This is a genomic window from Leisingera sp. CC-HEC096 (assembly GCF_059429235.1).
Genome location: NZ_JCAIJS010000006.1, coordinates 1 through 55904, shown reverse-complemented (window position 1 = coordinate 55904; position 55904 = coordinate 1). Strand labels below are relative to the sequence as shown.

The following is a 55904-nucleotide window of genomic DNA, read 5'->3' as shown; positions in this document are numbered from 1 at the left end:
CCTGCGATGCGATGATGGACCGGATCCTGGAAGACCTGACCGGCTGAGGCCGGAGCTTAACGCTCCGGCTCCTTCAGCATGGCCGCAGCCGTTAAAATTTGCTCGGTTTTGTCAGCTGACAATTTCCCGGATTCCGCCAGCACCTCGCGGAGGCTGCGGCCGCTGGCCAGGGCTTCCTTGGCGATCTTTGCGGCGGCGTCATAGCCCAGGTACGGGGCCAGGGCTGTGGCCAGCACCAGGCTGTTGTCGAGCAGCGCGGCGCAGCGGTCCTCGTTGGCGGTGATCCCCTTCACGCATTTCTCTGTCAGGACTTCGATGGCATTCTTCAGAATGCGGATGGATTCCAGCAAGTTATAGGCCACCACCGGCTCCATCGCATTAAGCTGCAACTGCCCGGCCTCGGCGGCCATGGTGATGGTCAGGTCATTGCCGATCACTTGGTAACAGACCTGATTGACCACCTCCGGGATCACGGGGTTGACCTTGCCCGGCATGATCGAGGACCCCGCCTGCACCGCCGGCAGGGTGATCTCTCCAATTCCCGCGCGCGGGCCGGAGGACAACAGCCGCAGGTCGTTGCAGATCTTCGAGAGCTTCACCGCCACACGTTTCAGGATACCGGAATAGGTGACAAAGGCGCCGAGGTCGGAGGACGCTTCGACCAGGTGGCCCGCCTGGGTCAGATCAAACCCCGAAAGCTCCGACAGGCAGCGCAGCGCCAGCGGCGCATAGCCGGGCTCGGCATTGACGCCGGTGCCGATGGCGGTGCCGCCCAGGTTCACTTCGGTCAGCAGCCGGCTGACATCGCGCAGCCGGTCGATATCCTCGCCCACGGTGACGGCAAAGGAGGCAAATTCCATCCCCAGCGACATCGGCACCGCGTCCTGCAGCTGGGTGCGGCCCACCTTGGCGATGCCGTCAAAAGCCCGGCCGCGTTCGTCAAAGGCCTGCTGCACCCTGTGCAGCGCCTCGCACAGCGGCGCGGTGCTGGCCAGAACCGCCAGCCGGATGGCGGTCGGGTAGACGTCATTGGTGGACTGGCCGTGGTTCACGTCGTCGTTGGGGTGCAGATGCGCGTAGTCGCCGGGGCGGTGGCCCATCTGCATCAGGGCCAGATTGGCGATCACCTCATTGGCGTTCATGTTGGTGGATGTGCCGGCCCCGCCCTGGATCATGTCGACGCTGAAATGCTCATGATGCTGCCCGGAGATGATTTCCGCACAGGCCGCGGTGATCGCTGCGGCCTTGTCCTGTGCCAGCCCGCCGGTTTCGGCATTGGCGCTGGCGGCGGCGGATTTCACCATCGCCAGGGCCCGCACCAGCGCCGGGAAATGCGACAGCGGAACACCGGTGATCGGGAAGTTCTGCCGCGCCCGCTCTGTCTGGATGCCGTGCAGGCTGTCTGCGGGCAGGTCCACCTGCCCGATCGTGTCTCGTTCCGTGCGGGTGCCTTGCATCGTCTCACCGTTTCGCTGTTGGGAATGCCGCCCCCAGCTTAGCGGTACCTGAGCGCAGGCCAAAGACACGGTTTCCGCCGCAAGGCTTAGGGGCAGGCAAACCCGGAGCGATATACTGTAAGGCATTGATTTTGAACGCATATCAAAGATTAGGCAAAGACTAACATTTGCTGAGGGAGTCAATTCTTAGTGCAGCCCCCGGGCCTTCCTATGCTGGATCAAACGAAACGCGGCAGACGGGGAGGCGCAAGTGCCCGGCAACAAGACAGATGCGATTGATGTGCGCAATGCGGTCAAACGCTATGGGGATTTCACCGCCCTCAAGCGCATTTCGCTGACCATCAAGGACAATGAGTTCTTCACTCTGCTGGGGCCTTCGGGCTGCGGCAAGACCACGCTGCTCAGGATGATCGCGGGTTTCGAGGATGTGACCGAGGGCGAGATCCTGCTGTTCGGCGACGAGATCGAAAGCCTGCCGCCGCATCAGCGGCCCGTGAACACAGTGTTCCAGAACTATGCGCTGTTCCCGCATATGACGATCCTGGACAACGTGGCCTTTGGCCTGGAGATGCGCGGCAAGTCCAAATCCGCCGCCCGCAAACGCGCGGGCGAGATGCTGGAGCTGGTCCAGCTGTCGCAATTCGCTGCCCGCAAGCCGTCCCAGCTCTCAGGCGGCCAGCAGCAGCGTGTGGCGCTGGCGCGTGCGCTGGCGCCACAACCAAAAGTCCTGCTTCTGGATGAGCCGCTGTCGGCGCTGGACCTGAAGCTGCGTAAAGCCATGCAGCTTGAGCTGAAGCACCTGCAGCGCGAGACCGGGATCACCTTCATCTTCGTGACCCACGACCAGGAGGAAGCGCTGACCATGTCCGACCGCATCGCGGTGATGTCGGCGGGGGAGATGCAGCAGCTGGGCACCCCGACCGAGATCTATGAGCAGCCGCGCAACATGTTCGTGGCGGATTTCATCGGTGAAACCAACCTGTTGGAGGTCTCCGTCGATCAGGTGATGAATGGCCGCGCGGTCTGCCACCTGGGCGGCGGCCATGCGCTGACCTGCAACTCGGTGGACGGCATCGGCGCAGGCGCCAAGGTGCATATGTCGGTGCGGCCTGAACGCCTGTTCATGTCCGACGTGCCGGTGGAGGCCGAGAGCCTCAAGGGCCGGGTCGCCGAGAATATTTTTGTGGGCACCGACATCAGCACACTGGTCGATCTGGCCGAGGGGCCGCAGTTCATCGTGCGCACCTCCAATTCCGACCGCGGCAACAAGCGGATCTTTGAGCCGGGCAGCGAGATTTTCGTCAACATGGAGCTGGGGGCCGGGCGCCTCCTGATGGACTGATGGCAGCAGGCGCAGCAAGCGGCGGCTCGGCCCGCGCAGATACCTACAAGGACGCCCGCGGCTGGCTGCTGCTGCCGTCCTGGGCGGTGCTCGGCATCTTTGTGCTGGGTCCCGTCTGCATGATGCTGATCTATTCCTTCCTGACCAAGGAATTCCGCGGAGGGGTGATCTGGGAACCTTCACTCGCGGCTTATGACCAGTTCTTCTTTGACCGCGGGCTGTTCGGAGATGAGCCGCCGAAGCTCGAGTGGACCTACATCACCATCTTCTGGCGCTCGATCTGGCAGGCCGGCGCGGCGACGCTGCTCAGCCTTCTGATCGGCTTCCCCACCGCCTATTTCATCGCCACGCGGCCCGAGAATGTTCGGCCCGTCTGGGTGTTCCTGATCACCATCCCCTATTGGGTGAACCTGCTGATCCGCACCGTGAGCATGAAATTCCTGCTGCGCGATCAGGGGCCGCTCAATGACTTCCTGATCGGCACCGGGCTGATCGACAGCCCGATCCACATCGTCAACACCAACTTTGCGGTGCAGCTGGGGCTGTTCTACTCCTACCTGCCGTTCATGGTGCTGCCGGTCTATGCGGCGGTGGAGCGCTATAACTTCTCGCTGTCTGAGGCGGCGGCGGATCTTTATGCCAGCAAATGGACCACCCTGCGCCGCATCGTGCTGCCCGCGGTGAAACCGGGCGTGGTGGCGGGCTGCATCCTGGTGTTCGTGCCCTCAATGGGCTCCTTCCTGGCGCCGGATCTTCTGGGCGGGGCCAAGAACTTCATGATCGGCTCGCTGATCGAGGAGCAGTTCAAGGGCAACGCCGGCAACTGGCCGTTCGGCGCCGCGGCTTCGATGATCCTGCTGACCATGGTTCTGATCATCCTGATGTTCTCTGCCCGCCAGCAGGCCAAAGCAGACCAGGCAGGGAGCTAAACCATGGCGCATGTGAATGAAAATATCAAAACCTACAAAGGTTTCCGCGCGATCACCCTGTCGTGCCTGGTGGTGCTCTATGCCCCCTTGGTGATCGTCACCGTCTACAGCTTCAACGCCTCCCAATCGATCACCAACTGGGAGGGGCTGTCGTTCCGATGGTACGCGGACGTGTTCACCGGACCGGAAAGCGCCAAGTTCAAGAGTGCGGCCTTCAACAGCTTCACCATCGCCATAATGGCGGCCACCGCCAGCACGATGATTGCCACATTGGCAGCCACCGCCATGGTGCGCGGCGGCCAGTTCAAGATGCGCACCGTGTCCTTTGGCCTGATCTCACTGCCGCTGATGGTGCCGGAGATCGTGACCGCGGTGGCGACCCTGATCTTCTTCAACGCCATCGGCTTCACCCGCGGCTACCTGACCATCCTGGTGGCTCATATCGCCTTCTGCATCCCCTTTGCCTATCTGCCGATCTCGGCCCGGATGCAGGGGATCGAGGACAGTTTCGAGCAGGCGGCGATGGACCTTTATGCGACCCGCAGGCAGGCCTTCACCAAGATCCTGATGCCGCTGATGGCACCGGGCATCATCTCGGGCTTCCTCTTGGCCTTCATCGTCTCGCTGGACGACTTCATCATCACCAATTTCGTCAAGGGCGCGGGCGTCGAGACCCTGCCCACCGCGATCTTCGGTTCGGTCAAGCAGGGCATCAAACCCAACATCATGGCGATCTCGACCATGCTGCTGAGCGTCTCGGTGGTGATGGTCACCATCAGCTACTTCGTCAGCAAATCCGACAGCACAAACTGATCCAACACGGGAGGAACCTCATGAAAAATTTGCTTAAATCCAGCGCCGCCGCGCTAGCGCTGAGCCTTGCAGCCAACGCCGCCGCCGCCGAGGGCAAGCTGGTCTTGTACCACTGGTTCGAATACATGCCGCAGGAGCTGTTGGAGAAGTTCACCGCAGAGACCGGAATCGAGGTGACGATGGATACCTACGATTCCAATGAATCCATGCTGGCCACATTGAAGGCGGGCGGCATGGGCACTTATGACCTGGCAGTGCCGGGCGATTACATGGTCAAGATCATGGCCGGAGAGGGCCTGCTGGACACCATCGGCGAGGGCGAGCTGGCCAATAAGGACAACATCGCGCCGGAGTGGGCCGATCCCGGCTTTGATCCGGGAAGGGCGCATTCCATTCCCTACCAGTGGGGCTCGACCGCCTTTGCGGTGAACCGTGATGCCTATGGCGGCGATATCCTGACCACCGGCATCCTGTTCGAGCCGCCGGCGGAGCTGTCGGGTAAGATCAACGTGCTGGACAGCCAAGGCGAGATGATGGCGCTGGGATCGTTGCATCTGGGCATCCCGCAGTGCGCCACCGACCGGGAGCAGCTGAAGGCGCTGAATGCGATGCTGCAGGGGGCCAAGCAGCATTGGGCCTCGTTCAACTCCGACACCGCCAAGGAGGTGCTGGTTTCCGGCGATGCCGCCGCGGGGATGATCTATGACGGCTTTGCCGCCAAGGCGCGCGCCGAAGGGGCCAATGTGGAATATGCCTTCCCCAAGGAAGGCTATGTGGTCTGGATGGACAATGTGGTGCTGCTGAAGGACGCGCCGAACCGGGAGAACGCGCTGAAATTCATGGATTTTCTGCTGGAGCCCGAAAACATCGCCGCAGTCACCAACTATGCCCAGTATAACGCTGGTGTGGCCGGCACCGAGGCCTATCTGAACGCGGACCTGGCTGCGCTGCCGGAGCGGAACCCGCCCGCGGCAGCGGGAGAGGGCGTGTTCATCGAGGTCTGCGACCAGCAGACCCAGGCGGTTTACGACCAGATCTGGACCAACCTCAAAAAATGACCGCCGAAGCGAGGGGGCTGTCTGCCCCCTCGCGCTCCCCCGAGAATATTTCCGGCAAGAGGAAGGGAGGAGTGTCTTTAGACCGCGTCTGAGGCCAGCCGGGTTGCAATTCACGCCGGCGGTGGCCTAGGCGGCCCGCCGCGCTATGTGATGGCGCAGCTATGGGTTGTTCCGCCCGGGCGTATGTGCCGCCCGGGCTGGCCTGTGGCGGGACGGGGCCGGCAGCGGTCCGCGTCAGTTGCACGGGCTAACGCGGGGCAATTCGCCATGAAGACCAGCGTCCGGAATGTTATTGTGCTTGGCGGCACCGGGTTTCTCGGCCAGCGGGTGGTGCGCCGGCTGCAGGACCGCGGCTGCCCGGTCAGCGCCGGAACCCGGTCGCCGGATGCAGCCGCTTCTTATCACAGCAGCTGGGACACCGGGGTCCGGCTGGTGGGCATGGATCTCGCGGACCCGGACTCGCTGGCACGGGCGCTGGAGGGGGCCTCGGCTGTGGTCAATTGCATCGGGTTTTATGACGAAACCCGCCAGCAGAGCTTTCAGGATGTGCACACCGATGCCGCCCGGCAGATCGCCCGGCTGGCGCGTGACAGCGGTGTTCAGCGGCTGGTCCACATTTCCGGGATCGGCGCCAGCCTGCAATCGCCCTCCGCCTATGTGCGGGCCCGGGCTGAGGGTGAGGCCGCCGTGCGCAGCGTCTTTCCGGGCGCCATCATCCTGCGGCCCAGCGTGATGTTCAGCCGCAGCGGCGCCTTTTTCGGCGATCTGCAGAAGATCGTCGATCACCTGCCGGTCATCCCGCTGTTCGGCAGCGGGCGCACGCGGCTGCAGCCAGTATGGGCGGGCGACGTGGCCGAAGCCATCTGCCGGATCCTGGATGGCGCGCGGGCGCCCCGCAAGGTGTTTGAGCTGGGCGGGCCGGATGTCTTCACCTACCGGGAAATCCTGCGGCGGCTGGCCGCCCGCTCCGGCCGCAGGCGGCTGCTGCTTCCGGTGCCCTTTGCGCTGTGGCGCGCGGGCGCGGCGCCGCTGTCGCTGCTGCCGCGGCCGCCGGTGACCCAGGCGCAGATCGCCCTTATGGAGCAGGACAATACCGTGGGGGAGACGATGGCGGGATTCACCGATCTCGGGATCACCCCGCACTCCGCCATTGCCATGGGGCTGGTCTGAGCGGCGGGCAGTCAAATCCCTTTGCTTCAACCGGAATTCCCCGCACCAGGCCACTTGCCCGGTGCGGGGAGCGGCTCAGGCGAAGCTGACGCCGTTCAGGTTCATCGGCAGCTCTGTCACCCGCGGGCCGTCCGCCGCGATGGCATTGGCCAGCGCCGGGGCAGCGGGCGGGGTGCCGGGCTCGCCCACACCGGTTGGCATCTCGGCAGAGGGCACGATATGCACCTCGATGGCGCCGATATCGCCGATGCGCAACGGCTCGTAATCGGGGAAGTTGAACTGATCGACAACGCCCTCGGTCAGGGTGATCTCGTTGCGCATGGCATGGCCCAGGCCGTAGCCGATGCCGCCTTCCATCTGCGCCTTGATCACATCCGGGTTGACGGCGATGCCGCAATCCACCGCGCAGGTGACCTTTTCGATCTTCACCCCGTCATCGGCATTGCCGGAAATCTCCACCAGCTCGGCCACGTAGCTGCCAAAGCTCTTGTGGACGGCGATGCCCTGGCTGCGGCCCTCCGGCGCGCTGCCCCAGCCGCCCTTGTCGGCGGCCAGTTTCAGGACGCCCGCCAGCCGCTGCTGATCGGCGCCGCCGCCCTCCAGCAGGGCGAGGCGGAACTCCACCGGGTCGCGGCCGGCAGCGCGGGCGGCTTCGTCCATCATCACCTCCATCACATAGGCCGTGTGGGTGTGCCCGACTGAGCGCCACCACAGGACGGAGGTCGCCTTGGCCACGTCGGTGAGCCCGGTGAACTGCCCCGGGATCCTGTAGGGGGTGTCCGCCACGCCCTCGACCGAGCTGTGATCGACGCCGCCGTGCACCATCATGCTCTCAAACGCTGTGCCTTTCAGGATCGACTGCGCGGCGATGCGGTGGTCCCAGCCGGTGATATTGCCTTCCGCGTCCAGGCCCACCCGCACCCGGTGCGCCACGGCGGGGCGGTAATAGCCGCCGGTGATGTCATCCTCGCGCGACCAGACCAGTTTCACCGGGCGGGTGCGGTCGGTCAGGGCAAAGGCCAGCGCCGCCTCCACCTGGTAATCCGCCGTGGGTGTGGCGCGGCGGCCGAAGGAGCCGCCGGCAAACATCGTGTTGATGCGGACCTTCTCCATCGGCAGCTGGAAGATCTGCGCCATCGCCATATGCGGGCCGGAGGGGAACTGGCAGCCGTCGTGCAGGGTGACGCCGCCGTCCGCGTCCGCCTCGATGGTGCAGGTGAGCGGTTCCATCGGCGCATGCGCCAGCAGCGGGAAGTAGAAAGTCTGCTCCACCACCTGCGCTGCCCCTTCGATCTGCTCTGTGGTGGCGGCCTGGTCCGCGCCGGTCACGTTATACTCCGGCTCCGTGTTAACTGCGGCGAGCAGCTCTTCGCGGATCTGGTCCGAACTGCGGCTTTCGGCGTTTGAGAAATCCCAGTCCACCGTGATCGCATCGCGGGCCTGGAACGCGGCCCAAGTGTCCTCGGCATAGACCGCGACGCCCGCCTGGTTGGGCAGCACGGCGGCGCGGATGTAGCCTTTGACTTCCTTGGCGCCGGCATCGTCGAACCCGCTGGCCAGCCCGCCCATCCGCGGGCTGCGGATGATGACGGCAACCATCTGGTCCGGAAGATGCAGGTCCATCGCATACATCGCGGTGCCGTTGGTCTTGGGCAGGGAGTCCTTGCGCTTGACCTGCGGGTTGCCGATCAGGCGGAATTCGCTGGGGTCCTTCAGCCGCGGCTCTGCCGGGGCCTCCATCTGCGCGGCGTCGGCGACAAACTCTGCCAGCGGCGCCTCTTGGCCTGCGCCCTTGATGACGCCATCCTCCAGCGTCAGCTCGGCGGCGTCGGCGCCCCAGGCCTCGGCGGCAGCCTTGATCAGCATCTCACGCGCGGCGGCTCCGGCCTGGCGGTATTGCATAAAGGAATTGGCCATCGCGGTGGAGCCGCCGGTGCCCTGCATCTGGCCGAACGCCAGGTTGGCATAGCGCGTGGCATCGGAGGGCGCGAATTCGTACTGGATTTCCTCCATCGAAACACCCAGCTCCTCGGCGATCAGGGTGGTGAGGCCGGTGGCCGGGCCCTGACCCTTCTCGAAGTGCTTGACGATTGCGGTGACGGTGCCGTCTGCGCTGATCTTCACAAAGGGGTTCAGCTGCGCCGGCGCGGCGCCTGCGGCCAAGGCGCCGTTGGGGCGGACGCCGACATACAGGACGGCAGCGGCGGCGGCAGCGGATTTGATGAAGCCGCGGCGGGAGGTGTTGAGGGTCATATCAGGCCTCCATCATTTCGGACGCGCGCTGGATCGCGGCGCGGATGCGCTGGTAGGTGGCGCAGCGGCAGGCGTTGCCGTTCATGTAGCTGTCGATCTCTTCTACCGTTGGCTTGGGGTTTTCGCTCAGCAAGCCGACGGCGGACATGATCTGGCCCGACTGGCAGTAGCCGCATTGCACCACGTCCAGCTCCACCCAGGCGTCCTGCACGGCCTTGGACACCTCGGAGTCCAGCCCTTCGATAGTGGTGATCTCGGCGCCCTCGGCGTCCTCGACATAGGTTTGGCAGGAGCGCACGGGTTCGCCGTCCAGATGCACGGTGCAGGCACCGCAGGCGGCCACGCCGCAGCCGAACTTGGTGCCGGTCAGCTTCAGTTCATCCCGGATCACCCACAGCAGCGGGGTTCCGGGCTCGGCCTCGACCTGATGCGTCTGGCCGTTGAGTTTCAATGAAATTGCCATGGCTATGGGGCCTCCCCTTGGCTGGAATGTCAGGTTCAGGATTTTTCGAAGTCGGCAAAGGCGTCGGCGTAATCGGGATGCCAGCGCGACAGGGCCGGGCGGTTCTCCAGGATGTCGCCCAGGGCCCAGGCGACCCGGCGGCGGTCGCGGCCCGGTGTCACGTCGTTGTCGGGGCAGAGGATATAGAAATCGCCCGCCGCCATGCGGGTCAGCAGGTGATCGACGGTCTGCTCGGACGTCCAGGCGGCGGCGGGTTTTTCCGGCATGAAGCTGGCGATCATGCCGGTATAGGTAAAACCGGGCACGAACAGATGCGCGGTGATGGGCGCATCGGCCTGACGCAGGTCATGGGCCAGCATCTCCGTCAGCACCTTCACGCCAGCCTTGGAGACATTGTAGCCCGGGTTGCCCGGCGGTGTGGTGATGCCCTGTTTAGAGCCGGTGTTGACCACTACCGCAGGGCGCGCGGCGCCGATCATCCGGGGCAGGAAGGCGTGCACACCGTTCAGCACGCCAAAGAGGTTTACCTCGATCATGGCGCGCCAGGCGTCCGGGTGTTCCCAGCTGCCGGAGGGGCGGGCGATGCCTGCGTTGTTCATCAGCACCGCGACTTCGCCCGCGTCAAAGGCGGTGTCGGCCAGGGCCGTGAGGTCCTCGGGTTTGCTGACGTCGGTTGGAACCGCCAGCACCGGTGCGCCGGCCTTCACCTGGCTGCGCAGCTTATCCGCCGCCTGGTCCAGCGCCTCGCCCGGCAGGTCGGCCAGCACCACCCCCAGCCCAGCCTGGGCAAACCGTTCGGCTGCCGCAAAGCCAACGCCGCTGGCGCCGCCGGTCACCACCGCCAGGCCGCCTGCTGCAATCGCGTCTTTGTACATGAGATGTCCTCCCGGAAGCGTTGTGCCGCCAGGGCTTGCCGCCGCCCCGGCTGTGTTTGTTGCAGCAAAAGGTAGGGCGCGCGGGACGGATTGCCTTGCCTGATCCTCCGGATGATCTGCCTGATCCTCCGGCGCGCCGGGAATTGCGGTTCTTTCGCCGCCGCCGCCCGCCTATATTCAGGGCGAAGAGGAGGACCGCCCATGGTGCCGCAGGATCTGATCGACGACGTTGCCGCATTTGTCCGCAGCAAGGGCGCGCCGGAAGACGGGTGCGAGACCGGGGTCGATGGGCTGTTTGCCTTTTGCCGCGAGACCCCGACCGCGTTTCAGGCGATGGTCTATGAGCCGGTCATGTGCCTGGTGCTGCAGGGCGCCAAGGAAGCGCACTTGGAGGACCGGGTGATCCGATACGGCGCGGGCATGTCGCTGATCGTCAGCCACGCGCTACCGGTCACGGCCGGGGTGATCGACGCTGCGCCGGACAAGCCCTATGTCTCGCTGGCGCTGCGGCTGGACTTGGCCACCGCGCGCAGCCTGTATGATGAAATCGGCGCGGCGGAGGGGCAGCAGCGGGGCACACATTCGATGAGCGTCGCGGACAGCGACGCGGCGCTGACCGATGCGATGGCGCGGCTGTTCCGGCTGTCGCGGGACCCGGTCGAGGTGCAGGCGCTGGCGCCCCTGGTGCTGAAGGAGATCCATTTCCGCCTCCTGCGGGCCCAGCACGGCGGAATGCTGCGGCAGCTGCTGCTGCACGAAAGCCCGGCAAGCCGGATTTCCAAGGCCATTGCGCTGATCCGCACCGGCTACAAGGCGCCGATTGCGGTGGCAGAGCTGGCCGCCGCGGCGGGGATGAGCCAGTCGACCTTCCACGAGCATTTCAAGTCGCTCACCTCCACCACGCCGCTGCAATACCAGAAGGAGCTGCGCCTGCTGGAGGCGCGCCGCCTGCTCATGAGCGGCGGCAAGTCGGTGGCTTCGGCGGCGTATGACGTGGGTTATGAAAGCCCGACCCAGTTCAGCCGGGAATATGCCCGCAAGTTCGGTGTCCCGCCGCGGGACGAGAAGCCGGTACCGGCGGTAGCGTCCTAGGCAGGCTTTTCGACGGCCTGCCCGGTGCACCACCGCGTCAGAGCTTGATCACCGCCATCTTATCCTGGGTCATGTCATGCATCGTGTAGCCGATGCCGCCGGTGTTGTAGCCGGACTGGCGGCGGCCGGCGAATGGCATCCAGTCAACGCGGAAGGCGGTGTGGTCGTTGACCATGACCGCGGTGGCATCGAGCTGGCGTACTGCCTGCATCGCGGTGTCAAGGCTTTGGGTGAAAACCGCGGCCTGGAAGGCATAGGGCAGGCTGTTGGCGGCCTCAATCGCCTGCGGAATGCTGTCGGTGCTGTAGACGCAGATCACCGGGCCAAAGATTTCCTGCTGCGAGACGCGGGCATCCGCGGGCGGGTCCAGCAGAACGGTGGGGGCATAGGTGGTCTCGCCCAGGCGCTTGCCGCCTGCCAGCAGTCCGGCGCCGCCGTCCAGTGCCTCGTTCACCCAGTCCTCGACCCGGTCGACCTCGCCCGGGCGGATCAGCGGGCCGCAGTCGACGGTTGGGTCGGTCGCGTCGCCCACTTTCAATGCCTGCGCCGCCTCAGCCAGCCTCTGCGCGATTTCTTGGGCCTTGGCGGCGGGGGCGAAGACCCGCTGGACCGAGACGCAGACCTGGCCGGAGTGGTAGAAACCGCCCTTGGCCAGCAGAGGGATCATCGCGTCGATCTCTGCATCCTCTGCCACGATCACCGGCGCGGCGCCGCCGTGTTCCAGGGCGCAGCGGGTGCCGGGGGCGAGCTTGGAGCGCAGCATCCAGCCGACGCGGGCGGAGCCGATGAAGGAGAAGAAGCCGACGCGCGGGTCGGTGATCATCCTCTCTGCCACCGCGTTGGAGCAGACCACATCGCGGCACCAGTCCTGCGGCAGCCCGGCCTCGTGCAGCATGGCGACAAAGGCCTGGCACGACAGCGGCGTGTCCTGCGCGGGCTTCACGATCACCGGGCAGCCGGTGGCGACGGCGGGTGCCACCTGATGCACGATCAGGTTCAGCGGGTGGTTGAAGGCGCTGGCGGCCACCACCACGCCGATCGGCTCGCGCTGGGTGAAGGCGATGCGGCCCGATCCGGCCTCGGTCAGGTCCATCGGGATTTCCCTGCCGGTCATTTGGCCGATCTCATGCACGCAGAGTTCGACCCCGTCGATGGCGCGCTTGACCTCGACCTTGGCGTCGACCAAGGGCTTGCCGCCCTCACTGGCGATCAACAGGGCCAGCTCGTCAAAGCGGTCCTCCATCAGCCGGGCGGTTTTCTTGAGGATGTCTCTGCGCTGATAGGCGGGCAGCCAGGCATCGCGGTTGCGGAACAGCCCGTGCGCGGTGTCCAGCATTGCGTCGATCCGGTCCCAGTCCGAGGTTTCGACCGTGCCGATGCGTTCCAGGCTGAACGGGTTCACGACGTCTAAGGTATCGGTCATATCAGGCACACCTTGTCCGCCAGTTCCTCAATCAGAACCCGTTGGTTTTCGCTGTAGTCAACTGGCACATCAATCAGGTGCACGCCGCCCGCGTCAAAGGCTTTTTCAAAGGTGGGCAACAGGTCTTCGGTGCGTTCGATCCGGTGGCCGGTGGCCCCGTAGCTGTTTGCGTACTGGACAAAATCAGGGTTGTTGAACTCCAGCCCCCAATCCCCGAACCCGGCGTGCGCCTGTTTCCAGCGGATCATGCCATAGGCGTTGTCGTTCAGCACTGTCACCACCAGGTTGAGACCCAGGCGGACAGCGGTTTCCAGCTCCTGGCTGTTCATCATAAAGCCGCCGTCGCCGCAGATCGCCATCACCCGCCGGTCCGGGTTCAGCTTGGCCGCCATCATCGCCGAGGGCAGCCCCGCGCCCATAGTTGCCAGCGCGTTGTCCAAGAGAACGGTGTTGGGCTGATAGGCCTTGTAGTTGCGGGCATACCAGAGCTTGTAGATGCCATTATCCAGCGCGATGATATCGCATTCATTCATCGCCTTTCGGGTGTCGGCGACCAGCCGCTGCGGGATCACCGGGAAGCGCCCGTCATCGGCGCCTTCGGAGATATGCCCGTCGGTCTCCTGCTTGACGCGCTCGAAATAGCTGCGGTCGAAATCCAGCGGGCCGCCCAGGATCTTGCCCAGCCGGGTGATGGATTGGGCCAGGTCGCCGACCACCTCCAGCTGCGGGAAATAGACCTGATCGACCTGCGCCGCCTTGTAGTTCACATGGATCACCTTGGTGCCGCCTTCCTCCATGAAGAAGGGCGGTTTTTCGACCACGTCGTGACCGACGTTGATGATCAGGTCGGCGCGTTCGATCGCGCAGTGCAGATAGTCGCCATCCGACAGCGCCGCGGTGCCCAGGAACAGGTCCGAGCGTTCATCGACCACGCCCTTGCCCATCTGGGTGTTGAAGAAGGGGATCTGGATCAGGTCGGTGAAGTCGCACAGCGCAGAGCGGGCCTTGCGCCGGTTGGCGCCGGCCCCGACCAGCAGCAGCGGCATTTTGGCGTTGCGGATCATCTCCGCCGCCTCGTTCAGCACCTCATCGCCCGCCACCGCGTAATGGCGCGGGTGCGGCTGCAGGACAGAGGTGTCGGTTTCCTCCGCCGCGATATCCTCCGGCAATTCCAGCAGCACCGCGCCGGGGCGTTCCTCCTCGGCGGTGCGGAAGGCCTCGCGGATCAGCGCGGGGATGGTGTTGCCGTGCACGATCTGCTTGGACATCTTGCAGATCGGGTCGAACAGGTTGACCACGTCGATGATCTGGAAGCGGCCCTGTTTCGATTTCTTGATCGGCTTCTGGCCGGTGATCATGATAAGCGGCATGGCGCCCAGATGGGCGTAGGCGGCGGGGGTGGCGAAATTGGTGGCGCCGGGGCCGAGCGTGGCCATGCAGACGCCCGCCTTGCCGGTCAGGCGGCCATAGGTGGCGGCCATGAAGGCGGCGCCCTGTTCGTGGCGGGTCAGCACCAGCTCGATCTTGGAGGTGCGCAGGGATTCCAGCAGGTCGAGGTTTTCCTCGCCCGGGACGGCAAAGACGTATTCGACGCCTTCGGTTTCCAGCGCGGCAACAAGCAGGTCGGAGGCGTTGGACGGAGCGGGGGGCGCGGAGGGAGTGTCAGGCATAGGGGCTCCTGTTGGTTGAATGGCTTTGGGGCGGCTCATTGCGCGGCGTGCTGCTGTTCCGGCGTCGGATACAGCTCATCCATTGAGACGGAACGGCCGTTACCCAGCACGATGCGCGCGTGGTAGCGTTTCAGCAGCCGCGGCTGTGCCACGCCGCAGCTGTGAGCTATAATACCGACTTCCTTTTTCATGTTCTTGGCATAATAGGCGACGCGTTCGGATTTGCTGGCCGGGTCGAGGCCGAACTGCAGCTTGCGGTCGTGTGTGGTGATGCCGGTGGGGCAGGTGTTCTTGTTGCACTGCAGGGCCTGGATGCAGCCGAGCGCAAACATGAAGCCGCGGGCGGAGTTGACGAAATCGGCACCGGCGCAGAACGCCCAGGCGACCTCTGACGGGTTGATCAGCTTGCCGCTGGCGCAGACCTTGATGCGGTCGCGCAGGCCGTAGCGGATCAGGGTGTCGACGGCCAGCGGCAGGCTTTCGCGCAGCGGCATCCCCATGTTGTCGATCAGGCTCATCGGGGCGGCGCCGGTGCCGCCGTCGGCGCTGTCGATGGTGATGAAGTCCGGGGCGCTTTCGATGCCGCGGGAGAGGACTTCCTGGCACAACCCCTCAATAAACCCATAGGCACCGAGCACCGCCTTGAAGCCCACCGGCTTGCCGGTTACCTCGCGGACATAGGCGATCATGTCCAGCAGGTCGCCAACGCTGTCGATTTCAGGATGACGATTGGGGCTGATTGCATCTTCGCCCGGTGTGAGGCCGCGGATCTCGGCAATCTCCTGTGTCACCTTGGCGCCGGGCAGGATGCCGCCCTTGCCGGGCTTGGCGCCCTGGCTTAGCTTCAGCTCGAACATGCGGACGGTTTCATGCGCGGCCACCGCGCGCAGTTTATCCTCGTCAAAGCCGCCCTCGGGCTTGCGCACACCGAACTTGCCGGTGCCGATCTGGAACACCAGGTCGCAGCCGCCCTCCAGGTGGTAAGGCGACAGGCCGCCCTCGCCGGTGTTGAGCCAGATGCCGGCCTTCTTGGCGCCATGCGACAGCGCCCGCACCGCGGGGACGGAGATGGCGCCATAGCTCATGCCGGAGATGTTGAAGATGGAATCGGTGGTGTAGGGGTGGCGCGTATAGGGGCCGATGGTGAGCGTCGAAGGCGGCGAGGCCTCGTGCGACAGCGAGGGAAACGGGCAATTGGCAAAATAGACCGTGGCGGGACGCCGCAGGTCGCGGGTGGAGCCGAAGGCGATGGTCGAGTCGACATTCTTGGCGGCGCGGTAAACCCAGGAGCGTTCGGCGCGGTTGAACGGCATCTCCTCCCGGTCGAGGGCAAAGAAGTATTGCCGGAAAAACTCTCCAAGGTGCTCGAACAGATACCGGAAGCGGGCAATCACCGGATAGTTGCGGCGCAGGGTGCTGTCGGTCTGTGTCTTGTCGCGGACATACAGAACGATCAGCCACAACAGGCCTGCTCCGATGGCAAATACAAAGAGGTAAGACAGCAATTCGAGCAGCGCCAGGACGGTGCTGGATATCTGGGACATGTTCTCCATCGCTCCTTCAGGGGCTCGGCGGCGGTTGGCTCCGCACGCCCGGCTTATGCCGTTACAGAATGCGCATCGGCCGCAGGTAATGCATTCACGGGCCGATCACTTCCTCAGGAGCCGCGCCGGAGGCGGTATGAAAGCCGCAGGCCCGCAGGGCAGGTGCGCCCTGGGTATAACGGGTGCAGGCCGGTTTGGTTCCGCCCTGCGGCGCGGGCGCCGCTCCTGTTCGCGATACTGCGCCAGCGGGGCGAAAGTTGTCCAGACCGAGGGACGGGCCGGCTGCCTGACACAGGCGGCCGGGTCTGGCGTCAGGCTTCCGCCCTGATACGGAATACCGCCTCAATCTCAACAGCCGCGTATGCGGGCAGGCTTGCGCTGCCGACGGCAAAACGCACATGGTTTGCTTTCTCCGGCCCCAACGCCTGCACCATGAAGTCCGACGCACCGTTCACGACCTTGGGATGTTCGGAGAAATCCGGGTGGGCATTCACGAAACCGCCCAGCTTGATGAGCCGTTCGATCCTGCTGAGATCGCCGATGGCGGCTTTGGCGCGGGCCAGGATGCCGATCCCGCAGCAGCGCGCGGCTTCGATCCCTTGTTCAATATCGATGTCCTGGCCGAGCTTACCTTGGATCGTCTGGCCATCTGGCGCTATGGATATCTGCCCCGAGATATACAGAAACTCCCCATCCACCAGATAAGGGGCGAAATTGCCCAGGGGCCGGGGGGCTTGGGGCAGAATTACGCTAAGGCTTGCCAGGTTCTTTTCAATCGAATTCATGAAATAGCTCCGAAGTTTGATCTGTGTTTGGTAAAAAAGCGCCGGATCAGGGTTAACGCGATCGGCAACCCATGCCCAGACCTGAGCCAGCGTATCGCTGCGCAAAACCAATGGCTTTCCAGCCTGCAGGGTTGTCAGGTTTGTACGGCGGTTGCGGGGTGGTGCCGGCAGGCGTCGCGGACATCCTGGACAAACAGCTCCACCGCGCGCCGGTGGACCTGGCTGCGCCGGGTGGCGAGGGAAAACGCGGAGTGCCAGCGCAGCTGCGGGTGGGTGAGCTCGCGGAACCGGCCTGCGCGCACCCAGGCATCGGCATAATGCACCGGCAGCGGGCCGAGGTACTGGCCGGTTTCGATCAGCATCGCCATCGCCTCCATGTTGGCGACCACCGCCTGGGGGTCGGGGCTGCCGAGATCGGGGGAAACCAGCATGTCATAAGAACGCTGGCAAAGCGCGTGCCGGGCGACCTCCTGCGGGGTGACCTGCTGCTGCGGCAGGGTGAACAGCGGGTGGTCCTGGCCGCAGTAAAGGCGATGTTCCTCGCTGCACAGCTCCTCATAGGCCAGGTCGGCGATCTGGTTGCGGAACGGCGCGATGGCCGCGTGCAGGGCGCCGGTGATCAGCTGCTGGGTCAGATCGGCGGGGGAGGCGACAACGATTTCCAGCCGCACCTCGTTGGGGCGGGCGAGGAAATCTTGCAGGGCGCGGGTCAGGTTGAGGCCGGGCAGGGTGCTGACAGCGTCCACCACGCCGATACGCAGGTCGCCGGTGACGGCATCGCGCAGCTCCAGCAGCTCGGCGTCGAAATCGCGGGCGCTGCGCAGGATATCGCGGGCCTTTTCATACGCGATTTCGCCGCGTTCGGTCAGGCGGAAGCCGCCGCGGCCGCGCTCGCACACCCGGTAGCCGAGCGAGGTTTCCAGATCGCGGATGCGGATGCTGATCGCCGACTGGGTAACTCCCAAGGCATATTGCGCGTCAGAAAACCCGCCGCAGTCGGCGACGGTGACAAAGGTCTCCAGCAGCGTATTGCGCAGAAGCTTCATGGTGCGGATCCTCCCTGCGGTGCGGCAGCAATTACATGAGACTTTTTCATGTGAACATAAGCAATATGAAATAGTTTTATGCTGTACACTGTGCTGAACTGCCGCCAGACAGATAAAGGAAAATGCTTATGTCTGGACACGGGTACGACTCTGGCCGCCTGAACCTGCCCTTCGTCGGCATCGCCACTTTTGGCAAGAAGCCTTACGTGGAGGATTGGGACAGCATCGACGCCGACGTTGCGATCCTGGGCGCGCCGTTTGACTTCGGCTGCCAGTTCCGCTCCGGCGCGCGGTTCGGTCCGCGGGCGGTGCGCGAGGCCTCGACGCTGTTCAGCTTCGGCCATGCCGGCGCTTATGATCACGAGGATGACGCCACCTATCTGGGCGCGGACGTGCGGATTGTCGATCTGGGCGATGCCGACATCATCCACACCAAGACCGAAGAGAGCCACGCCAGCATCGAATACGGCGTGAAGAAGATTCTGGAGGCGGGCGCGCTGCCCGTCACCATCGGCGGCGACCATTCGATCAACATCCCCTGCATCAACGCCTATGCCGAGGACTGCGCCAAGAACGGCCCGATCCACGTGATCCAGATCGACGCGCATCTGGACTTCGTCGACGAGCGCAAGGGCGTCACCGACGGCCACGGCAACCCGATGCGCCGGGCGATCGAGAAGGATTACGTTTCCGGCATGACCCAGCTGGGCATCCGCAACGTGTCCTCGACCGCCAGGGAAGGCTACATCGACGCCCGCGAGCGCGGCTCGGATATCCTGTCGGTGCGGCAGGTGCGCAAGCTGGGGACGGACGCCGTGCTGGAGCGCATCCCCGAGGGCGCGCGCTATTACGTGACCATCGACATCGACGCCTTCTGCCCCTCGATTGCGCCCGGCACCGGCACACCCAGCCACGGCGGCTTCCAGTATTATGACGTGCTGGAGATCCTGCAGGGCCTCAGCAAGCGCGGCGATGTGGTGGGGATCGACCTGGTGGAGGTTGCCCCGGCCTATGACCCCTCCGAGAGCACCCAGATCCTGGCCGCCCAGCTGTTGCTGAACTTCATCGGCTTCATCTTCCACAACAGGAGATAAGCGCCTCCTCCCGCCGCGCCCCTAGACAGCAGGTGCAACGGAACTCCTGGTACGCCCTCTCCCATTGGCGTGCCAGGTTCTTATTGGACACGGTGCCTTGTTTCATCTTTCCAAAAATACTCCGGGGAGCGCGAGGGGCCTGCCCCTCGCTCCCGCCGCCGCCGTATCAGCGGTCCATCTTGCCTTTCGCAAACGCCCGTGCCGCCGCCACGGCCTCGGGATCAGGCGCCACCCCGGTGAACCCCAGCAGATAGCCTTCCAGCCGCGCGGTGCGGGCCTGCATCGGCTCGCGAACCTCCAGCGCGTGGTAGCCGCATTGCATGAAATAAAGGATCCGGGCGCGGGCGTCGGCCTCATAAGGGCTGTAGCCGTGTCGCTCGAACATGGCGGTTACCGCCTTGAGCCGCAGCGCATCCGCGGCGTCGATGCGGTTGCGGACCTTGCCGTCGCGCCGCGACCATTCGCGGACCGCAAAATCCAGGGACGCGTCGAACAGGTCCGGGTCGACGAAACAGCGGAAGAAATTGCAGACCGCCCAGGAAATATTGTCAGCTGGCAAGTCGCAATGGGTGAGGATCGGCGCGGTGTTGCGCGCCTCCCAGTCGTTCAGCAGCGCTTCCAGCAGGTGTTTGCGGCTCTTGAAGTACCAATAGAAGCTGGAGCGCGAGACCCCCAGCCGCTCACCGATGGCCAGCACCTTGACCCCGGCCACACCGTCGCTGACCAGCAGATCGCGGGCCACGTTCAGCCAGTCCTCCGGCGTGACTTTCACATGGCCGCTGAGCGGCTCCTTGTCCGGGTTGTCCCGGTGCAGCACCGGGGCGGCGCGTCTGGCCATCTCAGCTCTCCGGCGGTGCGCCGCCCTCGGCGGTGCGTTTGGCGATGAAGCTTTTGAGCGCTTCAGCGCGGGTTTCATCGGTTTGAGGCCGGTTATCACGGGCCAGGATGTCCTTCCAGATCCGGGTGGCGCGCTGGCTGGCGTCAAGGCTGCCGCGTTCGGTCCAGGTGCCGAAGTTGGCGTAGTCATGCACCACCGGCTCATAGAATTCGGTGCTGTAGCGGTCCATGGTCTGGGGGGCGGCAAAGAAATGCCCCTGCGGCTCCACCTGTGTCAGGGCGCTGGCGTAGCCGATTTCCTCCGCCCCCGCCTGGGCGCCCGCGCAGAGCTCGGCAATCATGTTGAGGACCTCGGCGTCGGTGATGAGTTTCTCATAAGACACCGTGAGCCCGCCTTCCAGCCAGCCGGCCGAGTGGATGATCACCGTGGCGCCGGCCATCAGGCAGCCCCACAGGCCCATCTGGTTTTCATTGGCCGCCTGCACGTCGTTGCAGTTCGAGGCCGACCCCGCCGCCGACCGCCAGGGCAGGCCCAGGAAGCGCGCGAGCTGGCCCGCCGCCAGCGACGCCTGGAAATGCGCAGGGGTGCCAAAGGCCGGGGCGCCGGATTTCATGTCGACGTTGGAGGTGAAGGTGCCGTAACACACCGGCGCGCCGGGGTTCGTGAGCTGGGTGAGCGTCAGCGCCGCCAGCACCTCGGCGTGGCTGAGGGTGATGGCGCCCGCGACGGTGATCGGGGCCATTGCCCCCATCAGGGTGAACGGCGTGATGATCGAGACCTGGCCGTGGCGGGCAAAGTCGATCAGCCCTTGAGCCATCGGAATGTCCAGCGTGCGCGGGCTGTTGGTGTTGATGATGGTGTAGCAGCGCGGCTCAGCCTGGAACTCGGCGTCGGAAACCCCGCGGAAATCGAGGATCATCTCGAAACAGTCCATCACCTGCGGCGTCCCGCGCGAGAAGATGAAGGGGAACTTGTCCGTCAGCGTCATCTGCGCCTCGGTGGTGAAGTAATGGCGCAGGTGCACGGGCACGTCCTGCGGCTCCACCTGGGGCGAGATCATGTGGAAGACGTCGAAGTGATGGGTGAGCTTGAGGTATTCCAGATAGTCCCGGGCTGAGCCGGGGCGGCGGCCGCGTTCCAGATCGGTGGCATTGGGGGCACCGGCGCCGGCCTGGAACACCAGGCTGCCGAGTTCCAGCGTGATGTCGCGCTCACGGCTTCCTGCCCGGCAGGTGATCGAGCGGGGGGCGGTGGCCAGCGCTGCCTCCACCATGTCGCGGCCGATATAGACCATTTCGCTGTCTTCATCGACGCGGGCGCCGCCCTTGGCGTAGATCTTGCGCGCCTCCGGCAGCAGCACCTTCATGCCCAGTTCTTCCAGCATTTTCAGCGCGGTTTCATGCATGTCCGCGATCTGATGCGCCGGGAAGATCTCCATCAGCGGAAAGGGGTTCTTGAGCTGGCGGTAGTTTACCTTGCGCTGCGGGGCAGGGGCGGCCTCCGCCCCGCGTCCCCGGCGGCGGCGTCCGCGGGCGGCGCTGTCGTTTTCGATGGTCATCGTGTCAGCCTCTCATCGCTTTGCCGGAGGGGTCGTAGGGGGAGGGTGCAATCACGCGGGCGGCGCGTTCCTGGCCGACGATATGGACGGCCAGTCCGGTGTCCTCTGCGGCGGCGTCGCGGTCCACCATTGCCATGGCGAGCGATTTGCCCACGGTATGGCCATAGCCGCCGGAGGTGACAAAGCCGACGCGGGTTTCGCCCTGCCAGACCGGCTCAAAGCCGCTGGCGTCGGCATCCGTGGCGTCCACTTCCAAGGTCACAACAACCTGCGCCGGGCCGCCTGCGTCACGTTCCTTCAGCGCGGCGGCGCGGCCGATGAAGTCCTTGTCCCAGTCGATCCAGCGGTCCATGCCGGTTTGCGCCGCGGTGTAGCCTTGGGTGAATTCCGCGCTCCAGATGCCGAAGCTTTTCTCCAGCCGCAGGCTGAGCAGCGCGTTGAAGCCGTATTCGCGGATGCCGAGATCTGCGCCTGCCTCCAGCAGGGTTTCGCGCAGGGTGATGTGCTCGGCGGCGGAGCAATGGAGCTCATAGCCCAGCTCACCGGCGACCGAGAGGCGGCCCACCTTGAGGCGCAGCATACCGATGTCGAAGGTGCCGCATCCCATGAAGGGGAGGTCTGTGATGGGGCCGTCTGTCAGCTTTTCCAGTACCTTGCGGCTGTTCGGGCCGGAGAGGCTGAAGCCGGTGATGGCATCGGAGACGTCCCGTACTTCTACGTTTTCGCCCATGTGGTCCTGGAACCAGCGCATGTGCCATTCGCGCAGGTAGTAACTGCCCATGATCCACCAAGTGCCGTCGCCCCAGTTGAAGACGGTGAGGTCGCCCTTGAGGCGACCTTCGGACGACAGCATCGGCGCCAGTTTGGCGCGGCCCGGGGCGGGGAGTTTCGAGGCCATGACGCGGTTGAGCCAGGCTTCGGCGCCATCGCCTGAGACCTCGAACCGGGAGAAGGCGGAGATGTCCAGGAGGCCCACGGACTCGCGCACCGCCTTGCATTCGTCTGCGATGATCTCAAAGGCGTTGGAGCGTTTCAGGGTCGGGGTTTCGGTGAAGTCTTCCGACGGGGCGAAGTAGAGCGGGACTTCCAGCCCGTAACTGGCGCCCCAGCGGCAGCCTGCGCGGGTCATGTCCGAGTAGGCGGGGGCCTTCTTCAGCGGGCGGCCTGCGGGCAGCTGCTCGTTCGGGTAGGTCATCACGAAGCGGCGGGTGTAGAACTGGCCGGTGGTTTCCTTGATGAAGCGCTTGTTCTGGGCGTAGTCGCCGAAACGGGCCACATCCATGCCAAAGACATCCGCCTCCGGCTCGCCGTGGATCATCCATTCGGCCAGTGATTTGCCGACACCGCCGCCCTGCAGGAAGCCCGCCATCACGCCGCAGGCGCACCAGTAGCCGGGCTTGCCGCGCACCGGGCCGACCAGCGGGTTGCCGTCGGGGGCAAAGGTGAAGGCGCCGTTGACCCAGGTCTTGACGCCGGTGTGCTGCAGCGCCGGGTAGCGTTCGAAGCCCAGCGTCAGTTCGCGTTCAATCCGGTCGGGGTCTTCCTGCTGCAGCTCGAACCCGTATTCCCAGGGCGCGCCGTCCATCATCCAGTGCTCATGGTCGATCTCGTAGATGCCCAGCAGGATGCCCTTTTGATCCTGGCGCATATAGGTGAAGCCCTCCAGGTCCACGGTCATCGGCACCTCGAAGTCGAGCTGTTCCAGTTCCGGGATGGTGTCGGAGATCAGGTAATGGTGGTTGAGCGGCGAGACCGGCAGGTCGATGCCCGCCATACGGCCCACCTGCTTGGCCCAGAGGCCTGCGGCGTTGACCACATGTTCGGCGTGGATGGTGCCCTTTTCGGTCACCACCTGCCAGCCGTCCGCGACCTGATGCAGTTCCAGCACGCGGTTGTGCTCGATGACTTCCGCGCCGCGTTTCTTGGCCGCCCCGGCGTATGCGTGCACGGTGCCGGTGGTGTCGACATAGCCCTCGCGGTCGGCCCACATGCCGCCGATGATGCCCTCGGTGGACATGATCGGACACAGCTCGCCGGCCTCCTGCGGGGTGATCAGGCGGCAGTCGTCGATGCCGATGGATTGAAAGGTTCGGTAGGCCGATTGCAGCCATTCCCAGCGGTCCGGGGTGCCCGCCAGGGTCATGCCGCCGGTCATGTGCATGCCGACGGACTGGCCGGATTCCTGTTCGATCTCTGACAGGAGGTCGATGGTATAGGCCTGAAGCGAGGCGATGTTCGGGTCCGCGTTCAGCGCGTGAAAGCCTCCCGCGGCATGCCAGCTGGAGCCGGCGGTCAGCACCGAACGCTCGATCAGGCAGACGTCGGTCCAGCCAAACTTGGCCAGGTGATAGAGGACGGAGGCGCCGACAACGCCGCCCCCGATGACAACGGCACGATAGTGCGATTTCATGGCCTTGCTCCCTGTCTGACACCGCCGGGTCAGCGGGGAGGCCCCCGAATCCGCCCTTTGGACATTTATGTCCAATTCATCGGCGATCCTGGACAGTCTTGTCCAGAGAAATCTTGCGCGGCGGTTTCAGGCGCGGGGCAGGGTCAGAGATCCAGCTCGATCGTGTCCGTTGCCGGGACCGCGCAGCAGATCAGGGCGTCGCCGTCCTCCGGCGCGGCAGCGGGCGGGATGCGGTAGGCGAGCTTGCCTGCCAGAAGCCGGGTGGCGCAGCTGCCGCAATTGCCACTGCGGCAGCTGAACTCCGGCGTCAGCCCGTGGCTTTCGGCCAGCTCCAGCAGGGTGCCGTCCGCCGGGGTCCAGGGCTGTTCAAACCCGGATTTTCTGAAACGGACGACGGCGGAGTCTGCTTCGGGAACAGCGTCCTGGAGGTTGGCTGCGTCTGCGGCGCGTTGCAGCATGGAAGGTCCGAAAGCCTCGGCATGGATGTCTGCATCCTGGACCCCAAGATCCAGTAGGCCGTCGTAGGCTGCCTGCATGAAACCGCCCGGGCCGCAGAGATAGATATCGGCGCCGGTCTGCGGCAGCGCTTGCTGCAGGACCCCGGCGCTGAGCCGTCCGGCATTATCGAAGTCCCGGCCTGCTGTTTCCCTTGCAGCTGGCGCGCTGATCAGCGAGACATAGCGGATCTGTCCGCCGGAGGCCTGCTCCAAGTTACGGAACTCGCGGGCAAAGGCGCGTTCCTGAGTGGTGCGGGCCGCGTGCAGGATGGTCAGCGGGCGCAGATGCCGGGTGCGGACCCCCTCGCGCAGCGCGTGGCGCGCCATGGCGATCATCGGGGTGACGCCGACACCGCCGGCGATCAGAACCGCCGGGCGGTCCGCTGTGGTGTCCAGGAAGAACCCGCCGCGCGGCGCCTTGGCCTCGATCACCGCGCCGGTTTGCAGGTGGGCGTGCAAGTGGCGGGACACGGTGCCGGCCTCCTCGCGCTTGACCGAGATGCGGTAGTTGCCCTCGCCGGGGGCGGAGGACACGGTGTAGGTCCGCACCAGCGGCTGTTGTGCGCCGGGCGGCGTGACACGGATGGTCAGGAACTGCCCGGCCTCAAAGGGCAGCAGCGGGCCGCCGTCCTCCGGCTCCAGGTAGAAGGAGCGGATAACGGTGCTCTCCATCTCTGTCCGTGCAACCCGGTAGCGGCGCCAGGCGCTGCGCTGCTGTTCCAGCTTGGCGCGGGCCTCTGCCTCTGCCCAGGTGTCGGTCATCAGCGTATTGGGCGAAAAGGCACCGCGTTCGGCGCGCAGGGGCAGGATGCCTGCCAGCCAGGTGCCCTTGTGCAGGGTGAACCGCCAGCCGCGCTCAGCACCGTGGAAGGCGGTCACCTCAGGATGCGTTTCGTCCAGCAGCTCTACGGTGCCGGTCAGCAGCAGCAGGCTTCCGGTGGTGAAGTCCGGGAACACCAGGCCCGCGCGCGGGTTCAGCAGGAAATTCCCCAGCGTGTTGAAATGGTTGTTGCCCGGGAAGTCGGGGATCGTGAGGCGGTTGCCGTCGATCCGGACAAAGCCGGGCCGCCCGCCGCGGTGGGAGACATCGACGCCTTCGCGTTCAGGGCGGCTGGCGGCGGGGATGTGGCTGGCGACAAAGAACATGTCGGCCCCGGCGATCAGCGCGGTATGGCGGCTGTCGAAGCCGGTGAAGTCCCGAGGCTGTGTGGGGGAGTGCTGTTCGGCGGCTTCCAGCCCGCGCAGCTGGATGTACTGCGGGCAATTGCCGAAGGATTGGTCGACGCGCAGGGTAAAGCCTTCGGGGCCGGCCGCGGACACCCGCCCGTTGACCCGGTTGCGGCGGCGGCTGTGTAGCTCGATTCCAAGCATGCCAAGCGCGGCGCCCTCGCGGATCGCGGCCTGCACCGGATCGCGGGGATCCGGCGCCAGCGCGATATCCAGGTGCTGCGGGTCCGGCGAGGCGGCAAAGCCGGGCGGGCCGCTCAGCAGGCTTGCCCAGGGCCAGCCTTCACTGTCTGCGGCACCCGCTGCCAGAAACGGCAGCTGGGCATAGAACAGACGGTGCTGGTCCGGCATGAAGCTGCGGATCACCCGGCGGCCGAAGGTCTCCATCATCTCGCGCTTGCCGGTGCGGGCCTGCATTTCCTGTTCGCCTTCATGGAAGGGGGAGGGGGTGTTTGCATCGAGGGGTGTCATGGAAACCTCCTGTTTTCCGAGAGGGTTGCGCGGCGGCCCGGGATCAGGCCGCCGCGCGCTTGGGCGGGGCGGATCAGGCCGCCAGGCCAACCTTGGTGACGGGCATCGGCTTGAAACCTTTCAGCCCTTCGATGTTGGCCAGCAGGCCGCGCACGTTGGGGTAGGGCTCCAGCGAGATGCCGCCTTCGGGCGCGTGGGCAACATAGGAATAGACCGCCACGTCGGCGATTGTGGGGGTGTCGCCGACCAGGAAGCTGCGGCCCGCCATATGGGCGTCGATCTTGCCCAGCACGCGGGCCGCCACGGTGGCGCAGAACTCTGCATCCAGCGGGGCGTTGAAGACGTTGATCAGCCGCGCTGCTGCCGGGCCAAAGGCGATTTCACCCGCGGCCAGGGTCAGGAATTTCTGCACTTCGGCTTCCTTCACGGGATCGGCCGGCAGCCAGGCGGGGGCGTATTTGCGGGCCAGATAGACCAGGATGGCGTTTGAATCGGACAGCACGGTCTCGCCGTCCTCGATCACCGGCACCTGGCCGGCCGGGTTCAGCGCCAGGAAGGGCGGCTGTTTGTGCTCGCCCGCAGCAAGGTCGACGGTAACCGCCTCGTGGGCGATCCCGGCGAGGCTGGCGAACAGCTCCACCCGGTGGGAATGACCGGAGAGGGGGAAGCCGTGGATGCGGATAGAATGGGGCATGTCTGGGGTCCTTTTGCTTGGCATCTGCCGTGGGTTTTTGAAGACACCCGGAAGATACGCCGCCTAAGGTTTGGCGATAATATTCCTTGTTGTGGAATAATTATGTACGTTGCATTCATAAAGAGGGCGATGGGAGCACCCCCGATGGACAAGCTGGACTGTATGCGGACCTTTGCCGCGGTGGCGGCGCAAAGCTCCTTTACCGGCGGCGCCCGGCAAATTGGCATCAGCACCAAGCTGGCCAGCAAATACGTGGCCCGGCTGGAGGAGCAGCTGGGGGCGCAGCTGCTCAATCGCACCACCCGCAAGGTGACGCTGACAGACACCGGACGGGCCTATCTGGAGCGCTGCCTGCCGCTCTTGGACCAGTTCGACGAGCTGGAGGATGTGGTGCAGCTGCGCCAGCAGGAGCTGGCAGGCCCCATCCGCATCACCGCGCCCACCGGCTTTGGCAGCCGCGAGCTGGTGGAGGCGCTGGAGCCCTTTCAGCAGGCGCACCCCAAGGTGGCGGTGGAGCTGGTGCTGTCCGACCGCCACTTGCCGATGCTGGAGGAGGGGGTGGATCTGGCGGTCCGTTTCGGCGCGCTGAAGGATTCGGGGCTGGTGGCGCGCAAGCTTTGCACCATGCGGCGGGTGGTGGTGGCGTCTCCGGAATACTTGGAGGCCCACGGAGAGCCCGCCGAGCCGGAGGCACTGGCCACCCACAATTGCCTGCTGCTCACGACCGGGCCGCAGCTGGAGGCCTGGGCGTTCGGGCGGGGCAGCGGGGCGAGAACCATCACCGTCGGCGGCAGCTTTCGGGCCAACTCGCCGCGGGCCGTGGCGCATATGGCAGTCAATGGCCTGGGCATTGCCCGCTGCCCCCACTACACCGCGCTGCCGTTCCTGCTGGACGGCAGGCTGCAAGTGCTTTTCGAACAACAGGAAACCGATCCGGTCACGCTCTATGCCGTGTATCCGCCCAGCCGCCATCTGACCGCGCGGATCCGCGCCTTGATCGACCATCTGGCGGGCTGTTTCGGACCCGGCTGACCGGTGGGTCCGGCACCGCATTTGCAGCTTTGTTTCATCTTTTTAAAAATACTCCGGGGAGCGCGAGGGGCTGGCCCCTCGCATTTGCCGCTGCCGCATCTGAACGGTCTGCCAATATATAGGGCAACAATATTGCCCCATATATTTTATGCTTGAAATAATAATCCAAGACTGCGTAGGCTCACCTTTAGGGCTGGCGCAAGATCAGCCGGGGAGATGCGGGCTTTCGCCGGGCTTGGCTTCTGCTGCCGCCGCGGTAAAGTCGCAAGCATTTGATCAAGAACCCTGGTTTTGGGCCGGGGCACATTCAGGGAGGATTGAACGATATGAAGACCATTCGAATGCTGGCGATGGCGGCTGCAATTCCGGCGCTGGCAACGGCCGCGCAGGCGGAGACAAAGATCGGCATGATCACCACCCTGTCCGGCGGCGGTGCCGGGTTGGGCGTGGATGTGCGCGACGGGTTCATGCTGGCGATCGAACAGGACGGCCGCGAGGGCGTCGAGGTGGTGATCGAGGACGATCAGCGCAAGCCCGACGTGGCGGTGCAGATTGCCGACCGGATGATCCAGTCCGAGAAGGTGGACATCATGACCGGTATCATCTGGTCAAACCTGGCGATGGCGGTGGTGCCTGCTGCAACCGCGCAGAACGTGTTCTACCTGTCGCCGAACGCAGGCCCCTCGGCCCTGGCGGGCAAGCGCTGCCACCCGAATTACTTCAACGTTGCCTGGCAGAACGACAACCTGCACGAGGCTGCGGGCGCCTATGCCAATGAGGCGGGCTTGAAGAACAGCTTTATCCTGGCGCCGAACTACCCGGCGGGAAAGGACGCGCTGACCGGCTACAAGCGAATGTACGAGGGCGAGCTGGCCGGTGAAATCTACACCAAGCTGGGGCAGACCGACTATGCCGCCGAGATCGCGCAGATCCGTGCCTCCGGCGCCGACTCGGTCTATTTCTTCCTGCCCGGCGGCATGGGGATTTCCTTCCTCAAGCAGTACGCAGGCAGCGGTGTTGATCTGCCGGTGGTCGGCCCGGCGTTCTCGTTCGATCAGGGCATCCTGCAGGCGGTGGGTGATGCTGCGCTGGGGGTGAAGAACACCTCGCAGTGGAACAAGGATATCGACAATGAGGCCAACGCTGAATTTGTCGCGTCCTTCCAGGAGAAGTACGGCCGCCTGCCGTCGCTCTATGCCAGCCAGGGGTTCGATACCGCCAACCTGATCCTGAGTGCGCTGGACAAGGCGGAAGTGTCTGACCAGGACGCTTTCCGCGCGGCGCTGAAAGCGGCGGAGTTCGCATCGGTCCGCGGCGACTTCAAGTTTGGCGACAACCACCACCCGATCCAGGACATCTATGTCCGTGAAGTGATCAAGGAAGGCGATGTCTATACCAACAAGATCATCGCCACCGGCCTGAAAGACCACGCCGACGCTTATGGCGGCGAGTGCAAGATGTAAAATAAGCGCTTGAGCGGAGACGCCTTTCGCGGCGTCTCCGCAAGCGGTCAAGCTTCCCCTTCGGAAAATCAAATGACGTATATTCTAGTTCTGGAGCAGATCCTGAATGGGCTCCAGCTCGGGGTGATGCTGTTTCTGATGGCAGCCGGGCTGACGCTGGTGTTCGGGGTGATGGGGCTGATCAACCTCGCCCACGGCTCGCTATATATGGTGGGTGCCTTTGCCGCCGCCGCAGTGGCGGGCTGGACCGGCTCGTTTCTGCTGGCGCTGACCGCGAGCCTCGCCGCCGCGGCCGCCGCCGGGGCGCTGATGGAGCTGGTGGTGATCCGGCGCCTGTACCGGCGCGACCATCTGGACCAGGTGCTGGCGACCTTTGCGCTGATCCTGATTTTCTCTGAAGGCACCCGCTGGCTGTTCGGCTCCTTCCCGCTGTTTCTGGATGTGCCGGCCTATCTGTCGGGGCCCGTGAGCCTGCCGGGGGGGATTGAATACCCGCTCTACCGGCTGACCATCATCCTGATCGGATTGGGCATTGCCGCCGGGCTGTTCCTGCTGATTGCCCGCACCCGCATCGGCATCCAGATCCGCGCAGGCGAGGCCGACCGGGAGATGATTGCGGCATTGGGCGTCGATATTTCCAAGCTTTACACTCTGGTCTTTGCCCTTGGCGCGGCCCTGGCCGGGCTGGCAGGCGCGCTGGTCGGCGCGATCCAGTCGGTGCAGGTCGGCATGGGTGAGCCGGTGCTGATCCTCGCCTTTGTGGTGATCGTCATCGGCGGTATCGGCTCCATCAAGGGTGCGCTGGCCGGTGCGCTGCTGGTGGGGATGACCGATACGCTGGGCGGCGTGTTCCTGCCGCAGCTGTTTGCGCTGTTCCTGGACCCGGCCAGCGCGGCCTCTGCCGGGGCGTCGCTGGCCTCGATGCTGATTTATATCCTGATGGCGGCGATCCTGCTGGTGCGCCCCTCGGGTCTGTACGGGGGGAGCGCATGATGCTGACGCGTGAAAGCCTGCTCAATTGGGCAATGATTGCGGCGCTGCTGATCGTGCCGGTGGCGGCGTGGTCGCTGGATGAGCCCTTTATCATCACTTTGGCGACCAAGGCGGCGATCCTGGCGCTGGCTGGGGTGGGGCTGAACATTGCCCTTGGCCTTGGCGGGCTGATCAGCCTGGGCCATGCGGCGTTTTTCGGGATCGGCGGCTATGCCATGGGCATTCTGGCCGCCCATGCCCAGAATTATGAGCCGCTGTTTGAATGGCCCTTCCTGTTCGAGGGCAGCAACCAGATGCCGTTGATCTGGCTGGTGGCGGTTGTGCTCAGCGCGCTTGCGGCGCTGGTGATCGGGGCGCTGTCCCTGCGCACCTCCGGCGTCTACTTCATCATGATCACCCTCGCCTTTGGCCAGATGCTCTATTACTTCGCGATCAGCTGGAGCGCTTATGGCGGCGAGGACGGGCTGTCGATCTGGGTACGGAATGACTTTCCCGGCCTGAACACGCTGGACCCGATTCAGTTCTTTGCCATCGCTTATGTGATCCTGTGCCTGGCGCTGGTCTTTGCGGCGCGGCTGGCGCGCTCGCCCTTCGGGCTGGCGCTGGCGGCGGCGCGGCAGAATGAGGACCGGGTGCAGGCGGTGGGTCTGACGCCGTTTACCCTGCGGCTAACCGCATTCGTGATTTCCGGCGCCATCACCGGGCTGGCGGGGGCCCTGTTTGCCGATCTGAACCGGTTCGTCAGCCCCACAATGCTCAGCTGGCACACCAGCGGCGAGATCATGATCTTCGTGATCCTCGGCGGGGTGGGGCGTTTGTATGGCCCGGTTGCGGGTGCCGCGCTTTATATCCTGCTGGAGCATCTTCTGGGCGGGATCAGCGATTACTGGCAGATTTTCCTGGGCGTGCTGCTGCTCTTGATCGTGCTGTTTGCCCGCGGTGGGCTGATCGGGGCGCTGGCAGGACGGGAGAAGGCGCATGGCTGATGCGGTTCTGAAAACCAAGGGCCTTTGCAAAAGCTTTGGCGCGTTGCGGGCGAGCAAGGATGTCTCGCTGGACCTGCGGCCCGGGGAAATCCACGCGCTGATCGGTCCCAATGGCGCGGGTAAATCCACCCTGATCAAGCAGATCGCGGGCAATATCGCGCCAGACAGCGGCTCAGTGGAGCTGCTGGGCCGGGATGTCACCGCGCTTGACACCGTGGCGCGGGCGCGGATGGGCCTGGGGCGGACGTTCCAGATCTCGGCGCTGGCGATGGAATACACGGTTTTGCAGAACGCGGTGCTGGGGGCGCTGGGGGGCCGGGGCCGGCCGTTTCATTTCTTCCGCAACGTGATGAAGGACCCGGAGCTGCTGGAGCAGGCGCGCGACGCGCTGGAACGGGTGGGGCTGACACAGGACGCCAGCCGCCGCACCGCCGACCTGTCGCACGGCCAGCGCCGCCAGCTGGAGGTGGCGGTGGCGCTAACGCTGAAACCCAGGCTGTTCCTGATGGATGAGCCGATGGCCGGCCTGGGTGCTGCTGGGTCCAAGGCGCTGACTGGCTTCCTGGATGGCTTGCGGCAGGAGGCGCCGATCCTCTTGGTGGAACATGACATGGACGCGGTTTTTGCCCTGGCGGACCGGATCAGCGTGCTTGTCTATGGTCAGATCATCGCCACCGGCACCGCCGGCGACATCCGCGCCAATGCCGAGGTGCGCCGCGCCTATCTGGGAGAGGAGGACGCCGCATGAGCCTGCTGACTTTACACGGCGTCGAGGCCTCATACGGCCCGGCGCAGGCCTTGTTCGGGGTCGATCTGGAGATCGGCGAGGGCGAGGTGGTGGCGCTGATGGGCCGCAACGGCATGGGCAAATCCACCACCATCAAGACCATTTGCGGGATGCTGGGACCCTCCAAGGGGGAGCTGCGGTTTGACGGGCATGACCTGCGCCAGCTGCCGTCCTACAAGATCGCGCGGCTGGGCGTTGGGCTGGTGCCCGAGGGGCGGCGCTGCTTTGCGCCGCTCACGGTGGAGGAGAACCTGATTGCCGCCGCCCGGCCCGGGCCCTGGGACATGAAGAAGGTCGCAGAGCTGTTCCCGCGGCTGGAGGAGCGGCGGAGCCAGACTGCGGGGTCTTTGTCGGGCGGCGAGCAGCAGATGCTGACCATAGGCCGCGCCCTGATGACCAATCCGCGGCTGTTGATCCTGGATGAGGCGACCGAAGGCCTGGCGCCGGTGGTGCGGCAGGAGATCTGGGCCGCGATCGGGCGGCTCAAGCGGGAAGCGGGGCTGGCCATTCTGGTGGTGGACAAGTCGCTGAAGGAGCTGTCGGCCGTCGCAGACCGCGCAGTGATCCTCAACAAGGGCAGCAACGCCTGGGGCGGCGGCATCAGTGAGTTGCCGCCAGAGGTGGCGGACCGGTACCTGGGAGTGTGACCCTATACCCGGCCAAACGCGCCGCAGGGGCGCAAAAGGTGATGCATTTTTGCAAGTTTTGAGAACGACGGGCTGCCGTTTCCGGCAGCCCGCGGGCGTTTCGCCCGGCGGGGGCTGATTGGCCCTTGACCCTTCGCGGGAACCTTACTAGCCCGCAGTCACCCAGCAATACGTCAGGCAGAAACTTCAACCGCAAAATAGCGGAGATGGGACATGATTCTGCGACGTACTGCTGCGTCAGCTTGCGCCCTGCTGGCAGCCATGCCGGCATTGGCCGAAGTTGTCGAGCTTGAACAAATCAACGTAAACCAGCAAAGCGGCGAGGGCTTTTTTGGCGAAAGTGTTTCGCTGGAGACCGGCACCATTGCCAAGACCGGCGACCCGATTGCGGAAACGCCGCGGTCGGTGACGGTCGTGACCGCCCAGGAGATCGCCGCGCGCGGCGCCCGTAATGTGGAGGAAGCACTGCAATACTCTGCGGGTATCGTCGGCGGCCAGTGGGGGCTGGACAACCGCGCCGACTGGTATCTGGTGCGGGGCTTCCGGGCCAGCACGCTGCATGACGGGCTGCCCGCCCGCTATGGCTTCTACAATGACACCAAACCTGAGCCCTTCCTGCTGAACAGCGTCGAAGTGCTGAAAGGGCCGGCCTCCGGCCTTTACGGCAGCGGCTCGGTTGGCGGGGTGGTGAACACCGCCTCGAAAACTGCGGCGCAGGATTCCGAGAACCTGCTGCAACTGCAGGCGGGGTCGCATGATCGCAAGCAGATTGCCGCGGACGTGAGCGGCGATTTGAACGCAAGCGGCACCCTGCGCTATCGCTTCGTCGGCGTGCTACGGGACTCCGAAACCCAGGTAGATCATTCGCAGGACGATGTGCTGGCGCTGGCACCGTCCATCACCTGGCGGCCGAATGAGGATACCGAGCTGACGGTGCTGGCCAACTACCAGGAAAACGAGGGCAGCCCGCTGATCCAGTTCGCCTCGATCTATGGTACGCTGCTGCCCGCGACGGGGTTCGGCAATGGCGATTTCCTCCCCAACAGCGTCTTTGTCGGCGAGCCGGGGTTTGACCGGTTCGACAGCGAACAGCGCGCCATCACCGCGATGTTCAAGCACCGCTTCAACCCGGTCTGGAGCCTCAACGCCAACGCGCGCTATCTGGAAGCCGAGGCCCTGTACCAGCACGCCTGGTGGGCTTTCGACAACACCGGTACGGGCCGTTACAATCCGGACGGCACCATCAACCGCACGTTCTACCGCGCGGAAAACAAGCTGAAGACCTGGGCGATCGATGCCTATGCCACCGCCGAATACGCGTTTGGCGGCTTTGACATGCGGACCTTTGCCGGGGTGAGCTACACCCGCGGGCATTATGACAGCGATACCGGTTACGGCGCCCAGGTCGGCCCCATCGACCCGTTCAACCCTGTCTATGCGGGCTACCCGTCGATCACTGTCGCTGACACGCCCGGCACTTCGATCACTGAGGCGGGCGCCTATGTGCAGCATCGCGCCACCTATGACGGCCGGCTCTTCATCGACCTCGGTCTGCGGTATGGCGACATCGAAACCGGGGCGAGCAATGGCAGCTTTGGTGCGACGAGCATAGCCGCCAAGGACAGCGAGTGGACCGGCAATGCCGCGGTGATGTACCGGTTCGGCAATGGTCTGGCCCCCTACATCAGCTATGCCGAAAGCTTCCGCCAGGATGCGATCGGCACTGATGTGAATGGGACCCCGTTTGAGCCGACCCGGGGCGAGCAGGTTGAAATCGGTGTGAAATACCAGCCGCTTGGCACCGATACGCTGCTGACGGCGGCGGTGTTCGACCTGACCAAGTCCAATCTGACGGTGGCCGATCCGGGCAATCCCGGCTTTCAGGTGCAAACGGGGGAAGCTTCTGCCAAGGGTTTGGAGCTGGAGGCGTACCACCGGTTCGGCGACCTGACAGTCGATGCCGCCTATACCTATCTCGACACCGAGGATGCCGAGGGCGACTACATTGCCCAGGTGCCTAAGAACGCGGCGTCGCTGTGGCTGAATTACGAGCCGCAGGAGGGCAGGCTGCAGGGCTGGGCGTTCGGCGCCGGGGTCCGCTACAACGGCGAGGCCTGGGGCGGATCCAGCACCTACCTGACGCCGTCCTACACCCTGTATGACGCCGCGGTCTCTTATGGCCAGGACAACTGGCTGGTGTCGCTGAACGTGCGCAACCTGAGCGACGAGCGGTATGTCACCACCTGTTCGGGCGGCGCCTGCTACTTTGGCGACGGGCGCAATGTGGCGCTGACGCTGACCTCGAAATTCTGAGCCGCCTCGCCGCGGATCAGGAACAGGAAAAGGCCCGCGCAGTCAGCGCGGGCCTTTTTGCGGGCCAGACCCGCATCCGGGCCTATTTAGAGAAGCTCATTGGCAGGGTGAAGGTGAGCTGGCTGAGGTTGAGTTTCTTGGGGGCGGAGGGGAACTTTCCGGCCCGGGCGACCGCCTGCAGCGCCGCCTGGTCAAACACGGCGCTGCCGGAGGATTTGGCAATCCGGTACTCAAGCAGCTGGCCGGTGCGGGAGACGGTGATCCGCACTACCGCCCGGCCGCTGCCGCTGGCGCCGGAGGGGTAGCGTTTGCGGCGTTCGATGCGGCTGCGGATTTTGGCGCCCCAGACCGCTTTCAGCTTGGCCTGCTGCCCCGCCTGGGCGGTGGCCGCGGCAGAGCTGCCCGCCTGCCCGGCCTGTGCGCCGCCGCCAGACCCGGCGGCGCGCTGCCCGGCCCGGCTGGCTGTGGTCTGCTCTGCCTTGCGCGCCTGCTGCGGTTCGCGCGCGCGTTTGGGCCTCGGGCGCGGCTGCGGCTCGGGTTTTGCCTCTGGCCCAGGCTTTTGCTCAGGCGGCGGCGGGGGCGGCGCGGTGTCCACCTCCAGCGCCTCAGCTGGGGCGGGCCGCGCCAGCGCAATCTTCGCGGCCACGCGCGGCGCTTGGGCCAATTCGAATTGCGGCACCGCGGGCGCCGCGGGGACGGCCAGTGGCTGTGTCGGGAGTGGCTCCAGCTGCGGCACGGTCTGCGGCGGCCGCTGCCAGGCTTCCACCATTTCGGCAACGGTGGCATCGGCGGCCTGGACAGAGACCAGCGCATCGCCGCCCGCACCGCTCGACTGGGCGCCGTAGCGGGGCGCGGTGGCAAACAGCGCGACATGGATCAGCGTGGCGATCCCGGCAAATACGGTGAGTTCAGCGGCGCGCTTCATTGCGGGCGCACCACAAGTTCGGCCCGGCTGAGCCCGGCTGCCGCCAGCTGCCGGAGGATCCGCGCCAGTGCTGCGGCCTCCAGCCCGGCATCGGCCCGCAGCTGCACCGCGGCACTGTCCGCGCTGGCCGCGGCCAGCCGGGCGATTGCCGCCTCACCCGCGGCGCCGTCAAAGTGCATTTGGCCTTCCGCATCGATGTACAGCACGGCCTGCGCCTTGGCCTCGGTGTCAAACGCGGCCTCGGGCGGGGTGACCTCGAAGGGCTCGGGCTGGGCCAGGCGGGAGGTCATCAGGAAGAAGATCAGCAGCAGAAACACCACGTTTATCATCGGCACGATGGATTCGGCCCGCGGGCGGCGGGGGGGATCGGTCAGGTCCATGCGCGTCTCCTCATTCCACCAGCACGAAATTGGTGAAGCCCGCCTGCCGCAGCAGCGCGGTCACATCGGTGATGCGCTGCAGATCGGCCTTGCCGCGTCCGCGCAGCACCAGCATGTCGCCGGGCGTTTGCATCAGCGGCGCCAGCGCCTGGGCCAAGTTGCTGTCCGCCACCGGCACGCCGTTGATATCAAGGTTGTTCGGGCCGATGCCGATCAGCCGCGGCGGGCCGGTGTAAGTGCCGCCCTGGCCGGCCAGCGGCAGGTCCAGCACCGCTTCCATGCCAAAGCGCGAGGCCAGCATGAAGAACACCAAGAGCAGGAACACCACGTCGATCATCGGCGTCAGGCTCGGCTTGCGCCGGGGTTTCGAGGGTGGAGCCAGCAGCATCGCGTCACTCAGCCGCCAGTTTCAGTTCAGCAGGTGCCGTCGCCACGAACAGCCGGGTAGCGCTGTCCTCGATGTCGCGGCGGATGCGGCTGATCACCGCCTCGAACCAGGTGAGCGCGGCGGAGGCCGGGATCGCCACGGCCATGCCTGCGGCAGTGGTCAGCAGCGCCTCCCAAATGCCGCCCGCCAGCAGCGCCGGATCGGCGCGCGAGCCTGCCGCCTGCAGCGCCTGGAAGGCGGCGATCATGCCCAGAACGGTGCCCAGCAGGCCCAGGAGCGGCGCGATGGTGGCAATCAGCTCCAGCGCGCCGAGGCCGGTGGCGGCGCTGCCCAGGTGCAGCTTGGCCACCCGGGCGGTTTCCTCGCGGGCGCGGTCCTCTGGCAGGGCGGAGAGGGCGGTCAGGGCGGTGGCAACCACCCTGGAGCGGATGCCGATACGGCCCTTGACGATGGCCAGTGCAGCGCCGGTGTCGCCGCGTTCAAAGGCCTCCACCGCGCGGCCTGCCTTGCCGCGCGACCAGGCGCCGATCAGCGCCAGCCGCCAGATCTTCCACAGGATCAGCGCCAGCGTGATCACCGAGAGCGCCGCAATCGCCCAGATTGACGGACCGCCTTCGCGCAGGAATTTCAACGCCTTGGCAGAGGCTTCGCGGGCGGTTTGCGCCAGTTCCTGCTGCCTGGTGAGCGGTTCGGCGGGCGGCAGCGGCTCTGCCGCCAGCGCAGCTTCGGCGGGTTCGGATAGGGTTGCATCGGCACCGGACGGGGCCGCAGGAGCTGCGGGCTCCGGCTCAGCGGGCGCTTTGGTCTCCGGAATTTCCAGTTCGGGTGCAGCAGGGGCTTCCGGCTGCGCTGGGGCCGGGGCCTCGGCGGCAATCTGCGGTACCGGTGCGGCGGTCGGGTCCTGTGCTGCAGCCGGGGCTGCAAGCAGCGGGGCGGTCAGAAACACTGCGGCAAGGGCCGCCTGGGCGCGTTTGGTCATGATTGGCTCCAATAAGCGGCGATATAGCTTGTTCCGGGGGCGGGTTTGTCCTGCTGAAGGGCCGCGCGCAGGCGCTGCACTTCGGCCTTTTCGCACGCAAACCACAGGTAGTGGCCGGGTGCGTGTTTGCGCGCGGCCAGCGCGCGGTCCGCCAGGCTATGCCCGCCATCGCGGCGCAGCCAGGTCAGCGCAACACCCGTGGGCGCTGTCACCGGATAGCCGCAGTCCTTGCCTTCGGTGCTGAGCAGAACGGCTTCGCCCTTGGTGTCCCGCGGCAGGTTCTCAAGGATGCGGGCTGCGGCGGGCAGAGCGGTTTCGTCGGCATAGAGCAGGATTTTCGAGGTTGCCGGAATGCCGCCGCCGCCAGGCCCGGCGATGGCCAGCCGGTCCCCCGGGGCCGCCTGGCGCGCCCAGTCGGTGGCGCGGCCCCCGTCGTGCAGGAAGATATCGAATTCCATCAGCCCGGCCTCATGGCAGATCCGGCGGGTGGTGTAGACCGGGCGGTGCAGCGCTGTCTCCCCTTTCGGCCAGACGGTCGCACCGGTCTCCGAGAGCCGGGGCCATTCCGGCGCGATAGAGCCTGCGGGCGGAAGCAGAAGGCGGAAGTGGATGGCATCGTCCTGGAAACCGGCGAGATCCGGGGATTTGACCTGCACCCGCAGGAAGGCGCGGCCGACGGGAGTCACCGATTGAACCGTCGTGAAATGGACGTTCGGCGGCAGCGTGCCAGCCCCGGCGGTGTCCGGCCAGTGCAGGGCGCCGGAGGCGCCGGGCTGGATCTCGTCCAGATGCAAGGCGATGCCTTCCTTCAGCATGTGCAGCCGGTCCGGCATGGCCGCCGAAACGCCGATTGCCGTGCCGCCGTCCCGGGCGGCAAAGCGGTAGTGGCCGAAGCCTGCGATCTCCACCGTTACAGCAGCGGCGCTGTTTTCGATCACTGGCAGCTCATGCTCCTGCGCCATCGCAACGACGGCCTGGTGGACGGCGGCAAATGGCAGCTCCGGCAGTTCGGCGTTTGCTTGCAGCGGGAAGACGGGGTTGATGGTCATCGCAGCCTCTTTCATTCGGGGATGACATGCGGGGTGCCATGGACCGGATCGGCGATGATCCGGCAGGGCAGCGCAAAGACGGATTGCAGGACGGCTTCCGTGACCACCTCTGACGGTGCGCCCTGGCAGAACACCCGCCCGTCCTTGAGCGCGATCATGTGGCTGGCAAAACGGGCGGCCAGGTTGATGTCGTGCAGCACCATGGCCACGGTGCGGCCGGTCTCGCGGTTGAGCCGTTGCACCAGCTTCAGAAGTTCGATCTGGTGCGGCAGGTCCAGGTAGGTGGTCGGTTCGTCCAGCAGCAGGATGCCGGTTTCCTGCGCCAGTGCCATGGCGATCCAGGCCCGCTGGCGCTGCCCGCCGGAGAGCGCCTCCAGCGGCCTGTGCGCGTTGCCGGTCATTTTGGTGAGGTCCAGCGCCCGGGCGACCGCCTCCGCGTCCTGCCGCGACCATTGCCGCAGCGCCGACTGATAGGGGGTGCGGCCGCGTGCCACCAGGTCGCGCACGGTCAGCCCGTCGGGTGCGGAGGGGGTTTGCGGCAGGATCGCCAGGCGCCGGGCAACCGAGCGGCTGCCCTGCCGGTGGATCGCCTTGCCGTCCAGCACTGCCTGGCCGCTGCCAGCCGGCTGCAGCCGGGCCAGGGTTCGCAGCAGGGTGGATTTGCCGCAGGCATTGGGGCCGACAATTGCGGTCAGCTCGCCATCGGGAATGGCGGCCGTGAGCCTGTCCAGCACTGGCGTGCCGGCATAGCCGGCCGAGAGATCCTCGGCCCGCAGGCGGGCGGTGTCAGACATCAGAGTGTTCCTTTCCGGAAATGCGACAGCAGCAGCCACAGCAGCACCGGGGCGCCGATGAGCGCGGTGAAGACACCGGCGGGCAGCTGCACCCCCGGCACCAGGCGGGCGGCGGTGTCGGCGGCCAGGGTCATCAGGGCGCCGGCCGCGGCGGCGGCCAGCAGCGCGGGCTTGCCGCCGGGGATCAGGCGGCGGGCAATCGGGCCGGCCGCAAAGGCGACAAAGGGCAGCGGGCCTGCGGCGGTCACTGCAAACGCGGTTAGCAGAATGCCGGCACCGGTAACCGCCAGCCGCAGTCCGGAGACCGGCAGCCCCAGACCCGTTGCGATGCCGTCATCCATTGCCAGCCGGGCCAGCGGGAAATGCAGCCACCACAGCACCGGCGCCAGCAGCGCCAGCCCGGCCCAGACTCTCGCAGCGTCCGCCCAGCTGCGGCTGTGCAGCGAACCGGTAAGCCAGCTGAGCAGGTCGGAGGCGGTTTGCGGGTCGATGCGGCTGATCAGCAGGTCGGCGGCGGCAGTCAGCGCCAGGCTGGCGCCGATGCCGGTCAGGATGAGGCGGCCCGGCGTCAGCCCGTCCTTCCAGGCCAGCAGAATGACCACAAACGCGGCCAGTGTTGCCCCGGCAAGTGCGCCGGGCAGCATCATGCCGCCGGTCAGGATCACCGCCGCCAGCGCGCCGCAGCTTGCGCCGGCGTTGAAGCCGATAACATCCGGCGAGGCGAGCGGATTGCGCATCATCGTCTGGAACATGGCTCCGGCCAGGCCGAATGCTGCGCCGGCACCAAGCGATGCGGCGATGCGGGGCAGCCTGTGATCCAGCAGGATCATCTGCTCGATGTTGGTGCCCTGGCCGAGCAGCACCGAGGCCATCTGGCTGCTGCTAATAGGGTAGTTGCCGGTCTGCACCGCCAGCAGGGCGGCGGCCAGCAGCAACGCTAGAAGGCAGAGCCCAGCCAGCAGCGACCGGTGTGATATCTGTACCGACAACGAAGCCAAGCGGAGAGTCCAGGTCATAGGCTGCGCACTCCGTTTCGGCGGACCATCCAGATCAGCACCGGCCCGCCGATCAGCGCGGTCATCACCCCTGCCTGCATGTTGCCGCCGAACAGCGGCAGACGCCCGGTCAGATCGGCCGCGATAAGCAGCAGCGGCCCAAACACCGCGGAGAAGGCCAGCGTCCAGCGCATGTCCGGCCCCGCGGCCCAGCGGGCCAGATGGGGCACGATCAGCCCGGCAAAGGCGATCGGCCCGGCCATCGCCACGGTGGCACCGCACAGAAGCACAATGGCAGTCCCTGCCGTGGCCCGTGCGAGCCCGGTGCGCACACCCAGACCACTGGCAGTGTCCTCGCCCAGCAGCAGCGCGTTCAGCCCGGCGGCCGCCACAGCGGCAAGCCCTGCGCCCAGGGTCAGGAAGGGCAGCAGCGTATAGAGGGTGGACGGCAGAATGCCGTCAAACCCGCCCAGAACCCAGAACCGGTAAACATCCAGGGTTTGCGAGCTGACCAGCAGCAGCGACCGGGTGAGAGCAAGGATCAGGGCGCTGAGAGCCGCGCCCGCCAGCACCAGCCGCAGCGGGTTGGCGCGGCTTCCGCCGCCCAGCAGGAACACCGCAACCGAGGCCGCCAGCGCGCCACCAAGCGCCACCCAGACAAAGGCTGCCGGATCGGTGATGCCGAAGCCCAGGATGCAGATCACCACGCCGAGCGCGGCACCGCCGTTGATGCCCAGCAGGCCCGGATCGGCGAGGGGGTTGCGGGTCATGCCCTGGATCAGCGCGCCGGACAAGCCAAGCGCCGCGCCTGCAAGCAGCGCTCCGGCCAGCCGCGGCAGGCGCATTTCGCGGATCACGATTTGGCTGGCATCGTTCGGATCAAAAGCTGTCAGTGCCCGCCAGACTATGTCCCAGCTGGCGGGCCGGAAGCCAAAGCGCAGCGCAGCCGCCGACAGGAGCGCCAGCCCCAGCAGGGAGGCAGCAAACCGCAGGCCGCGCAGGCTGGCGGCGGGGCGGACCGGGGAAACGTCGATTGATGAAACGGACATGTCACAAGCCCTCCGGCAGCAGCCCGGCCTCGGCCATACTGGACACGGGTGTGGACGGGTCGCCATCCAGTGCAGCCTCCAGCAGCGGCACCAGCTGGTCGAGCGCCGCGTCCAGGCTCAAGGGGCTCGAGTGAGACAGCGCCGAAGACAGAAGGCGTCCGGCATAGATCTCCCGCCCCTCGCGGTAGGCGCGCAGGGTATGGCGCAGCGGCAGGCGCTTGAGCCGCGCAGCGGAGCCTCCGGCGTCGATCCAGATCAGGGCATCGGTGTCGATGGGAGAGAGATCCTCATCGGGGAGCAAGGCATAGTAGCCGTTCGCAGGGGCGAACGGATTGGCCACCTCCGGCACGGTGAACCCCAGGGCGGCCAGGAACTGGCCGCGGATGTCATTTGCGGAATAGGCGCCGGTCCGGGTGGCCGAGACCATGACGGCGCTTGCGCCCTGCCACTCTGGGTGCGCCGCGCGGATGGCGGCAAAACGGCCCTCGATCCGGGAGATGATCCGGTCGGCCTTGGCAGCGTTTCCGGTTGCCGTGCCCAGGGTTCGCAGCATGACCTGCCAGGGCGAGCCGTAGCTGCCGTAGGCGGCCTTCGGCGGGATGGTGGGCGCGATCTGCGACAGCAGCTCATATTCGCGTTCGGTCATGCCGGACCATTGGCCGGTGATCAGGTCCGGCTCCAGGGCGGCGATCCGCTCGATGTCGATTTGCCCTTGCAGGACGATGGGTTCTGCGTCTCCCAGAGCCTCCTGCGCCCAGGGCCAAACGCCATGCGGATGGTTACCGAACCACTTGCGCAGCGCGTGGGGCTTTTCCCCCAAGGCCAGCAGGAAGTCATGGCCGATGTAGCTGAGCGAAACGATGCGCTGCGGCTTGGTCGGCACAACCGTGGTGCCATAGCGGTGTTCGATAACCGCCGGGAACGGTTCTGCCGCACTGGCCGCGGGGGCAAACACGGTTGCGGTCAGCAGCAGTAAGGCACCCAGCCGGGCGCGTACCTTTGGAAATAACAGAGCCAGCTTCACAATTCACTCCAGCCTGCGGCGCGGGCAGGAACTGCGCCGGGATGTTGATCCGTTGATGGCTGGACTGTGTGCCGCGCAAATGGCGCGGAGCGTCTCGCTGAAAGGCGCCCGTCAGGGTGCGCCCGGACGCTTAAATAACCTTAGTTCTTTTGTCAAGTTATGTGGCCGCCCGAGCCGCATTAGAACCGGGCGGCCTGCTGGCCTCAGATGTGCAGCGCGTGACCCAGCGCACGCAGGCAGGCCTCCTGAAGGCCTTCCGACTGGGTCGGGTGGGCGTGAATGGTCGCCGCGATGTCCTCAAGGCAGGCGCCCATCTCGATGGCGAGCGAAAACGCCGCCGACAGTTCGGAGACACCGGCCCCGACCGCCTGCAGCCCCAGCACCGCCTGATCCGCATCGCGCCAGACAACGCGGATGAAACCATCCTCGCGCTCAGTCGTCATGGCGCGACCATTGGCGGCAAAGGGGAACTCGGCGCTGCTGCTGCCCTCGATCTCGCCGGGCAGGGCGCCGCAGGTGACAATCTCGGGGTCGGTGAAGCAGACCGCCGGAATCGCGCGCTTGTCCCATTCGACCGCGTGGCCCGCGACGTGTTCCGCCACCATCTCGCCCTGGGCCATGGCCCGGTGCGCCAGCATCGGCTCACCGGTGACGTCGCCGATGGCGTAGATGCCGCGCATCGAGGTCTGGCAGGTCTTGTCGATGCGGATGTAGGGGCCGTTCAGGGTCAGCGCCAGCTCGTCAACGCCGATGCCTTCGGTGCGCGGGCGGCGGCCGACGGTGACCAAGACTTTCTCTGCCTGGATCTCGCCCTGGCTGGTGGTCAGAACGCCATCTGCGTAAGCCTCGGCCCTGGCGCCGGTCATCACTTCAATGCCCAGCGTGTCCAGCCGCTTGGCAACCGGCCGGGTGAGGGCCTGATCATACAGCGGCAGGATGCGGTCTTCGGCCTCCACCACGGTGACCTTGCTGCCGAGCTTGGCAAAGGCCGTGCCCAGCTCCAGCCCGATATAGCCCGCGCCGACCACGGCAAGGGTTTCCGGAACCTGTTGCAGCGCCAGCGCCTCGGTCGAGGACAGAATATCGCCGCCGAAGGGCAGCGAGGGCAGCTCGACCGGGGCGGAGCCGGAGGCGATCACGATGCGTTCGGCGCGGATCTGGGTGGTCTCGTCACCGCGTTTGACCGCCACGGTCTTGCCATCCAGGAATCGCGCGCGGCCCTCGACCACGCGAACGCCTGCCTTGCGCATCAGGCCGCTCACACCGCCGGTCAGACGCTTCACGATACCGTCCTTCCAGGCGACCGTCTGGCTCAGGTCGATTTCCGGCTTGCCCGCCGTGATGCCAAGCGGCCCTTCGGCTGCGTGGGTCATCTTGTGGAACTCGTCCGCGGCGTGGATCAGCGCCTTGGAGGGGATGCAGCCCACGTTGAGGCAGGTGCCGCCGGGGTTGGCTTCGTCCACCACGATGGTGTCGACCCCCAGCTGGCCGGCGCGGATGGCGCAGACATAGCCGCCGGGGCCCGCGCCGATGATCAGTAATTTGCACTTCAGATCAGTCATTCAGCCCTCGACAAACAGCATGGCCGGATTTTCCAGCAGGGATTTCAGTTTCTGCACGAAGACCGCCGCGTCCCAGCCGTCGATCACCCGGTGATCGAAGGAGCAGGAGATGTTCATCATCTTGCGCGGCCGGAATTGCTGGCCGTCCCAGACCGGGCGGATCTGCATCTTATTGACGCCTACAATCGCCACCTCCGGGTGGTTGATGATCGGCGTGGTGGCAATGGCGCCAAGCGGCCCCAGCGAGGTGATGGTGATGGTGCCGCCGGTCAGCTCCTCGCGCTTGATCGAGCCATCGCGGGCGGCGTCGGCCAGTCGGGCCAACTCGCCTGCGTTGTCCCACAGGCTGTTGGCCTCGGCGTGGTGCAGCACCGGCACGTTCAGCCCTTGCGGGGTTTGCGTGGCGACCCCGATATGGACGCCGCCGTGGCGGTAGATCACGCCTTCCTCGTCATCGTAACGTGCGTTCAGCCCGGGCTGTTCGCGCACCGCCTCGACGATGGCGCGCATCAGGAAGGGCAGGAGGGTCAGCTTGGGGCGGCTGCCCTCATGCTTCTTGTTGAGCGCGGCACGCAAGTCCTCCAGCGCGCCCATCTCCACCTCTTCGACGATGGTGATATGCGGGATGTGGCGTTTGGACAGGGCCATCTTCTCGGCGATCTTGCGGCGCATGCCGATGACGCGCTGTTCTTCGACGCCGGTGTTGCGGCCGCGGGTGACGCTGCCCTGACGGATGCCGCCGGATTCGATCCAGCTGTCCAGATCCTCGTGGCTGATGCGCCCGCCGGGGCCGGTGCCGGGGACATGGCGCAGGTCGACGCCTTCGGAGCGCGCCCGGGCCCGCACCGAGGGCGCGGCCAGCGGTTTGCTGCCTTCGGGCCGCGGCAGGCGATGGCCGGGTTTCTTGGCGGCCGGCGCGGGTGCGGGAGTAGGTACCGGAGGCTCCTTCGCCCCAGCGTCCGCATCCGTTTCGGTTTCCGGCTCGGGCTGCGCCGACGGGGCGGCGGGTTTGGCCGCTTCCTGGGCCGAACCCGGGGCCTCGTTGCCCTCGCCTTCGATCTCGATCCGGACCAGCACGGAGCCGATCGCCATCATCTGGCCGATCTCGCCGCCCAGTTCCAGCACTTTGCCGGAGACCGCCGAGGGCACCTCAACCGCGGCCTTGTCGGTCATCACTGCCGCCAGAATATCGTCCTCGCGCACGATATCACCGGGCTTGACGTGCCACTCCGTCAGCTCCGCCTCGGCAATGCCTTCCCCCACATCGGGAAGACGCATGGCAAACACACCCATCCGGTCAGCCCTCCATCACTTTTTTCAATGCCTCGCCGACACGGGCGGGGCCGGGGAAATACTCCCATTCCTGCGCATGCGGATAGGGCGTGTCCCAGCCGGTGACGCGGATGATCGGCGCCTCCAGGTGGTAGAAGCAGTTCTCCTGCACCAGGCTCATCAGTTCGGCACCGAAGCCGGAAGTGCGCGTCGCCTCATGCACGATCACGCAGCGGCCGGTCTTTTCCACCGAAGCCTGGATTGTCTCGAGATCAAGCGGCAGCAGCGTGCGCAGGTCGATCACCTCGGCGTCGACGCCGGTCGCCTCAGCCGCGGCCTCGGCCACATAGACCATGGTGCCATAGGTCAGAACGGTGACATCCGCGCCCTCGCGGGTGATGCTGGCCTTGCCCAGAGGCACGATCTCCGCGCCCTCCGGCACCTCGCCCTTGGGGTGGTTTTTCCAGCTGGTGACCGGGCGGTCGTGGTAGCCGTCAAACGGCCCGTTATAAAGCCGCTTGGGCTCCAGAAAGATCACCGGATCCGGGTCCTCGATGGCGGCCAGCAGCAGCCCCTTGGCGTCGCGCGGGTTGGAGGGCACCACCACCTTCAACCCGGACACATGCGTAAACAGCGCCTCCGGGCTCTGGCTGTGGGTCTGGCCGCCGAAGATGCCGCCGCCGGTGGGCATGCGGATCACCAGCGGGCAGGTGAAATCGGCGTTGGAGCGGTGGCGCAGACGCGCCGCCTCCGAGACGATCTGGTCATAGGCGGGATAAACGTAGTCGGCGAACTGGATCTCGATCACCGGCTTCAGCCCATAGGCGGCCATGCCGATAGCGGTGCCGACAATGCCGGATTCGTTGATCGGCGCGTCAAAGCAGCGTGATTTCCCGTATTTCTGCTGCAACCCCGCGGTACAGCGGAAGACGCCGCCGAAAAACCCCACATCCTCGCCAAACACGACGACGCGGTCATCTGCCGCCATCGCGACGTCATGGGCCTCGCGGATGGCCTCGATCATGGTCATGCTGGCCATCTCAGTACCCCGCCTCCTGGCGCTGCCGGATCAGATGCGGCGGCATGGTTTCGTAAACGCCCTCGAACATGTCGCGCGGGCTGGGGGTCTTGCCGCCGCCCAATGTGCCGATCGCCTCGGCCTGCTTCTGGGTGGCGATGACCTCGTCCAGGATTTGCGCTTCGGCCTGCTTGTGCCGCTCGTCGCTCCATTCGCCGATGGTGATGAGGTGCTTCTTCAGCCGCTCGATCGGGTCGCCCAGCGGCCAGGCCGCGGCCTCGCGCTTGGAGCGGTAGGCGGAGGGGTCGTCGCTGGTGGAATGGCCGCCTGCGCGGTAGGTGACATGTTCGATCAGCGTCGGCCCGTGCCCGCGCCGCGCCCGCTCGCAGGCCCATTTCGCAACGGCGTGCACGGCCAGGTAGTCGTTGCCGTCCACCCGGATCGACGCGATGCCAAAGCCGTGGCCGCGGGCGGCAAAGGTGCCAACACCGCCGCGGGCGATGCCCTGGAAGGTCGAGATCGCCCATTGGTTGTTGACGATGTTCAAGACCACCGGCGCCTTGTAGGTGGAGGCAAAAACCATGGCGGCGTGGAAATCGCTTTCAGCCGTGGAGCCGTCGCCGATCCAGCCGGTGGCGATTTTGGTGTCGCCGGAAATCGCCGAGGCCATCGCCCAGCCGACCGATTGCACGAACTGGGTGCCAAGGTTGCCGGAGATTGAGAAGAAACCGTGCTCCTTGGAGGAGTACATAATTGGCAGCTGGCGCCCGTGCAGCGGGTCGTCGGCGTTGGAATAGATCTGGTTCATCATGGTCAGCATCGGATAGCCGCCCGCGATCAGCAGCCCGGCCTGGCGGTAGGTCGGAAAGTTCATGTCGCCCGGCCGCAGCGCCCGGGAAAAGGCGCAGGACACCGCCTCTTCACCCAGGTGCTGCATGTAGAAACTGGTCTTGCCCTGGCGCTGCGCGTTCATCATCCGCGCGTCAAACGTGCGCAGGGTCAGCATGTGCCGCAGGCCTTCGCGCAGCTCATCCGCGCTCATTGCGCCGGCCCAGTCGCCCACCGCCTCGCCGTCCTTGTTCAAAACCCGGACGATGGAAAATGCCATGTCGCGGATCGAGTCGGGATCCACGTCAACCGGCGGGCGTTTGACTTCACCGGCGCGCGGGATTTCAAAGTCCGAGAAATCAGGCGTGTCGCCCGGACGGCAGCCCGGTTCCGGCACGTTCAGCGATAGCGGCGGAAAATCATCACTCATGCGGTACCTCTTTGTTCTGAGCGCCTGCAGACAGCGCGCGCATGCAGGCGCGCTGCGCTGTGCCTGTCTCCCCAGCTTAGCAAAACCGCATGGTTGAAAAATAACGAATATGGGGGTAGTGAAGCGAAAATCAGAGAAAAAACACTCGGAAAAACAAAATTTATGGTGGTTTTCGCTACAGATTCGGTTGATCGGGAGATACTTCGCGCGCTGCGTGACGAGGGGCGGATTCCCTTGGTGCAGCTGGCGGCCCGAGTCGGTCTTTCCCAGACGCCCTGCAAACGGCGCCTGCAGCGGCTGGAGGAAAGCGGCCTGATTTCCGGCTACAACGCCCGCATTGACCGCAAGGTCGCGGGGTTTGGCATCACTGCCTTTGTTTCGGTGGAACTGGAACGCCAGGACGCGGACGAAATTGCCAGTTTTCAGAAGAAGATTGCACGGTTCGAGGAAGTGGTGACCGGAACGCTGATGACCGGCGCGCAGGATTTCCTGCTGGAAATCGTGGTGGAAAGCCTGGAGGAGTTCGAGGCCTTCCTGCAGACCAAACTGCTGCGCATTCCGGGCATCCGGGTGGTGCGGTCCCGCTTTGCGCTGCGCAAATTCATCGACCGGGCGCGGATTCCGTGACCGCCGGGGCCGGCAGGGGGCTTCAGCCGGCCTCTACCGTCAGCAGCTTGCGGTACATCTCCAGCAGAAAGACCTCGGCTTCGGCATAGCGGTCCTGTGCCTTGGCGGGGGCGATTTCCTCGATCTGCACGTCGAAATCGGCGTAGTGCTGCGTGGTGGCCCAGATCGAATACAGCAGATGATGCGGATCGACGGTCGCAATCCGGCCGTCGCGCATCCAGTCCTCCAGCACCGTGATCTTGGTGTTGTAGAGCTCTTTCAGCGGGCCGAAGATCTCGCTGCGCGATTGCGGCAGGCCGCTCAGGATCTCATTGGCGAAGAACTTGCTTTCCTTGGGGAAATTCCGCGAAATTTCCAGCTTGCGGCGGATGTACTGGCAGATTTCGTCAATCGGGTCGCCATGCGGGCTCAGCATGTTCAGCGGCGCCATCCACAGCTGCAGGGTGCGGGCCAGCAGCTCCTGCCGGATCGCGTCCTTGCTTTCGAAGTAATAGAGCAGGTTGGGCGTGGTCAGCCCGGCGTTCTTGGCAATCAGGTTGATCGACGCGCCGGAGGATCCGTGCTGGGCAAAAACCTCGAGCGCGGATGCCAGGATCTGTTCGGTCTTCTTCCGCTGAATCCGGGTCTTCGGCTTTTCAGCTGCCATGCGCGCCATGTAAATTCCGCCACTTATAAAAATGTCTATCTGGCGTCCTATTGGCACAAGTCAAAGCCTGTTGCCAGCGATAGCGCGCAGAGGGCCGGTTCAAATCAATGTGCTGGTGCGGGAGAACCGCCCCGTGGGCAAAGGAGCGGGCAGCAAGAGCCGCCCGCCAATAGGCACCGTCCGCGGGGAGATTTGTCCGGACGGTGCCGTTTCCGGGCCGGGGCCCGGCGCAGTTCAGCGGAACGCCGGGATGATCTTCTCGGCGTAGTCGGCGATGATTTTCTCTTCGTCACCGCTGTCGAGGTAGATGTTGAACTGGGTGGTGCCGGCCGCTTCGAGATCGCGGATCTTGGCGATATGCTCGTCCGGGGTGCCCAGCACGCAGAAGCTCTTGACGATGTCTTCGGTGATGAAGTCCAGGTACGGGTTATCGCTCTGGCCGTGCTTGGAGTAGTCGTAGCCCTTGCGGTTCTTGATGTAGTCGGTCAGGCTGGTCGGGACGTGATCGCCGTCGGTGCCGTATTTCTCAACGATATCAGCGACATGGTTGCCGACCATGGCGGGGAACCACTTGGTCTTCTCGATACCTTCCTCGATCGGGCCGGTATGCGCCGGAGCAGCGGCCATCACGCGGTAGTTCGACATGTCGCGGCCTTCGGCTTCGCCGCCGGCCTTGGCCTGATCCGCCAGCCATTTGATGATCTTGGGTTCGGCAATCTGAAGGACGACACCATCGCCGACCTTGCCGGCCGAGGCCAGGGCCTTGGGACCGTAGGCGCCGATCCAGACCGGCAGCTCATACCCTTGGGCCCAGGGGAATTTCACCGGCTCGGGGCATTCGCCGTACTGCACTTCCTCGCCGCGGATCAGCGACTTCACCACATGGGTGAATTCTTCCATCCGCTTGATGGTCGAGGGCTTCTTGCCCATCACGCGCACGGCGCTGTCGCCGCGGCCCAGGCCGATGTCGAAACGGCCGCCGGACTGTTTTGCCAGCGAGCCGAACAGCGAGGCCGCAACCGACCACTCGCGCGAGTTCGGGTTGGTCACCAACGGGCCGAAGCGCATCTTCTTGGTGTGTTCCATGCACATCGCCATGGCGACGAAGCTTTCGCGCCACAGGATGTGGCTGTCGTAGAACCAGCAGTAGGTGAAACCTGCGTTTTCCGCCTGGCGGACCAGCGCGCGGGCGCGTTCGGGCTCAACGAAGCCCTTGAAGCAAATACCGAATTCCATGTGTTTTCTCCCTGTTGGAATCTTAGTGTTCGGGGGCCCAGATGCGGATGCCCGCATGGGTGAAGGGCACCGCCTTGGAAATGTTCTGGCGGATCAGGATCGGGGTGATCGCCTCGATGCAGCGGGCGGCCTCGGCGTCGCCGGCGTTGTAGGCCTGGACATCCAGCGCTCCGACCAGCTCGATCACCTTTTTGCGGGCGGGCAGGCTGTTGCCGCAGACCAGGATGTCGCAGTTGATCGGCCAATCCAGGTTGTTCAGCGTGGTGGCCGAGACGTTGTGCAGCGCGCCGATCACCGGGATTTCGTCGCCCAAGAGCGCCTGGGCGGCTTCGGTGGCGGAGCCTTCGGGCGGCATCTCTACTTTCTTGGGGTCGCCTTCCTTCAGCGGCACCACGATGTCGACCAGGATCTTGCCCGCCAGGCCCGGCTTCAGCGCCTCCAGCGTGGCGTTATGGGCCGAAAACGGCACCGCGAGGATGACCATTTCGTCCGCCGCCGCGGTGGCGCCTGCGTTGTCCAGCCCTTCGATCGGCGCAGCGCCTTCCGGCAGCTTTGCCATCAGGTCTGCCGCGATGCCGGCGCTGCGCTCGCCATCGCGCGAGCCCAGTGCCACGGCGATCCCTGCGCGGGCAAAGCGCAGCGCCAGCCCCTGGCCCTGCGGTCCGGTGCCGCCAATGATTGCGATCTTCATCTGAACATATCCTCCTGTTTTTTCCTGAGTATGTCGGCGCCGCGGCTGTCGGCGGGCTGCCAGTCGAGCCCGCGCAGCAGCACCGCCGGTGTTTTTCCGTTCTTGCGCACCACCAGCCCGGAGGCGGCAGAGATTTCATCGGCCAGCGCCGGTTCGGTCACTTGCAGCGGCCGCCCCCAGGCGTCGAGGTTGCCCTGCTCCTGGATGGTGGCCGGGACCTTGCTCAGCCCGATGGCCACGTTGATCTGGCCCAGCCGCCAGGGGCGGCCGAAGGTGTCGGTCATCACCACGCCGATCTGCGCCCCGAACCGTGCAGCCAGCGCTTCGCGCAGGCGGTTGCAGCTGGCGTCGGGATCGCGCGGCAGCACCATTGCCGCGTCTTCCTCGCCGAAATTCGATTCATCCACCGCGGCGTTGGCGGAGATGAACCCCAGCCGGTGCTCGCAGATCATCGTGCCGGTGTTCTGGTCCGGGCGGCGGAAGGCGCGCACCACGCGGGTGCTTTCGCGCAGGACGATCTCCACCTTGCGGGGGTCCTTGTTCAGTTCCTCGCCGTATTTTATGGCTTCCGCCGAGGGCGTGATCGAGGCCAGCGGGATGATGCAATCCTCGGCCTTGGAGAACACCTTTTGCGCAATGCACAGGATATCGCCGTCCTGCAGGCCGAGCCCGGCCTGCTCCAGGCAATCGCCCAGGATGGCCCCCAGATCGTCGCCGTTCCTGATATCCGGCACGCCGGGCACGGCGGTGAGGGAGACGGACAAGCTCATCGCACGCCCTCCCGCATCAGCGCCTGCGGGTCCTGCGCCAGCAGGCAGCTGAGGTCCTCGGCCGTGTCGACATCGACACGCAGGCTGTCCAGCGGCAGCACCACCGGGCACAGGCCCGCGGTCTCTGCCGCTTGCCGGTGGGCGATCAGCGATTTCTGCCCGTAAGCAAAGGCAAACGGGCAGGGCAGCGGCACCAGAAGCGCGTTGGTGCCGAGGTCGGTGGCCGGGCACAGCACCGTGCTGTTACCGTCCAGCGGAAAGGCCAGGAGCTGCGCCAGGTCGTCCGGGGACGGGTCGGCAAGATCACCCGGCAGAACGCAGAGCGCCTCATACCCTTGGGCAGCGGCCCAATCCGCAGCCGCCTCCACGGCCAGTGACAGCGTGCCGGGGTCCTTGTCGTCGATACAGATCAGACCGGCCTGCCGCGCGATGCGCGCAATCACCGGGCTGTTGGACACCACGGCAATATCGGCGGCGCCTTCGGGCAGCACGGCAACAGCCTCTTGCAGCCGCGCAATGGTGGAGCGGAACAGGCCGCGGGCCAGCGCTTCGCGTTCCTGCGGCGCAAGCGCGGTGGCCAGCCGGGTTTTTGCCCTGGACGGGTCCTTCATCGGGATCACCGCCAGCCGCCTGCCGGAGTTTGCTGCCGCGCTCATGCCGCGCTCTCCCGGCCAGCGGGGGCGAGGGCCAGGTCCACCACCTCGCGCGCGAGGCGGGCCTTGTCGTCCTGGTTCTTCATCAGAATATCACTGCAGACCGGCGCCAGCCCGATTGCGCGGATTTCGCCCGCCAGTCCGGCATCGGTGTGGTCGGTCACCAGTGTGTCCGCCAGCCCTCGGTAGCGCGCGGCCACGCCGGCCGCATCGGCCCGTTCGCCAAGCGCGGCCATCATCCGGTCGGCCGGGCCCTTGACCACCTTGCCGGCGATGAAGGGGCTGACAGCGATCTTCTGTGCGCGCGCTGCCCGAAGCGCCGCGGTGATGCCGGGCACACCGAGTATCGGGGCGATGCTGACCAGCGGGTTGGACGGGGCAATCACGATCAGATCCGCCTGCCGGATCGCCGCCAGCGCCTCTGGCGCGGGGCGGGCCTGTTCCAGCCCGTCAAATTCAAGCGCCCGCACCTCCGGCGCGCAGCGTTCGCGCACGAAATATTCCTGGAAGCTCAGCCAGCCCGCATCGGTGCGCACCCGTGTTTGCACCTTATTATCCGTCGGCAGCAGGATGTCCGCCTGAACGCCAAAGGCGCGCGCCACATCGCGGGCGATCTCGCTGGGCCGGTCGCCGCGCAGGCGGCGCATTGTGCGGTAGATGTGCAGGCCAAAGTCGCGGTCGCCCAGCGACATCCAGGTGTCCGCGCCCAGCTTGTTCAGCGTCGCGAGCGCCCGGTAGCCCTCATCCGCCACGCCCCAGCCTTGGTTGCGGTCGATCACATCGGCGAGGCTGTAAGTCAGGGTGTCGATATCGGGGGAGACCCACAGCCCGTGGAAGTCATCGTCATCCGCCACGTTGCCGATGATCGACAGTTCCACGTCCGGCAATGCCGCCAGGCCCTCGGCCATCTTGGCACCGCCGACGCCGCCCGCCAGCAGGGTGACCCTATGCTTTTGCGCGCTCATTCTGCCGCCTCCAGCTTGGGCCCGCGTTCGGGGAACATTTCCAGAAACGCCAGCGGGTCGCGGCCCTTGCGGTCGACCAGCGGTGCCAGTTCCTCCGGGTCGTGGCGGTCATAGACCTCGCGGATCTCGTAGATGGTGTTGCGCCGCACCGGCACCCGGCCCGCGGCGCGGATGATCTGCGCCAGTTCGCGGGCGGTGATCTCCTGCCCGTGGGCGGAGCCTGCCGCGCGCGAGATGCTTTCGTTCATCAGCGTGCCGCCGAGGTCATTCACCCCGCGCGACAGCATCTCTTGCGCCCGCGCCGCGCCCAGCTTGGTCCAGCTCACCTGGATATTGTCGATCCAGCCGTGCAGCATGATGCGCGACACCGCGTGCATCAGGTCCACCTCCAGCGCGGTGGGGCCGGGGCGCACCTTATCCGGGTTCTGCGACCACAGGGGCGATTCCGTGTGCACAAAGGACAGCGGCACCAGCTCGGTAAAGCCGCCGGTGTCCTTTTGGATGTCGCGCAGCAGCCGGATATGCGCGGCCCAATGCTCGGGCCCGTCGATATGGCCGTACATGATGGTAGCGGTCGTCGGGATGCCAACCTCATGCGCGGCGCGGATGATCTCCACCCATCTCTCGGCGCTCAGCTTGTTCTTGGTGAGCTGCATCCGCACTTCGGTATCCAGGATCTCCGCCGCGGTGCCGGGCATCGAGCCGAGGCCCGCCTCCTTCAGATCCGCCAGGAAGTCGTGGTAGGACATCTTGGTCTTGGAGGCGCCATACCAGATCTCGAAGGGCGAGAGGGCGTGGATATGCATGTCCGGCAGCGCCGCCTTGATGGCGCGCACGATGTCCCGGTAGTAGGTGCCTTCCATCTTGGGGTGCAGCCCGCCCTGGATGCAGACCTCGGTGGCGCCGCGGTCCCAGGCCTGCTGCGCGCGCTCGACGATCTGTTCAGGCTCCAGCCACTCGGCGTCCTTGTCCTCGCTGCGCTTGGCAAAGCCGCAGAACCGGCAGCCCATGTAGCAGATGTTGGTGAAGTTGATGTTGCGGTTCACCACAAAGGAAACGCGCTCGCCATTGGCGCGGCGGCGCAGCGTGTCCGCCACGGCATAGACCGCTTCGGCGTCAGCGCCGGTGGCGCGGAACAGCTCGACGCCCTCAGCCTCAGACACCTCGCCGCCCTCCAGCGCCATCTCCAGGATGGCGCGGACCGGAGCGGAGGCGGCGCCGACGGCAGCCGGGACCGTGGTGAAATTCTCGGCGGGGTGCTGAAGGGTCATGCTGTTTCTCCGATGTGGCGCTGGTCGCGGGCGAGGCCGTTTTCCTGGGCCATGCCGGCCGCACGGGCCAGCACGCCGGGGTTGATGAAGCCGCTGTCCCCGGTCAGGTAGCGGGGGTAGACGGTGAGCCGTTCGCGCAGTTCGAACCCGGCCCCGGTGCAGGAACTTGCCAGCGCCCGGATCTCCGGCCATTCGTGCTGCGGGTTGATGAAGTCGATGGTCACCGGCGAGATGCCGCCCCAGTCGTTGATGCCCGCTTCCAGGTAGGCGATATGGCGGGCGCTGAGGTTCGGCGGTGCCTGCAGGCTGATCTCCGGCGCCAGGATGATGCGCGCCGCCGCGATGGTGCGCAGCATGTCCTCCAGCGCCGGTTCCGGGTGGTTTGCCATCTCGATGTCCGGTTTGCGTTGGAAGTTCTGGATGATCACTTCCTGGATATGGCCGTGGCGGGCGTGGGCATCGTTGATCGCGTGCAGCGCTTCGATGCGCTCGGCAAATGTCTCGCCGATCCCGATCAGCAGGCCGGTGGTAAAGGGCACCTGTTTCTGGCCCGCGCGTTCCAGCGTGCGCAGCCGCTGCACCGGCACCTTGTCGGGGCAGGCATAATGCGGCTGGCCCTTGCGGGTCAGGCGGCGGCTGACGGTTTCCAGCATCATCCCCATCGAAGCGGAGACCGGGCGCAGCACGTCGATCTCGTCATCGGTAAGGGTGCCCGCGTTCACATGCGGCAGCAGGCTGGTCTCTGCCAGCACCAGCTCGCACATGTCGCGCAGGTAATCGGTCAGGCGGGAATAGCCCAGCTTTTCCAGACCTTTGCGGGCTTTCTCATAGCGCAGCTCCGGCTTCTCGCCGAGGCTGAAGAGGAGTTCCTTGCAGCCCTCGCGCTCGCCTTTTTGCGCCGTGGCCAGCACCTGCTCCGGCGTCATGATATTGGCTTCCGGCGAATCCGGATTCTTGACGAAGGTGCAGTAGCCGCAGGTGTCGCGGCACATGTTGGTCAAGGGCACGAAGGCCTTGCGCGAATAGGTGACCGTGCGGCCCCAGTGGGCGTCGCGGATCCCGGCGGCGCGCTGCATCAGAGCGCGCAGATCACCGGCCTCCGCCCAGGCAGTGCCTGTGCTGAGCAATTGGGTGTTCATGGATTCCTCCCTGTCCTCCTCAGACTGTGAAGGAGGGCCGCGGCTGTCAAATATTTTTTTATCTGTAAGTCAAAAAAAATTCTGCATAGACTGAAATCGCCTATCTAAAAGGCTGTTTTTAAACTGCTAAAAATATAGCCTGATAAAAATATTGACTACTAAGTAAAACACTCGAATACTTTCTCTCAATCGACGCGGCCCGTCTCTTAGGCGGTGCCAGCGCAAAGGGAGGACATCAGAGTGCTTATTGGAACGCCAAGGGAATTGGCGGCTGGAGAGTCGC

51 protein-coding genes (1 of these 51 running past the window's edge) are annotated in these 55904 nt (G+C 65.6%); 16 read left to right on the top strand and 35 right to left on the bottom strand.

Translation table 11 applies throughout. The annotated features are described in order from the left end of the window. On the top strand, positions 1-47 hold the 3' end of the coding sequence (gene argE, locus AC5STI_RS20650; RefSeq protein ID WP_495448140.1) for an acetylornithine deacetylase. Its footprint begins 1105 nt before the window's first position; the window shows 47 of its 1152 coding nt (coding positions 1106-1152); its start codon lies off the left edge, out of view; the stop codon is at positions 45-47. Positions 48-56: 9 nt separating this feature from the next. On the opposite strand, the gene AC5STI_RS20645 is transcribed toward argE, so the two are convergent. Then, complete coding sequence (locus AC5STI_RS20645) at positions 57-1457, bottom strand: aspartate ammonia-lyase (protein ID WP_495448139.1); 1401 nt, start codon at positions 1455-1457, stop codon at positions 57-59. 250 nt (positions 1458-1707) lie between these two features. Here AC5STI_RS20645 and AC5STI_RS20640 point away from each other — a divergent pair, with 250 nt between their 5' ends. The 5 genes from AC5STI_RS20640 (at position 1708) to AC5STI_RS20620 (ending at position 6769) form a co-directional block, all read left to right on the top strand. Beyond that, on the top strand, positions 1708-2799 hold the full coding sequence (locus AC5STI_RS20640; protein ID WP_421054970.1) for an ABC transporter ATP-binding protein: 1092 nt from the start codon (positions 1708-1710) through the stop codon (positions 2797-2799). Beyond that, positions 2799-3728 (top strand): ABC transporter permease, encoded by a 930-nt coding sequence (locus AC5STI_RS20635; protein ID WP_495448138.1) that lies wholly within the window; start codon positions 2799-2801, stop codon positions 3726-3728. Before AC5STI_RS20640 ends, AC5STI_RS20635 begins: the two co-directional genes overlap by 1 nt. Before the next feature lie 3 nt (positions 3729-3731). Then, positions 3732-4541, top strand: coding sequence for an ABC transporter permease (locus tag AC5STI_RS20630; protein ID WP_495448137.1), 810 nt, complete (start codon positions 3732-3734; stop codon positions 4539-4541). A 20-nt stretch (positions 4542-4561) separates the two neighbouring features. Then, positions 4562-5599, top strand: a complete 1038-nt coding sequence (locus AC5STI_RS20625) for an extracellular solute-binding protein (protein WP_495448136.1) — start codon at positions 4562-4564, stop codon at positions 5597-5599. Positions 5600-5866: 267 nt separating this feature from the next. Continuing rightward, positions 5867-6769 carry a complex I NDUFA9 subunit family protein gene (locus tag AC5STI_RS20620; RefSeq protein ID WP_495448135.1) on the top strand — a complete coding sequence of 301 codons (903 nt, stop codon included), beginning with the start codon at positions 5867-5869 and terminating at the stop codon, positions 6767-6769. Positions 6770-6844: 75 nt separating this feature from the next. Here AC5STI_RS20620 and AC5STI_RS20615 read toward each other — a convergent pair whose 3' ends face one another. Genes AC5STI_RS20615 through AC5STI_RS20605 form a run of 3 tightly spaced genes read right to left on the bottom strand, consistent with a single transcriptional unit; the run spans position 6845 to position 10360 of the window. Beyond that, positions 6845-9022 (bottom strand): xanthine dehydrogenase family protein molybdopterin-binding subunit, encoded by a 2178-nt coding sequence (locus AC5STI_RS20615; protein WP_495448134.1) that lies wholly within the window; start codon positions 9020-9022, stop codon positions 6845-6847. Between the two features lies 1 nt (position 9023). After that, complete coding sequence (locus AC5STI_RS20610) at positions 9024-9485, bottom strand: (2Fe-2S)-binding protein (protein WP_495448133.1); 462 nt, start codon at positions 9483-9485, stop codon at positions 9024-9026. Between the two features lie 35 nt (positions 9486-9520). Beyond that, positions 9521-10360, bottom strand: a complete 840-nt coding sequence (locus AC5STI_RS20605) for an SDR family NAD(P)-dependent oxidoreductase (RefSeq protein WP_495448132.1) — start codon at positions 10358-10360, stop codon at positions 9521-9523. 201 nt (positions 10361-10561) lie between these two features. Here AC5STI_RS20605 and AC5STI_RS20600 point away from each other — a divergent pair, with 201 nt between their 5' ends. Further along, on the top strand, positions 10562-11452 hold the full coding sequence (locus tag AC5STI_RS20600; protein WP_495448131.1) for an AraC family transcriptional regulator N-terminal domain-containing protein: 891 nt from the start codon (positions 10562-10564) through the stop codon (positions 11450-11452). A 37-nt stretch (positions 11453-11489) separates the two neighbouring features. Here the strand turns inward: AC5STI_RS20600 and AC5STI_RS20595 are convergent, their stop codons facing one another. From AC5STI_RS20595 to AC5STI_RS20575, 5 genes are all read right to left on the bottom strand, one after another. After that, positions 11490-12875 (bottom strand): aldehyde dehydrogenase family protein, encoded by a 1386-nt coding sequence (locus AC5STI_RS20595; protein WP_495448130.1) that lies wholly within the window; start codon positions 12873-12875, stop codon positions 11490-11492. Continuing rightward, on the bottom strand, positions 12872-14545 hold the full coding sequence (locus AC5STI_RS20590; RefSeq protein ID WP_495448129.1) for an acetolactate synthase large subunit: 1674 nt from the start codon (positions 14543-14545) through the stop codon (positions 12872-12874). The genes AC5STI_RS20595 and AC5STI_RS20590 overlap by 4 nt, the downstream gene beginning before the upstream one ends. A gap of 35 nt (positions 14546-14580) precedes the next feature. Next, complete coding sequence (locus tag AC5STI_RS20585) at positions 14581-16089, bottom strand: FMN-binding glutamate synthase family protein (protein ID WP_495448128.1); 1509 nt, start codon at positions 16087-16089, stop codon at positions 14581-14583. A 311-nt stretch (positions 16090-16400) separates the two neighbouring features. Continuing rightward, entirely contained in the window at positions 16401-16985 is a 585-nt protein-coding gene (locus tag AC5STI_RS20580; protein WP_495448127.1) for a RidA family protein, read from the bottom strand. Between the two features lie 23 nt (positions 16986-17008). Further along, complete coding sequence (locus tag AC5STI_RS20575) at positions 17009-17920, bottom strand: LysR family transcriptional regulator (protein WP_495448126.1); 912 nt, start codon at positions 17918-17920, stop codon at positions 17009-17011. A 128-nt stretch (positions 17921-18048) separates the two neighbouring features. Here AC5STI_RS20575 and speB point away from each other — a divergent pair, with 128 nt between their 5' ends. Next, positions 18049-19014, top strand: a complete 966-nt coding sequence (gene speB / locus AC5STI_RS20570; protein WP_495448125.1) for an agmatinase — start codon at positions 18049-18051, stop codon at positions 19012-19014. 166 nt (positions 19015-19180) lie between these two features. Here speB and AC5STI_RS20565 read toward each other — a convergent pair whose 3' ends face one another. The 5 genes from AC5STI_RS20565 to AC5STI_RS20545 all read right to left on the bottom strand — a co-directional run bounded on the left by AC5STI_RS20565 (position 19181) and on the right by AC5STI_RS20545 (position 26709). Next, on the bottom strand, positions 19181-19852 hold the full coding sequence (locus AC5STI_RS20565) for a TetR/AcrR family transcriptional regulator (protein ID WP_495448124.1): 672 nt from the start codon (positions 19850-19852) through the stop codon (positions 19181-19183). A gap of 1 nt (position 19853) precedes the next feature. Continuing rightward, a complete protein-coding gene (locus AC5STI_RS20560) occupies positions 19854-21410 on the bottom strand; it encodes a trimethylamine methyltransferase family protein (RefSeq protein ID WP_495448123.1) in 1557 nt (518 codons plus the stop codon). Positions 21411-21414: 4 nt separating this feature from the next. Then, positions 21415-23820, bottom strand: a complete 2406-nt coding sequence (locus AC5STI_RS20555) for a GcvT family protein (protein ID WP_495448122.1) — start codon at positions 23818-23820, stop codon at positions 21415-21417. Between the two features lie 143 nt (positions 23821-23963). After that, the gene (locus AC5STI_RS20550) at positions 23964-26015 is read right to left on the bottom strand and encodes an FAD-binding oxidoreductase (RefSeq protein WP_495448121.1); all 2052 of its coding nucleotides are present in this window, start codon (positions 26013-26015) and stop codon (positions 23964-23966) included. Between the two features lie 73 nt (positions 26016-26088). Next, positions 26089-26709, bottom strand: a complete 621-nt coding sequence (locus AC5STI_RS20545; protein ID WP_495448120.1) for a glutathione S-transferase family protein — start codon at positions 26707-26709, stop codon at positions 26089-26091. 144 nt (positions 26710-26853) lie between these two features. Here AC5STI_RS20545 and AC5STI_RS20540 point away from each other — a divergent pair, with 144 nt between their 5' ends. The 7 genes from AC5STI_RS20540 (at position 26854) to AC5STI_RS20510 (ending at position 34930) form a co-directional block, all read left to right on the top strand. Continuing rightward, on the top strand, positions 26854-27741 hold the full coding sequence (locus tag AC5STI_RS20540) for a LysR family transcriptional regulator (RefSeq protein WP_495448119.1): 888 nt from the start codon (positions 26854-26856) through the stop codon (positions 27739-27741). A 326-nt stretch (positions 27742-28067) separates the two neighbouring features. Beyond that, positions 28068-29204: an ABC transporter substrate-binding protein gene (locus tag AC5STI_RS20535; RefSeq protein WP_495448118.1), complete on the top strand. Its 1137-nt coding sequence runs from the start codon at positions 28068-28070 to the stop codon at positions 29202-29204. 72 nt (positions 29205-29276) lie between these two features. Then, on the top strand, positions 29277-30197 hold the full coding sequence (locus AC5STI_RS20530) for a branched-chain amino acid ABC transporter permease (RefSeq protein ID WP_495448117.1): 921 nt from the start codon (positions 29277-29279) through the stop codon (positions 30195-30197). Beyond that, a complete protein-coding gene (locus tag AC5STI_RS20525; protein ID WP_495448116.1) occupies positions 30194-31183 on the top strand; it encodes a branched-chain amino acid ABC transporter permease in 990 nt (329 codons plus the stop codon). Before AC5STI_RS20530 ends, AC5STI_RS20525 begins: the two co-directional genes overlap by 4 nt. After that, positions 31176-31931, top strand: coding sequence for an ABC transporter ATP-binding protein (locus AC5STI_RS20520; protein ID WP_495448115.1), 756 nt, complete (start codon positions 31176-31178; stop codon positions 31929-31931). The genes AC5STI_RS20525 and AC5STI_RS20520 overlap by 8 nt, the downstream gene beginning before the upstream one ends. Further along, positions 31928-32617 carry an ABC transporter ATP-binding protein gene (locus AC5STI_RS20515; RefSeq protein ID WP_495448114.1) on the top strand — a complete coding sequence of 230 codons (690 nt, stop codon included), beginning with the start codon at positions 31928-31930 and terminating at the stop codon, positions 32615-32617. Before AC5STI_RS20520 ends, AC5STI_RS20515 begins: the two co-directional genes overlap by 4 nt. Positions 32618-32830: 213 nt before the next feature. Then, positions 32831-34930 carry a TonB-dependent siderophore receptor gene (locus tag AC5STI_RS20510; RefSeq protein WP_495448113.1) on the top strand — a complete coding sequence of 700 codons (2100 nt, stop codon included), beginning with the start codon at positions 32831-32833 and terminating at the stop codon, positions 34928-34930. Positions 34931-35012: 82 nt separating this feature from the next. Here the strand turns inward: AC5STI_RS20510 and AC5STI_RS20505 are convergent, their stop codons facing one another. The 13 genes from AC5STI_RS20505 to AC5STI_RS20445 form a co-directional block, all read right to left on the bottom strand. Beyond that, positions 35013-35855 carry a TonB family protein gene (locus AC5STI_RS20505; RefSeq protein WP_495448112.1) on the bottom strand — a complete coding sequence of 281 codons (843 nt, stop codon included), beginning with the start codon at positions 35853-35855 and terminating at the stop codon, positions 35013-35015. Beyond that, positions 35852-36235: an ExbD/TolR family protein gene (locus AC5STI_RS20500; RefSeq protein WP_495448111.1), complete on the bottom strand. Its 384-nt coding sequence runs from the start codon at positions 36233-36235 to the stop codon at positions 35852-35854. The genes AC5STI_RS20505 and AC5STI_RS20500 overlap by 4 nt, the downstream gene beginning before the upstream one ends. Before the next feature lie 10 nt (positions 36236-36245). After that, positions 36246-36623, bottom strand: coding sequence for an ExbD/TolR family protein (locus AC5STI_RS20495; protein WP_495448110.1), 378 nt, complete (start codon positions 36621-36623; stop codon positions 36246-36248). Between the two features lie 4 nt (positions 36624-36627). Then, positions 36628-37602, bottom strand: coding sequence for a MotA/TolQ/ExbB proton channel family protein (locus tag AC5STI_RS20490; RefSeq protein ID WP_495448109.1), 975 nt, complete (start codon positions 37600-37602; stop codon positions 36628-36630). Beyond that, positions 37599-38651 carry a siderophore-interacting protein gene (locus AC5STI_RS20485; protein WP_495448108.1) on the bottom strand — a complete coding sequence of 351 codons (1053 nt, stop codon included), beginning with the start codon at positions 38649-38651 and terminating at the stop codon, positions 37599-37601. The genes AC5STI_RS20490 and AC5STI_RS20485 overlap by 4 nt, the downstream gene beginning before the upstream one ends. A gap of 11 nt (positions 38652-38662) precedes the next feature. Then, positions 38663-39445: an ABC transporter ATP-binding protein gene (locus tag AC5STI_RS20480; protein ID WP_495448107.1), complete on the bottom strand. Its 783-nt coding sequence runs from the start codon at positions 39443-39445 to the stop codon at positions 38663-38665. Next, complete coding sequence (locus AC5STI_RS20475) at positions 39445-40461, bottom strand: FecCD family ABC transporter permease (protein ID WP_495448106.1); 1017 nt, start codon at positions 40459-40461, stop codon at positions 39445-39447. Before AC5STI_RS20475 ends, AC5STI_RS20480 begins: the two co-directional genes overlap by 1 nt. After that, positions 40458-41489: a FecCD family ABC transporter permease gene (locus tag AC5STI_RS20470; protein ID WP_495448105.1), complete on the bottom strand. Its 1032-nt coding sequence runs from the start codon at positions 41487-41489 to the stop codon at positions 40458-40460. Before AC5STI_RS20470 ends, AC5STI_RS20475 begins: the two co-directional genes overlap by 4 nt. Before the next feature lies 1 nt (position 41490). Further along, on the bottom strand, positions 41491-42513 hold the full coding sequence (locus AC5STI_RS20465; RefSeq protein ID WP_495448104.1) for an ABC transporter substrate-binding protein: 1023 nt from the start codon (positions 42511-42513) through the stop codon (positions 41491-41493). 203 nt (positions 42514-42716) lie between these two features. Further along, positions 42717-44075, bottom strand: a complete 1359-nt coding sequence (lpdA, locus tag AC5STI_RS20460) for a dihydrolipoyl dehydrogenase (protein ID WP_495448103.1) — start codon at positions 44073-44075, stop codon at positions 42717-42719. Next, a complete protein-coding gene (locus AC5STI_RS20455) occupies positions 44076-45368 on the bottom strand; it encodes a dihydrolipoamide acetyltransferase family protein (protein ID WP_495448102.1) in 1293 nt (430 codons plus the stop codon). 4 nt (positions 45369-45372) lie between these two features. After that, positions 45373-46386 carry an alpha-ketoacid dehydrogenase subunit beta gene (locus AC5STI_RS20450; protein ID WP_495448101.1) on the bottom strand — a complete coding sequence of 338 codons (1014 nt, stop codon included), beginning with the start codon at positions 46384-46386 and terminating at the stop codon, positions 45373-45375. A gap of 1 nt (position 46387) precedes the next feature. Then, positions 46388-47623 carry a 3-methyl-2-oxobutanoate dehydrogenase (2-methylpropanoyl-transferring) subunit alpha gene (locus AC5STI_RS20445; protein ID WP_495448100.1) on the bottom strand — a complete coding sequence of 412 codons (1236 nt, stop codon included), beginning with the start codon at positions 47621-47623 and terminating at the stop codon, positions 46388-46390. Between the two features lie 162 nt (positions 47624-47785). Here AC5STI_RS20445 and AC5STI_RS20440 point away from each other — a divergent pair, with 162 nt between their 5' ends. After that, positions 47786-48250 carry an Lrp/AsnC family transcriptional regulator gene (locus tag AC5STI_RS20440; RefSeq protein WP_495448099.1) on the top strand — a complete coding sequence of 155 codons (465 nt, stop codon included), beginning with the start codon at positions 47786-47788 and terminating at the stop codon, positions 48248-48250. Between the two features lie 22 nt (positions 48251-48272). Here the strand turns inward: AC5STI_RS20440 and AC5STI_RS20435 are convergent, their stop codons facing one another. The 8 genes from AC5STI_RS20435 to cofG form a co-directional block, all read right to left on the bottom strand. Next, positions 48273-48905, bottom strand: coding sequence for a TetR family transcriptional regulator C-terminal domain-containing protein (locus AC5STI_RS20435; protein WP_421055018.1), 633 nt, complete (start codon positions 48903-48905; stop codon positions 48273-48275). Positions 48906-49130: 225 nt separating this feature from the next. Further along, a complete protein-coding gene (locus AC5STI_RS20430) occupies positions 49131-50132 on the bottom strand; it encodes a TIGR03842 family LLM class F420-dependent oxidoreductase (RefSeq protein WP_421055019.1) in 1002 nt (333 codons plus the stop codon). A gap of 22 nt (positions 50133-50154) precedes the next feature. Next, positions 50155-50823 carry an NADPH-dependent F420 reductase gene (gene npdG / locus AC5STI_RS20425; protein ID WP_495448098.1) on the bottom strand — a complete coding sequence of 223 codons (669 nt, stop codon included), beginning with the start codon at positions 50821-50823 and terminating at the stop codon, positions 50155-50157. Continuing rightward, positions 50820-51593 (bottom strand): coenzyme F420-0:L-glutamate ligase, encoded by a 774-nt coding sequence (cofE, locus tag AC5STI_RS20420; RefSeq protein WP_495448097.1) that lies wholly within the window; start codon positions 51591-51593, stop codon positions 50820-50822. Before cofE ends, npdG begins: the two co-directional genes overlap by 4 nt. Continuing rightward, positions 51590-52249, bottom strand: coding sequence for a 2-phospho-L-lactate guanylyltransferase (gene cofC / locus AC5STI_RS20415; RefSeq protein ID WP_495448096.1), 660 nt, complete (start codon positions 52247-52249; stop codon positions 51590-51592). Before cofC ends, cofE begins: the two co-directional genes overlap by 4 nt. Beyond that, positions 52246-53211: a 2-phospho-L-lactate transferase gene (gene cofD / locus AC5STI_RS20410; RefSeq protein WP_495448095.1), complete on the bottom strand. Its 966-nt coding sequence runs from the start codon at positions 53209-53211 to the stop codon at positions 52246-52248. Before cofD ends, cofC begins: the two co-directional genes overlap by 4 nt. Next, positions 53208-54482 carry a 5-amino-6-(D-ribitylamino)uracil--L-tyrosine 4-hydroxyphenyl transferase CofH gene (gene cofH / locus AC5STI_RS20405; RefSeq protein ID WP_495448094.1) on the bottom strand — a complete coding sequence of 425 codons (1275 nt, stop codon included), beginning with the start codon at positions 54480-54482 and terminating at the stop codon, positions 53208-53210. Before cofH ends, cofD begins: the two co-directional genes overlap by 4 nt. Continuing rightward, positions 54479-55621: a 7,8-didemethyl-8-hydroxy-5-deazariboflavin synthase CofG gene (gene cofG, locus AC5STI_RS20400; RefSeq protein ID WP_495448093.1), complete on the bottom strand. Its 1143-nt coding sequence runs from the start codon at positions 55619-55621 to the stop codon at positions 54479-54481. The genes cofH and cofG overlap by 4 nt, the downstream gene beginning before the upstream one ends. Positions 55622-55904 lie beyond the last annotated feature (283 nt).

Coding starts and splice junctions, on each gene's coding strand:
- AC5STI_RS20635 (WP_495448138.1), top strand. CDS start 2,799: ATGGCAGCAGGCGCAGCAAGCGGCGGCTCGGCCCGCGCAGATACCTAC.
- AC5STI_RS20545 (WP_495448120.1), bottom strand. CDS start 26,709: ATGCCCCATTCTATCCGCATCCACGGCTTCCCCCTCTCCGGTCATTCC.
- AC5STI_RS20620 (WP_495448135.1), top strand. CDS start 5,867: ATGAAGACCAGCGTCCGGAATGTTATTGTGCTTGGCGGCACCGGGTTT.
- AC5STI_RS20520 (WP_495448115.1), top strand. CDS start 31,176: ATGGCTGATGCGGTTCTGAAAACCAAGGGCCTTTGCAAAAGCTTTGGC.
- AC5STI_RS20530 (WP_495448117.1), top strand. CDS start 29,277: ATGACGTATATTCTAGTTCTGGAGCAGATCCTGAATGGGCTCCAGCTC.
- AC5STI_RS20485 (WP_495448108.1), bottom strand. CDS start 38,651: ATGACCATCAACCCCGTCTTCCCGCTGCAAGCAAACGCCGAACTGCCG.
- AC5STI_RS20560 (WP_495448123.1), bottom strand. CDS start 21,410: ATGACCATCGAAAACGACAGCGCCGCCCGCGGACGCCGCCGCCGGGGA.
- lpdA (WP_495448103.1), bottom strand. CDS start 44,075: ATGACTGATCTGAAGTGCAAATTACTGATCATCGGCGCGGGCCCCGGC.
- AC5STI_RS20565 (WP_495448124.1), bottom strand. CDS start 19,852: ATGGCCAGACGCGCCGCCCCGGTGCTGCACCGGGACAACCCGGACAAG.
- AC5STI_RS20610 (WP_495448133.1), bottom strand. CDS start 9,485: ATGGCAATTTCATTGAAACTCAACGGCCAGACGCATCAGGTCGAGGCC.
- AC5STI_RS20605 (WP_495448132.1), bottom strand. CDS start 10,360: ATGTACAAAGACGCGATTGCAGCAGGCGGCCTGGCGGTGGTGACCGGC.
- AC5STI_RS20435 (WP_421055018.1), bottom strand. CDS start 48,905: ATGGCGCGCATGGCAGCTGAAAAGCCGAAGACCCGGATTCAGCGGAAG.
- AC5STI_RS20550 (WP_495448121.1), bottom strand. CDS start 26,015: ATGACACCCCTCGATGCAAACACCCCCTCCCCCTTCCATGAAGGCGAA.
- AC5STI_RS20615 (WP_495448134.1), bottom strand. CDS start 9,022: ATGACCCTCAACACCTCCCGCCGCGGCTTCATCAAATCCGCTGCCGCC.
- AC5STI_RS20505 (WP_495448112.1), bottom strand. CDS start 35,855: ATGAAGCGCGCCGCTGAACTCACCGTATTTGCCGGGATCGCCACGCTG.
- npdG (WP_495448098.1), bottom strand. CDS start 50,823: ATGAAGATCGCAATCATTGGCGGCACCGGACCGCAGGGCCAGGGGCTG.
- AC5STI_RS20480 (WP_495448107.1), bottom strand. CDS start 39,445: ATGTCTGACACCGCCCGCCTGCGGGCCGAGGATCTCTCGGCCGGCTAT.
- AC5STI_RS20535 (WP_495448118.1), top strand. CDS start 28,068: ATGAAGACCATTCGAATGCTGGCGATGGCGGCTGCAATTCCGGCGCTG.
- AC5STI_RS20600 (WP_495448131.1), top strand. CDS start 10,562: ATGGTGCCGCAGGATCTGATCGACGACGTTGCCGCATTTGTCCGCAGC.
- AC5STI_RS20450 (WP_495448101.1), bottom strand. CDS start 46,386: ATGGCCAGCATGACCATGATCGAGGCCATCCGCGAGGCCCATGACGTC.
- AC5STI_RS20475 (WP_495448106.1), bottom strand. CDS start 40,461: ATGACCTGGACTCTCCGCTTGGCTTCGTTGTCGGTACAGATATCACAC.
- AC5STI_RS20630 (WP_495448137.1), top strand. CDS start 3,732: ATGGCGCATGTGAATGAAAATATCAAAACCTACAAAGGTTTCCGCGCG.
- AC5STI_RS20515 (WP_495448114.1), top strand. CDS start 31,928: ATGAGCCTGCTGACTTTACACGGCGTCGAGGCCTCATACGGCCCGGCG.
- cofG (WP_495448093.1), bottom strand. CDS start 55,621: ATGAACACCCAATTGCTCAGCACAGGCACTGCCTGGGCGGAGGCCGGT.
- AC5STI_RS20495 (WP_495448110.1), bottom strand. CDS start 36,623: ATGCTGCTGGCTCCACCCTCGAAACCCCGGCGCAAGCCGAGCCTGACG.
- cofE (WP_495448097.1), bottom strand. CDS start 51,593: ATGAGCTTGTCCGTCTCCCTCACCGCCGTGCCCGGCGTGCCGGATATC.
- AC5STI_RS20595 (WP_495448130.1), bottom strand. CDS start 12,875: ATGACCGATACCTTAGACGTCGTGAACCCGTTCAGCCTGGAACGCATC.
- AC5STI_RS20510 (WP_495448113.1), top strand. CDS start 32,831: ATGATTCTGCGACGTACTGCTGCGTCAGCTTGCGCCCTGCTGGCAGCC.
- AC5STI_RS20490 (WP_495448109.1), bottom strand. CDS start 37,602: ATGACCAAACGCGCCCAGGCGGCCCTTGCCGCAGTGTTTCTGACCGCC.
- cofD (WP_495448095.1), bottom strand. CDS start 53,211: ATGAGCGCGCAAAAGCATAGGGTCACCCTGCTGGCGGGCGGCGTCGGC.
- speB (WP_495448125.1), top strand. CDS start 18,049: ATGTCTGGACACGGGTACGACTCTGGCCGCCTGAACCTGCCCTTCGTC.
- AC5STI_RS20555 (WP_495448122.1), bottom strand. CDS start 23,820: ATGAAATCGCACTATCGTGCCGTTGTCATCGGGGGCGGCGTTGTCGGC.
- AC5STI_RS20525 (WP_495448116.1), top strand. CDS start 30,194: ATGATGCTGACGCGTGAAAGCCTGCTCAATTGGGCAATGATTGCGGCG.
- AC5STI_RS20430 (WP_421055019.1), bottom strand. CDS start 50,132: ATGGAATTCGGTATTTGCTTCAAGGGCTTCGTTGAGCCCGAACGCGCC.
- cofC (WP_495448096.1), bottom strand. CDS start 52,249: ATGAGCGCGGCAGCAAACTCCGGCAGGCGGCTGGCGGTGATCCCGATG.
- AC5STI_RS20645 (WP_495448139.1), bottom strand. CDS start 1,457: ATGCAAGGCACCCGCACGGAACGAGACACGATCGGGCAGGTGGACCTG.
- AC5STI_RS20445 (WP_495448100.1), bottom strand. CDS start 47,623: ATGAGTGATGATTTTCCGCCGCTATCGCTGAACGTGCCGGAACCGGGC.
- AC5STI_RS20590 (WP_495448129.1), bottom strand. CDS start 14,545: ATGCCTGACACTCCCTCCGCGCCCCCCGCTCCGTCCAACGCCTCCGAC.
- cofH (WP_495448094.1), bottom strand. CDS start 54,482: ATGACCCTTCAGCACCCCGCCGAGAATTTCACCACGGTCCCGGCTGCC.
- AC5STI_RS20470 (WP_495448105.1), bottom strand. CDS start 41,489: ATGTCCGTTTCATCAATCGACGTTTCCCCGGTCCGCCCCGCCGCCAGC.
- AC5STI_RS20585 (WP_495448128.1), bottom strand. CDS start 16,089: ATGTCCCAGATATCCAGCACCGTCCTGGCGCTGCTCGAATTGCTGTCT.
- AC5STI_RS20540 (WP_495448119.1), top strand. CDS start 26,854: ATGGACAAGCTGGACTGTATGCGGACCTTTGCCGCGGTGGCGGCGCAA.
- AC5STI_RS20575 (WP_495448126.1), bottom strand. CDS start 17,920: ATGAAGCTTCTGCGCAATACGCTGCTGGAGACCTTTGTCACCGTCGCC.
- AC5STI_RS20455 (WP_495448102.1), bottom strand. CDS start 45,368: ATGGGTGTGTTTGCCATGCGTCTTCCCGATGTGGGGGAAGGCATTGCC.
- AC5STI_RS20500 (WP_495448111.1), bottom strand. CDS start 36,235: ATGGACCTGACCGATCCCCCCCGCCGCCCGCGGGCCGAATCCATCGTG.
- AC5STI_RS20625 (WP_495448136.1), top strand. CDS start 4,562: ATGAAAAATTTGCTTAAATCCAGCGCCGCCGCGCTAGCGCTGAGCCTT.
- AC5STI_RS20440 (WP_495448099.1), top strand. CDS start 47,786: ATGGTGGTTTTCGCTACAGATTCGGTTGATCGGGAGATACTTCGCGCG.